We start from the raw sequence: 56,602 nt of genomic DNA, 5'->3' as shown, positions 1-56,602 counted from the left end.
GTGATGTTTTTCCCACCCCGCCCTTTGTGTTAGCAATCAATAAAATCATATTCCTACCTTGTGTGTGTATGTGTTGCCGTGTATGAATTATAACGAACACATGCACATACAGCAATAAATACACCAATACATAAATATATACGCATGTTTATATAGGTGTGTATATGGTCATATATATGTATTATATAATCCAAAGATAATACAGAAATATTATTTATAGATTGCTAAAACCTTGACTTAACTTGGATACTTTTTCTTTTAACACATTAGGGTCAGATGCAAAATACTCTTGTGTTGTAGTTATGCTTGAGTGACCCATGAGTTGCTGAATAGAGTAAATATCAACACCGCCGCGAATAAGTCTGGTCGCAAAGGAACGCCTGCCGCTATGTGAGCTACCGACAATTCCAGCAGATTTATATAGCCTGCCAATCATTCTTTGCATTGAGCCAGCAGTAAAAGCGCATTGCTTTTGTGATAAAAACAGTGGTGCGGTAGGCGTAGCATCTTCGCGTGACATGATGTATTCGAGTAAGACTTTTCGCGTATAACCATCCATTAAAAAGACTTCGCGGTATTTATTGCCTTTGGTATAGGCGGCCAGAAGTCGAATCGTGTCTTTTAAGATGCCATTTCTGAAATCGTAAAGGTCGCCAATTTTGAGCGCGGCCATTTCCTTTGCACGCAAACCCATAAAATGCGACACCAGCAATACAGCTTCATTTCGCAGGGCTGTTTTGCGCTTTAAGTTTGAAATGGTTATTTGAAGGTCGGATTCTGAAACATAGGCGGCTTTACCCGATTTTCTATTTGATTTTTCGGGCTTTGATTGCTTAACAATTTCAGTCACAGCCCTTGATTTTAAAGGCTTACGCATTAAATACCTCAGTCAATTAAGCGCGTGTACGTGAATGGAACAGCAGAACACCCTTCGATTTTTATTTTTATTCACGTAGCGCGGTTTAAATCAGTCATTTTTTAGGCTTAAAGCAATAATGTCCTAAAATATACATTTTAGGACATTATTTAGGTTAAAAAAATTAATAAAAGCGCAACTCCCTTTTTTCCTTACCATGCTTCACCAGTAAATGTGCCATTTCTTGAGCTATATCCGTTCTGATGATTTTTTCCAGTGTTTCTGCAGGTAATTTATCCCATACGGTTTTTGGTAATCCGTATGCGACCTTTCCGCACTGGCTAAAGTAGCGCATGTGAACAAGTTGTCTTAATTTATCAATACTAGCTTCGGCTTGATATGTTTCGAGATAAACTAAAGACTTGTGACAAAACTCAAGATGCCTTGATGTTAAATACCGTTCTGGATGCGCTGGTTTTATTGCGTACTGATAAAGGTTTTGTATTTCCTTAACTCTAAAATTTCGCACTGGTAGGCTAATAAAATGCTCGCCAAGTATTTCTGCTGTTAAGTTTATAGTGCTGTTAGCACAACTTAGGTTTTGGTTAAGTTCTCTAATTTCGCGTTCTTGCTTGGCAAGCAAGCTATTTTGAGATTCTATCTTTAACCGCATTTTTCGCTTTTGATTGCGTCCAAATCTTTTAGCCATAGTTATTCAGCCCCAAGAATCATATTTTCAGTCAAACTGGCCTTTAATTCATTTAGATGGTGTTCATCAAGACTTAAAACTTCACCGCTTTTAAAGGTCAATTCAAAACTGATTTTTGAAAATTCAAAAAACTCTCTTATTTCACTACTCATGCCGCCAATCATTTTTTGTTTCTCGGCTTGAATTTCATCTATCAGGTTTTGAATGGCACGCAGGCTTAATTCTTTATGTGCTTTGCGCTTCTGGTAGGCTTGATCAGGGAGTAGGGCATAGTCATTTGCATCTGCATCCCATACAGCCAGAATATGCCCATTTTGGCAGGTGTAATAGTGTTCGGCTTTTTCCTCAATTTTCCTGCCCGATAAATCCCAACGCTCACAATATACGTTTCTATGCAGCACTGGTTGAATATCACCGCAGCCGCCTTCGCAAGCCCATTCCTGATTGTCTTTAAGTTCTGGCAACTGTTTTATTGGTTTTAAATTTTCCATGATTATTCCTAATTTATTTTTCAATATGTTTAACGCAGTTAAATGGACACATAAAAGGTTCACCAGTATCTAGCCGACCAAAAATATAATAGTCGTCCACCAGATCAATTACGCCTTTGCCTTTAAAGTATGTTCTTGAAAATTCAGTTCCGCTTTCAGATAGAAATTCCACATACACACGGTTGCCAGTTTTAAAATCATTCATTGACAACTCTCCACGTCTGCGATGGCTACACGCAGTCTCTCAGTTTCAGGATTTATCCATCTTAAGATTGATTGGCGTTGCAATTCTTTCTTGGTCGACTCATATCCGCCTTGTGACTCAACCAACTCATGACTTTCAACAAGGCGTTTTAGGTCGTCATGCGTCTCTTTTGTTCTGATATTGTCATTCTCAAGGAATTGCTTTACCGCATTTATTCCCATTGCCTTAAAAAACTCATTCGCTTTCATTGGCTTGCTCCTGTGGTGCATCGGGTAATGGCATCCAGTGGGTTACGTTTTGAGATGTATGCCACCAACCGTGAGTGTCTTCCTGCAACCCATACCCCAACTTAAATTCTTTCCAGTGATTAGCTACCCACTTAAACGGAAAATCGCAAACCACACCATCAACACAAACAAGATAATTTCCGATTTTACTTGGGTGTTTATCTTCAACACTAATCCATTGCGATTGCTTTTCGCATGACTCAAGCTCACGGCAAGCCAAGTCAAAACCGTATTGCCATTGCTGCGGCTTGCCATCGTATCCAGCTTTTACTTTTAAGTTGTCAATTTCTTTCTGCAAATCCATCACGCCACCTCATTCCGTTGAAAACACTTAATTTCAACATCTCTTGGAGCTTCAATTATTAATCTTGGCTGGAATCCATTACGATAATCTTGTGGCTCAATGCGCATCGGCCACTTTGGAAAATCAACATCCTCGCAATCTGGGTCATGGTTGGCGACTCCAATCATCCATGTTCCAGAGTTGTTAGGGCAAAAGTGACCAGTTACTACAATTGCGTATTCACCTGACTTCACTAAATATTCAATAGGCTTCCCAGAAGCACAGTTATCGTAATCATCATTAAAGTGATTGGTTTCACCAAACGTATCATCCGAATAGCCTTCAAAAATTAATGTCACTGTATCCATCACGCCACCTCAATTAAGTTTTTTTCAGTATGACCAGTGGCCGCAAACAGACTAACGTCACTTGAAGATGCCGCACCCATAGACATTGCAGCCTGCACCTTTGAATCCTTGCTGTCATATCGATTTTTGGTTTTAAAAACATCTTCATTAAAACTACTGGCGTTCATTTCCTTGTACGCATTAATTTTTTGTTTGGCTTCTTCGTTTGGATTTAGGTTTTTCACCTTGCTATATACGTTCCATACCCAACCACCACAGAAGGCATCGGCCAGCTTGGTTTTATTTGAGCGTTTGAATCTGGAAAGTTTGGTTTTAATAAAGTTATCGCGCTCAGTTTTTAATTTTCGATACAGTACCTCAAACGCATAGTTCGCAATTTCAGGGGATGCGCCCACACCAAGATAACTTATTTGCATAGGTACGTTTGAGTGTCCCTCTCTCACAAAACACTCACAGTCCATAGCTTGACCAATTACTTGATGTAGAGCTAAAACCCAATTGGCAGGGCGTTTAGTCACGTTCAACTTGCTGGATTTTTTAGAAACCTCAGAAGCTAAAATATGTGACTCACTAATATTGTGCTGCTCCATAAGCCGCTTCATTTGTTTTAAAGCGATAGCTGCTTCGTTTTCATTTGAGCTTTGGGATAATTCAGAACAGCGTTTGATTTTTCTTAAAATTGATTCATGTTCAGTCATGGCTATTTACCTGCAGGTCGCCAGATATAATCGCCTTTGTCTAAGATGACAGCAGGCTCATTTTCAACACAATGGCAGTCAATACCGATTTTATTTTCATCTACTGGTAGCCAAAAACTTCTAATAATGCGGCTCGGTGAATGGTTATCTTCAAGCGCATCACTCATGCCAAATTGCTTCAAAATAAACTTAGCATCTTTGCTTGAACAGCGTATTGCTGGGTGTTTTGAGATAGAAACATGGTATTGCGGGATAGCTTCGTTGCGAACAATCCCATCTGCTACTTCAAGAGCAGAGATAACAACAAAGCCGTTAGGGTGGGTGTAAAAATATTTGTCATAACCGAACTGGTCTTTCGTTTCACCAACCAGTTGCCAACCTGAATTTTTATTAGGTCGCTTAGGTTTTAAAATGTTTTCCATATAATTTCCTTGTGTGAGGTGCAATTGCCGTTGCCAGCCAATCTTATATTAGATTATAAATAAAAGACAAGATCGGAGCTGTCTTTTTAGAATATTTATTGCTGATATGACTCTTTGTTTTGACTTTAAGTTTTGTTCATTTTTTATTATTTTAATATTTTCAACATCATACGTTGATAAACGATAAATCCGTGACCGTTTTTTATATAAATAAATATAAATCAATAAATTAATGCGTATTTCTTTTGTTTATAAATAACTTATGCTTATAGATACCATTGGTTATGTAATAGCCTTAAAAAACAACTTAAAACTCAAAATTTCATCAAAAAATGCTTTCTTCTTTCTTATTTTAATTAATAGTTTCTCCTTTCTTATTTAGGACAGGCTTGTAAGCCTTGCCACGCCTGCATTTCAGCGTTTTATAAAAGACAAATCCGTGACCATAAAAGACAAATCCGTGACCATAAAAGACAAATCCGTGACCGCAAAAAAGACAAATCCGTGACCATAAACGACAAAAACGTGACCATAAAAGACAAATCCGTGACTGAAAACTATAAAAGACAGGATTGATTTTGTCTTTTATGGGTGTAATAATCGCAACAAGGCTATTTTGCGTAAGAGATAGAAAATGGAGTCAAGTTTAGTTGCGAAGCAAGCTAATAAACTAATCGAATCCGTATATAGAATGGAAGTAGAGGAACAAAAATTAATTTTACTTGCTACTCGAAAAATAAATGAATTGGAATTAAAGGGGTTGCCTTTCACGCCAGAAACAGAGGTCGTCATCACGGCTGATGAATTTGCAAAAATATATGGCGTACCAAAGCAAAGGGCATTTGAAGCACTAACAAGCGCAAAAAATACAATTTATGATCGCTCCTTTGAAATGGATTATGTGGGCAATGATGGTGTGATAAAGCCTATCAGTAGTCGCTGGATTCACGCGAAGGGAGAAATGAAAAGCAAAAGTGAAGTTAGTATGTTTTTTACGCCTTCGGTTATTCCTTATCTGTACTTAGTGGTTAAGACAGAATTCACATTATTAGACTTAAAAGAAGTCGGGCGTTTGAAAAACAAGTATGCTGTTCGGCTGTACCAAATTTTAATGAAATGGCGCAATGCAGAATACCAGCCAAGCTTTCCAGTTGAGAGCTTGCGCCGTAAGCTTGGATTAGAACCGCATGAGTACAAGCAAGGTGGGGATTTTAATAAACGTGTGGTGGGTGTTGCAGTAGATCAAATCAACAAAGGTACTGGTTTTGTTGGCTTAAAAGCTGTGCCGCTAAAAAATGGACGCACCATCGTTGCATATCGCTTTGAATTTGACTCATACGACAATAAGACTATAAACATCACACCTTTATCGAAAAATGGCGCAGAACGACAGCCACGCGAAAATAATGGTGAGTTTGTGCTTCACCAGATGACAATTGAGCAGATAAAAACCTTTTCAAACCAAATTGCCAATAAGGTTGTTGAAGGTGAGGCGGGATTTAGCCACCTTAGCACAAAGGTTGCAGCAGGCAGTAGCGGTAAAGAATTAGTGGCTGCAATTGCCAAAGACCTTCAAAACGCCAATTTTGATGAGTATTTAGAGCCTTTAAAGATTCTGGGGTTCAAGCCAACCAAAGTAAATAAAACGCCGTTGGGCGCAAAACAGAGCGAAAATAAAGGGGGTTCTACTAACGATACTCCACCAGATAAGAAATCGCCGTTTAATTTAAACGAAAAGCATTACCAGATGTACTTGAAAAAAGGGGGTAAAAAATCGCGTGATGACATTGTTCGCATTGCGATGGATGAAGATACAACCACGCTTCAAGTTATGAATAGCGATGGTGTCGGTAATATCTTTGCCATGTAGCCACTAGATAGCAAAAAGCCAGCTTAAACGCTGGCTTTTTTGTTTGCGCCGTTTCTTAGTCGCTCAATAGAATCTAGCGTTTGAAAATAAATGTTTTCTGGCACATAGACACGGTGATTAATCGCATCTTCAAGCTCATTTAAAAATTGTGTGGTGTCAATCAAAGGCCCATTAAAGCTGCCTATTCTAATCCAGAGCAATCTACCAGATGAAAAAGGAGTTAAGTTGTCATCATTCAGTAGTTTGTATTGCAGCACAAAATTATCAAGCTTTACGCCATGATAATTGCGGTCAGGTTGGCTATCGTCATTCACCCAGAAGTAACGTGCTTGGTTATCCAAAATATCAAGTAGGTCAAGTACACGATGGATGCCGCCTAATTTGCGGCAGAGTAAGCGGAGTGGGTTAGGTTCAATATTCAGGCTCATGTTTTTCTCAAGACAAAAAACCAGCCTTGCGGCTGGCTATTCATAGCGGTTTAGGTTTATTGGTTTTCGGTTTTATCGCGCATGGCTTTTAATTCAGCCGCACTTTGCATCATGTTGTCTTTAAGGGTTTCCAGTGCGTTTTTCGCAATATCTGAAATGGCACCATCACCAGATAAAACGGCTTTGCTTTGAATTAAAGTAAGCGCAGATGCCACAGCTTCGTTAATTTCTGCAGCTTTGATCTCACGGTTAAGCATGGAGCTTATATATGCTTCATCGGCGTGACCCATTGCATTTTTTTCAGAAACAAACGCAATTGCGGCAAAGTCTTTCATAGATAAGCCGCCATTATCGTTTTTTATGCCTTCAATAATGCCATTTACGCGAGCTGTAAACATTTTAGACAGGTGAGTATAAAATTCAGGACTAATAGCTTCTGCATCCATACCAGGCTTATCAAAGCCGCGTGCTTTTACAAATTTATAGTGGCTTGAGTTTTTTACACAGTTTTCGCATTCACACATTTTCATTTACTCTCTTAGTGGCGAGTATGCCATTTTTGTAAGTTATCCATGCTTGTTCTATCAGTAAGTCATGGTACTGGTATTTTTTGTTTACCCATGAAGCCGAAAAGTCGGCTTCATTGAGTTGGTTAATCAGCAAGTAGATGAATTGAAAATCACTGATTGCCTTTCTGATTGCTGGATTGGTGCTGGTGTCGTCTGGTACTAGCCACACCTTCGATTTTGGCGAAAACATGAGAGGGTAAATACTCCTTTGCTGTTTTATAAAAAACGCGCAAAAAGTTTTGGTCACTTTTATTTACCCTAGACATGATTTTTTTTTCAATCAAATCAATCTCAGCGTTTATAGCTATTTCAAGGCTTGGGTTAGACTCCCGCCGTTTGATTAATGCCTTTTTCTGGTGTACCAGTTCGGACATGGTCAAAACTTTCAAGGCAACACCTCATATTTTTGCTTACGTGCTGCAGCTTGGTTTTTAAGTAGCTTTACTGATACCGAGTCATACAAGCCGTTATTGCGTAAAACACGTTGTTCAGCGTCATAACCATTGGTTGCTTCCACGCGACCCTTAACAATTCCGTTTGGCGACATACGCGCCGTGTATGCAAAGATATATGTATTCATGCTTTCACCTTATTGCCTTTGCGGTTCAGTAGTGCTGTGCGCAGGTTTTGGTCAAGATCGTTTTTAGATAAAAGCCAGTTCACGTAGTCGTCTGGTAGGTTTACCAGAGCGGTTCCCTTATGCTTGCCAAAATGAATGTATTTAGGCGTGCTGGCTTCATTGCTTAATTCATATAGTTGTTCGATAGACTGAATATTTTGCTCAACAATGATTTTTTGCAGCAGTAGTGCAGTTAAATGAATATCTACCGCCGCATCATGGGCATTTTTCAGCATTTCACGCGCCTTGCTTTTGTCTTTGGCAAAGCGATAAGTCAAAGCACCTAGCTTGTGTGAGCTTTCGTTTGGGTAGAAATGACGCGCCAGCTTGAGCGTGCAAATTGGCTTGATGTGGTTGCAGTTCACGCCAGCTTTTAAGAGTGCGGTTAAGTCATAATCAATATTGTGGCCGATAACGTAAATCACGCTGGCAGGCAGGCGAAAGGTTGTGTAATTCGGCTTACCCACCAAGTCATCTTCAATAATGTGGTGAACAGCCATAGCTCCAAAGTCTATAGGCTGGCCGCCAGTATTAAACAATTCATCAAACATGCTACTTAAATCAAAAGTGAATCGTTTAGATGGTTGTTCGCCTTCAATTCCTGCAGGTTCGTCTACAAAGCCACAAGGGATATAGGAAATTTGAATAGGCACGCCATTCATATCGTGCGTTTCGGTATCAAGGATTATTGCGTTCATTATTGTGCTTCCGTTTCAAACCAGCGTTTTCTTTGTTGGTCATAGACCATGTTTAAATCTTTGGCCGCTTTCTGGATTGCGTACCACATATTTTTATTTAGGTATTGCGGATGTTCCACGTTCTCAGCCATTAGCTCCATGAGATTATTAATATCACTGGCATATTGAGCTTCGTTGCATAACTGCATGAAATGAATCCATGTTTGTTCGCGCTCAACAGATTCACGTTGTTCTGGTGTGAGTGTGTTTAAGTGGGTTTTAATGGATTCAATCAAATCGCCCAAAAAAGTCGGGTTATCAGCCAAGTCTGGTACGTTTACATTGCCAAGATTGGCGCAGTCTTTTGAGTGGTAGTTAGCACCCCAACCAAACTTAAGCACACGGTTAGAGCCGCCTTTCTGGTTCGCTTCGTATGTGAAATACGCCATGCAGTCAGACAAGCGATAAATCTCTTGTCGGTTTTTACCGCCTAAGTCTGGTCGGCGTATAACTAGATCATCGTCTTTATCTTCGGTAGCGTGAGCCAAAAACACCACGTTTTTACCGTAGCCAATCATGCGATTAACAAACGTCTGAAAAATGTTGTTCGCCGTACCTTGTACGTTTAGTTTTAGGGAGCCATCACCCTTTGTGTTTCTTGAGTCATTGGCAAGGTGTGAGCGTACCATTTCAAGCAGTCGGCCAATTGTATCTATAACAATCGTGTCAAACGGTTCTAAGTCTTGTTCTGTAAGGTTAGCAACTTGAATCCAGTTTTCAGCAATTTGCACAGGTGCGCGGCGTAGTGCGCCAGTACGATATGCACCCTTATCTGCATCAATAATGAGTGCTTTGCGCGCGGTCATGCCGAGTGATGATTTACCCATTGAAGGGTCGCCGTATATATAAACCTTGATTGCATTGACTGGCATTGGTTCATTCGGTGAGATAATTTCTAAAGCCATGATGATTCCCCTTACTTGCCAGACTTAACAGATTCAAGATGCTGGTTTACACGCTCAATGCGCTGCTGTTCTTCGTAGTCGTAAATATCCAAGACCTTTTGAACAACAAGAAGGGAAACGATGGCTGAAAGAAGGAACGCAATAATATTGCGAAAGAGTATGGTAAGATTCATTTGTGAAATCCTATTGTGTGTGGATAGAACGCCAGAGCATATAAATTGCCGTTTATTGCTCAATAAGCCGAAGTCTTAACCGACTTCGGTTTTTTTATTTCCACACCCACTATACATAAATACATTTATATCTTTCAAGCTTTTATTTATATTTATTTATAATTAATTCCAATAAGCACCAATACGTTTATATAGAAAATTGAAAATTAAAGAATTTTTATTAAAAATATTTTCAAATAGTGAATATTTATTTATTTCAGATAATAAAAAACCCTATTTTGATAAATAGGGTTTATAAAATGAGGTGAATGGTACAAATCTCTAAATAAGCATATCTACCACAGCAACAGCAACAGCTAACACCTCGTAGTTATCACGCAAGGTCGGAAACGCCGTATTTAATGGCTTTAACTCGTAAACATCTTGCCCATCTTCCAGAACATCATTCACGCAATATTCTCTTATGATGTATTCACCTGTTCTGCTTTTGTGTGCAGCAATTACTATATTGGTTGGTAATGGCTTAATCATTGGGTCAAACACAAAGCTTGTACCAGCTTGATACTTTGGTGACATGGAGTTATCACTTAGATCAAATGAAAACGCATTGTTTGATAATGGTTTATTGATTGGGGTTGTTGCTTCCGATATTGGCATGATCAGGCTCGTATCTTTAAGTTTATCTCTAACAGCATCCAGAGTGGCAGCGTTGAGCTTTGGTACAAGAGTAACTTTAGCCTTAATCGTAGCAGGATTCTTAGCTATTAACTCACGCTGTAACATTCTATTTGCTATACGTGGGCTGAAGGCAGAAATAGGTACTTCAAGACATTTCGCAAAAACTAGGGCGGCTTCTTCTTTAATCTCAACAACACCCCGCAGATACGCTGATACATTCGGTTGTGTCCAGCCACCTTCGGTAGCAATTGTTTGTTGATTAAAGCTATTTCCCTCTAATTCTTCTTGGCTTTTTTTAGCTTCGTATAGTTCTTTAAGCTTTCGTGCTTCAGCATCTCTAACAGTTCTATCAACCATTTTTATGGACTCCCATTTTCGCCCTTTAATCTTATAGTTGTTGGTTATGTATTAACAAATATAAATATATCTATTGAAAAAATATAAATGCAGTTATATTCTAAACTAACGGCGTAACTTTACGCCTTTATTTTTGTGTGAAAAGTGAAACAAATGATTTACGCAGCAAGACCACCTAAAGACCGAACCCAGCTTGAGAAGGATATGCAGGAATATCTGGAAAACGGCGGGGAAATAACACAAATCCCATCAATTGATGAGCGGGTAAAAGCGGAAAGACTAATTAAAAGGTCACTATTTTATTCAGCACATCATAAATTCCACTCAGAGCGCACAGGTATATCACTAGCACGCCTTAAAGTGCTGCAAAGAACTCCATCAAGAGCCACAGACAAGGAAATAGAAAAGCTATGGACGCATTTTAAAAGCAGGGAATGGGCTTTATATGATTACAACTAAGCATATCGCTATGTACGTTGCAGAGCAGATCGCACGAAAAAGCAATTGCCAAAAAAGAAAAGTGGCTTTTGTTGTGTTTAATCAGCACCGCATTTTAGCTGCTGGTGTGAATCAGCATAGTGAGGATATGCCGTGTAAGTGTGTAACGGGTATTCATGATCAACATGTAAAACATGCTGAAATCGCCGTATTAGAGCGCAATACGTTTAGACCAGAAGATGAAGCGCAGGCCGTTGTGACCTATGCGCCGTGTCTAAATTGCGCAGATCGCATAAGCCAATCAAATATTCACGCCGTATATATCAAGCACACCAAACATGTTTTGGGTATCAATCATTTAACCCAGCAATCAATAGACACACATCAAGAGTGGCTGACACCTATGCAGCGCGTACAAGCCGCATGGTTAGCCAAAAACATGAAATTAGCAGACTGTGAGAGGTTTTTACTGTGAGTAAAGCTAACAAGATCAAGCCAAAAAACCGCAAGAAGCCATATAAGCCAAAGAAAGACCAGTTAAATCTAAACAGCATTAAGCAAATCGTTTCAAGCAAAGGTGTCGATGGTTTATATGACCATTTCAAAGAGTACAAGCGGCTCGATAAGCACTATCTGGAAATGAAGTGGGATATTTTCGATGTAAATACAACAATAGACCTTTATTGCTTAATGAACAATATATCGCTATCTGGCGATGACCCTTTGCCGCTTGAACTCTTAGACATGATTTATAAGGGCGATTTAATTTACGCATTGCGTAAGCAGCTAATTGACCCAACGCAAGAATTTAGAATTGAGATACATAGCCGCGCTAGGCACATTGATAATCCAGACGACATTGTGACACTTGAACCATATATTAAAGACTTTGCTGGCGACCCAATTAATTATGAAGTCTTTATGCAGGGGAAAGACAAGGGGAAGCATTATTTCAAGCGTGATGGTGTGTTCAAAACTTTATGGGAAGGTGTCACAAAAGAATGGAACATTAATCTGGATGGTCAGTATTCAGATGATTATGAAGTGTTTGAAGCCAAAGCAAAGCTAAGTTGCACAACGCCGTTTTATTCATGGCTGCAGGAAAAAGAATTTAAGCAGTACAAGCTACTTGGCCAGATGCGGAGATTCTAAACATGGTTATTCCATACCACCGTTTTAAAGAATTGGCAGCTTTGTACCGTGACAAGCACAAAGAGGAAATTACGCTATACGCGCTAAAGTTTACCTATCTCAATTTGCTGCAGGGCGTTAAGACAGCACTAGCACAAAAAATAGAGGAAAACTTTAATTGTGATTTTTTGAATCATGGCACTGGCATTGTAGGCAATTATGAAATTGTGGAACCAGAGCCAGAACCGCCAAAAATTGAGCGTATTCGCGGAATAGATTATTCAGACTATGCACTGTTTGATTTAATCCTGCATCCCGATGAAAACAAGCACAGTAAGCGTGACACGTACAAGTATGCAATCAGTCAAGGTAAGAAATACGCCATTTTATTTTGTCAAAGGCATGGTGACATGGTGCATCAAGGCTATATGCACAGGCGAAATGGCGTAACAACGCGCTATCAAGGTTGTTGTCTTGTATGTGAAGTAGATTTAAGGGCAAGAGCCAAAGACACAGAAGGCGGCTCAAAAGAGGAACGTAAGAAGCAGATAACACAATTCAGTAATGCGTACCTAGCGAGTATTGGTAGAAAAGCAAGGGGCGGCAACCCCTCTCTAAAGTTACGCAGCAATCCACCACACACAAAAGAGGAACAGAATTAATATGGCACGTATGACACCAGCACAAGCAAAGAAGCTTGTTCAAAAATCAAATCAAAAAACAAAAGCAGTTTTATCGCAAATGGGCAGCATTGGTGAGGAAACACTGGCGCGGCACCTGCAGGCGCATAAGATCAAATACCAGCGTGAATTTAAGTTTAATCCAGACAGCCAGCACAGAGCAGATTTTTTCTTGCCTGAATACAATTTACTGGTAGAAGTAGAAGGCGGCACACGCGCAAAGAGCCGACACACCACACACGATGGTTACTCGAAAGATTTAATGAAATACAACACAGCGCAAATTTTGGGTTATTTCAGACTTGCATTTACAACGGAACAAGTCAGCAATGGCGCAGCAATACAGAATATTAAGCGTTTTATCACGGCCCACCAGATCAAGCGTAACGCCGTTAAAAAAGCATTAGCGGGTACAGCAACAAATGACTCAATCAAAAGCATGATTGATAACGCTGTAAGTGTGGCAATGAATAACCTTGTATCAATGGACATGAGTAGCGACTTTGGCGAAACGCCAGACGTTATCGTAAAAGCAGAAAGGAAGGCGTAATGCTTGAACAATTTGCGCGTTTAAATGCAAAAACGGCATCACTCAAGATTAGCGGGAATCTCCCGCTACTTGATGTGACAGACCTATGTGGCGTGTTGGCTTTATTAGATGAGCATCATAGCTGGTACATATACGCCATGATTGAGCAGCGCAGAGCATACAACATGGAGTTGCTACACAAATATATACAGCAGCTTGTCATGCAGGAAATGCGTAAAAGAGGGTTTAAATCGCGCAAAGTTAAATTGATGGATTTTGCCTATGGTGTGACTAAGGCCGCTCTATTTGCTCATTTTAACCCGCGCGGAAAGTGCAAGGTGTGCAATGGCTTAGGATTTAAAGCAGCTAAGAAGTGTGAGCATTGTAACGGCAAGGGTACGCGAGAATACAACTGGTCGGAGAAGGTGCAATACGGCTTTCCCAATCGCCGTGATTTAACACGCGACTGGTACAGAAAATCATGCGGTTACTATGATCAATTTATAGAATCCATATTGCATGAAATCGCAGCAGAGCTATCGGAAAAGCTAAACAAAGTCAGAAAGCAGGCAATAGCGTACAAAAGGCTAGAATCGGCGGTATTGTTTGATGACGACCTATGATTTAGACAAGGTTTTGAAGTATGGCCAGAAGATAGGTGCAGACGTTGCAATCATCCAAAATGGCAAGCTTAGAAACTATTACAAGAAGGGCGATAAGGCGAGTAAGCATTGCGTTTACACATACACAAATCACGAAAACGGCAGGCCTTTACGCTGGGAAAGCGCGAATGAGTTTTGTATAGAGCGAATTTTGAATTTTTATAGAAATTTAGGCCACACGATGGAAGTTATACAAATTGCAGGAGTAGATATAAGTGAGTGAACAAATCAAAGTTGCGTATAGCAATGCACAGTACATGAATGACTTAGCAGAATCGTTAGCGGATATATGCGACAACTACACAATGATGACTGATAACCCGATACCTGCAGATGTTTTAGAGCGCATACATGCAATTAGAGAAACCAGTAAACGTAACATAGCAATATTGCAACGCGCTCAAATAACGCCGTAATGCTATAGTGTGCTTTTCGGGTACAGGTATATAAAAATGGATAAAAGTTTAGCGTGGTCAATTTTTGCAGGCTTGTTTTTTGGTGCAGCCTTAGCACTTCTAGCAAACACACTCAATATAAGCCTATTCTGATTAGATCAGCACACCAAAGCCAGCATTATGCTGGCTTTTTGTTGGCTAAAATATAAAAATAATGCTTGATCAAGTATCGTAAAAAAAGCACAGGCTGTAAGAGAGTAATAAAGTTTCATCCTAAGTAATAAAGTATCATCTCATTTAAATACAGGGCTTAAATAAAAATAATTACCTTATTGCAATGCACCGTTTAAGGGTGCATAATAAATTATAAATTAACTTATTGAGGTTACACAATGACAATGATAGCACTAAGAAATTCGGATGGTTCAAGCTCATGCCACACTCTTGCATTAGAGCTAAACAGTGAGAATCATCCAGTTATGGATTATTCAGACTATTTTGAAGCTCAAGAAATAGCAGATAGAATTAATGATAGTGGTTTTGTTGTTCTTATTTCTGAATACAATCCAACACTCTATACTGTCGGCAATATTGCCAATGGAAAATTTGATCCTACTGCTGATTTTTCCACATTTGATGAAGTTTTGAATTATATCCAATGATCTTAAAAGATTTTGAGTTCGGTTATACGCCTGAAAATTTGAGAAGATTACTTGGTCAAAGTAATCTCTCTCAAAAAGAAGCGAGAGAAATTATTGGAAAAGGTAGAAATACATTTAGCAGATATTTATATGATGTGAGTAATCATAATCATGTAACTATGTCACATGTGGATTGGCTAACTTTGCTTGAGTATGTGAAAGGACTTCAAAATAGCAATTTAGGATGAAACTTTATTACTCTCCTACACAGGCCAAATACGAAAACAAACGAGTATTAAAGCCAATTTCTTTTAACGCTGAAACTGAAAAGAAGCAATCGCCGTACCAGAGGTAAAATAAAATGACTGATAAAGAGAACCTAAACTATGTGGCAACAAAGATTATTGAAATACTTGAAGCCAAGATGCCTAACAACACATATTACATAAATGAAAAAATTGAAAGATTGCGGGATTATGGAAACAACAACGCATTAACTTTGGTGTGGGCATCTAATCAGTTAGATGACGATAACTTTAGAGAGCTACTAAAGTCAATTGATGTGTCATTTTATGATGTTGAGAGCTTTCTTAAAGTGATGAGCAAGCTATAACGATTGGCAAAATGTACCAAAATAAAGGCGCGAAATGCGCCTTTTTTATGCCAAAACATAACGCCGTAAATTATCATTTAAAATCATGCGTTTATTGAATTTTCACAAAAAATCAGGGTTGTTTTTAGCGTTTTTTGAAACAACCCCATGAAGCAAAATGTCAAGCAAGATTTTTTGTGCAGGTCTAACATGCAAAAAGTATTAGGAATGGGCATAAGAATGATTGAAAAACTAATTAGTGAGATTAGAGCGAGTCGCTTTGATGTGTCGGCTATTGAAATGTCACCGCAATATCACTTGAAGATCGTGCAGGAAATGGTGAGCTACGGCGCACAGGAACAAGACAGCCGCATATTCATGGGCATACCGATTCTATTTGTGATGGGGGATGATAGTTACTGCAGATTGCTTAACGCAGAACAGCACAAGCTAAGAGATAAGTACATTGACTTACTCAAGTTATATAAACAGAAATATAAACAGTTCAAGCTTTTTATAAATAACACACATAAATTTGAATCTGGTGCAGAGGTGCAGTTCACAGATACCAGTGAGCTTGAGTCTATTGTGCAAAGGCTAAACAAAATTGAGAATCAGATTAAGCTTTTTTCAAATAATTAGATAAATACAACAATGGCCAAAGAAAAACCCCATAAGCAAATAAATGAATATGGGGTTTTTGTGCGAAAATGGTTAGCCTTTGCTGCAAGACTGTTACAGGAACATAGATGGTATTCTTATTTGATCGAATATTCAAATAAAAAAATAGCAACACTTTATAAATGAATAATGATAAATATAAGTGAAATGTATTGATATATAAACCGCGTTTATGTATATTTTTGCCTAAGTTGGACATTTTGAACCCTAATTGAAGTGAACAGCGACCTTGTTGGATTTTCTCAGCGCAAAAAAGACATTCAACAAAATAAAGCCCGACTCAGCAGATCGGGCTTTTTTTATTGGAAATCAAAATGATTGAACAATTTATTATTGACCGAGTTAAGCCTTTCATTAAAGAAATTAAGAGCGAATATTGCGATGAATCACAATGCTATATTGCTCATTGTGTTCTTAATGACAACGCAGTAGCGACTGGAACAGATGCAAACCCGCATATTGCTGTTAAACGCGCCGTAGACGTTGTTTTTGATTATGCGGCTCGAAAGGGCTGGATTAAGCCGTTGGAGCAGTTACTCACGTTCAGCACAGCACTAACATTGTTGAAAACTGGTGCGCGTATTACTCGTAAAGGCTGGAACGGAGCAGACCAATGGCTTTCTATTTCATGCCCAGAATCAAAAGAAGTGGCCGCAGACAACTTTTGGTCGCCACATAACGCAGGTTTTGCACGTAAAAACGGCGGTACAGCCATAGTTGCGCCGTGTATCACGCTTAAAAATGCACAAAACCAAATCATCATGGGCTGGATACCCAGCGCAGGGGATTTATTTGCAGAAGATTGGTTGGTATTGCCGAATGACTAAGCGAACACAGCAAGCCTTAATCATTTCGGGCGTGATCACCTTTTTATTTTTGTTGCTTTGGATAGTGATTATTCAAGGCTTAATCGTATTAGCCACATATCACGGCGCATATCAGGCAATTGAGTACATACAGCAGGCTAAAGCTTATTTGTTTGTAGCAATCACTATTTTCTATATGACCGTGTTTTATTTCTTTTTTAATAACGTATTGAGAAAAATCAAATGAACAAGTATTTAGGCAAAAAATTAGTGACTGCAATTGCTATGACCCGCGCTATGTATAACGACTATCGCGGCTGGCAATTACCAGAAGATGAGCAGCATTTAAAGGATGAAATGGGTTATCTGGTTGAGTATGCCGATGGTGGCAGAGCAAATGACCCAAGACATGAGGGTTATATCTCATGGTCGCCAGAAGATGTATTTAACAAGTCTTATACGCCGTACAACACTTGGTTAGAGCGTTTAGAGCATGAACAGGCAGAACTGCAGGAAAAGCTAAATGCTTTAGATACGGCGTTAAACGTACAGAAAAAACCTGAAATGATCAGCGAAACGCAATGGGCATTAATGAGCCGCCAGCAATTCCACATGCGCATGTATAACCAGATTCTTTTAGATCGTATTGCAGAAGCAAAGGGTGAAGTTGGCTTACTTGAAATTGTAGGCAAAGAACAAGTCACTGGCTCAGAAGATACGCAATAACACAACCTTAGCCGAATACAACAGTTTTTTATTAATCGGGGACGATAATGTTCGGCTTTATCACACGGCTGGCGGTTATTGTGAGTATTCCAGTTGTTTCGCTCACGCGAAAAGCAAATGCTGGAGTAGTGCAAACGGCGGTCAGCCAATATCCACATGAGCTAATTTTGGCACTTTGCGGCGTAATGATGTTTGCAGGTGCTTTAGCTTCAATCGTAACACCCGACCCAGAGGGCGTTAAACCGACCAAGCCAATGCCAAAGTTGATTTATTCATTCTTTGGTAGCGTGTCAGCACTTACCTATCTTGTTTTTTACGAGAAAGATTTAAGTCTTGTTCATGCGTTATGGGTTGGTGGTGTGTCTTTTGTGTCACCAGTAGCGATACCGAGTCTAAAAGCTTTGGTATTTGAGTTAATGCCTATCGCGATGCAAACCCTTAAAAGCTTCATTGGCAAGTGGATAGGTCAAAGCAAGGGGAATGGCAATGGATAAACTTCAATTAAGTTGGATATTTATTGGCTTGATCTTCGGTCTTATAACCATCTTGCCAATTAAGCGGTGCCTTGCAACGCAGAACGGTTTTATTTCCATGCTCACAGCTTCGCTGATGGGCATTTTTCACATCTGGTTTTCATGGGTCGCCGTAGTAATTGCGCTGTTTTGCTTTACATACGGACTCTACCAGAACCGATACAAATATTTAGGGGCGACTAATGACTACACAAACCGAACTTGAGTGGGTTGCCAATGGCCGCGCAAAGATCGGCACGTATGAAATTAAAGGCTCAAAGCACAATCCATTGATTCTGGCGATGTGGCAGCTTGGTTTTCAGGCCACAAAGCAAAAACAGTGGATTAATGACGATGAAACAGCATGGTGCGGCGCGTTTACGGCGTATTGCATGGCGAGAGCAGGCTTAGACAAGCACATTCCAAAGGCGTTTTATCGCGCTAAAGAGTGGGCGAGTATGGGTACATCACTCAACAGGCCAGCATACGGCGCAATTGTTGTATTCAGCCGTAATGGTGGCGGCCATGTTGGTTTAGTCGTTGGTAAAGATAGTCGCGGAAATATCATGGTTTTGGGCGGTAATCAGTCCAACGCCGTAAATATTATGCCGTTTGCCACAAGTCGCGTACTGGCCTATCGCTGGTGCGGGACGCAAAAGCTTCCAAATGCTTCGCGCTATAACCTTCCGTTGCTGAATAGCAATGGCAAGGTTAGTACGAATGAAGCATAACCAGTTTGACCGTGAGCGTTTGCTCTCTAACTGTCCGTTGCGGTCTTTTTTATTTTGTGAGTAGCACAGCAGATGAAAAAATGTGGTGCGAAAACAAGAGCGGGGGGTAAATGTCAGCTACAGGCGGGGCATGGTACTGATCATATTGGTACAGGCCGTTGTAGATTGCATGGCGGCGCATCAAAGGGTGCGCCAAAAGGCAATAAGAATGCACTGAAGCATGGCATTTACTCCAAGCTATTTACAGATAGTGAGATAGACGAAGCAAAGCAAATGCAAGGCTCAATTGAAAATGAGCTTGCAATAGCGAGGTTACAACTACTTAACCTGCTAAAGATTATGCGGAAATACGGCGACAACCCAATTTTGGACAAGGTAGAGGAAAAAACCATTGTTCAAGATGAGGGAGATCATAAAAAAAATAAGGAAAAGAGGGATTTTCTTAAAGCACTGGTAAAAAGTGCGAAACAGGCTGGCGAAGAATACGACCCAGATGGGGATGAAGATTATATTTTTATGGATGACCCAGATCAAAGTGGGGAATCTGAAGTATTTGAGCGTAAAAGGACGTTCCAACGCCGTGACCTAACAGGCGAATTTATACGGCTAACAACACTTATAGCCAATTTAGAACGTCAATTACTGCAATCCAGCAAGATAAAGGTTGAGATTGAGATGATACGCAAAGGAGAGAAGCAAGTTGATGATGTTGAACAGCTCACAGACATTGAGCTGGATGCAGAACTTCAGAAGCTTATCGGCGGACTCTCAGTTTAAAGTCTTATCCAAACTGGATAAAAAAGCCAAAACACGGCTTTTAAAATTGATTAAAGAGTACGAGTTAAGGCTCACATACAAGCTATACAAGCTATTCCCAGAAGAAGGCGAGCTATCACGGCATGAATACGAGAAGCACATGCAATTCTTTCAGGGTGGTACGGCGTATAGAGCGCGTTTGTTCATGGCGGGGAACCGTGTAGGTAAAACCGTTACAGGCGCGTATGAAGGCAGCTTGCACGCAACAGGCTTATATCCAGATTGGTGGACAGAAGAAAACGGATGTAAGCGATTTAATACTAAAACGGATGGTTGGGTAGCTGGTAAAACCAACGAAACCACACGCGACATTATCCAGAAGGAGCTTTTCGGTAATGTGGTGTATATCAACGGAAAAAAAACCGTAGATTGCACAGGCGTTATCCCAAAGCATTTAGTAGATCGAAAGTCGATACGCTGGAAACAAGGCGTAGCAGATTTAATTGACTTTGTACGTGTCAAACACGTATCTGGGGAATGGTCGAGTATCGGCTTAAAGTCATATCAACAAGGGCGTGGCGCGTTTGAAGGAACGGAACGACACTGGATATGGCTAGATGAAGAACCAGAACAGTGGATTTATACCGAGTGTGTAACGCGAACAGCGACCACACAAGGCATTGTCATGGTGACGTTCACGCCGTTGGAAGGTACAACGGAAATGGTGGACGACTTCATCAAGAAGTCTGATGAAGGAATCAATCTGTTAATTCAAGCGGGGTGGGATGATGCACCGCACTTAACAGAGAAAGACAAAGCCGATTTATTGGCAATTTTCCCTGAACATGAGCATGAAGCACGTTCAAAAGGTATTCCGTATGCAGGTTCAGGCTTAATTTTCCCAATTAAAGAGTCTGATATTGTCATTGAGCCGTTTGCTATTCCTAAGCATTGGGCAAGACTCACAGGCATGGACTTTGGCTGGGATCACCCGACAGCAGCAATCAACCTTGCTTGGGATAGGGATAACGATATTGTTTATCTGGTGGATGAATACGGCGCATCTAAGAAAACGCCAATTGAACATGCACCACACATCAAAGCATTGTGTCATTTCGCGCCAGTAGCCTTCCCGCATGATGGATTGCAGCACGATAAGGGTGGCGGCGAGCAAATGCGCGAACAGTACGTGAAGCAAGGCGTAAATATGACTGCAGAACGAGCCACGTTTGAAGATGGTTCAAACAGTGTAGAAGCGGGCTTGATGATGATGCTTACACGTATGCAGCAAGGAAAACTCAAAGTATTTAAGCATTGTGTCAAATGGATTGAAGAACGGCGCATGTACCACCGCGAGAACGGCAAGATCGTTAAGCGCAAGGATGACTATATGGATGCATCACGCTATGCGCTAATGATGTTGCGTTACGCCGTTACAGAGCCAATTTTAAAAACCAGACAAGAGCGTAGGAGAAGCAAACTGTGATTCATGTGCAGTACGGCGTTTTAAAAGAATTACACGTAAGAGATAAGTTTGGTGTACGCGCCATGATTGCTAATGTGACTATCCGCGAAAATGGCCAAGAGCCAGTTGATGATGCAGCTTTGATTTTGGCGCGTAGATCGTTTGGTGTTGGCCGTAGTCATTTAATTCTCAGACAAAACATGCACGCCGTATTAGACACACAAGAGCTATTACAAATGGCGTTTGATGCAGTACAGCGATTGTTCGGCTCAGTTGATAAAGACAATTTGCATAAAATGGCTGATTTATTGCTGGATTATACAGACGAGCTAGTGATGCACCCACCAGAAGATCAAATGAAGCTATGGAAACAGCAGCAAAAATTGATTGAGCAATCACAGGCTTTGATCACTGTAAACGATGAAGTTATTTTGGATGCTCGGTAATGGCAGTAAATGAAACAGGCTTAAAGGCCAATTTAGATCAAGACTTTTTAAAGAGTGATGATGGTCAATTTTTGGCATGGGCGCATGGTCTATATCAGCGTGAGTTAGACTTACAGGCAGAATCACGTACAGAACGCGCTATTGATGCAGCATTTTATGATGGTGATCAATTTAGTGATGAAGAACTACAGGAATATGAAGCGCGTAACCAAAAAGCGCGAGTGTTCAATGAAATCAAGCCTACCGTAGATTGGTTGCTTGGCGGTGAACGGCGCGTTAGAACGGATTGGGCCATTTTGCCGCGTACAGAAGATGACTCAGAGCCTAGTATTAGAAAATCAAAACTGGCCAAGTACATTGATGATATTAACAATGCAAATTGGCACAGGTCAGAAGCATTTAGCGATATGACCAAATGCGGCGAAGGCTGGACAGCGATTGAATACCTACCTAATCAGGATGGTGATTTTCAAATTATGTTCCAACATGAGCATTGGCGTTATATGTTGGCCGACTCTAAGAGCCGCCGCCGTGATATGACTGATATGCAGTATATCTGGCGTGTGAAAATCCTAGACTTACAAACGCTGATTAGTTATTTCCCTGAAAAAGAAGCGGAATTAATTAATATCAGTGATGATATGGACGTTTTAGAGCAAGACTTACTGGATGAATCGCTAACCAGCCTTGACCCTTCTAGCAATGAACGACACCTTCGCACTGGCTCATTAAGCTTTGACATGAACGGCTCAGGCGACAGGGATGGGGTTAAGGTTTATGAAATGTGGTACAAGCAAAGTGAGCGCGTACAATTGTTACGTGGTGAAGGCTCATATAACAACGAAGTGTACGACCCAAAGAACCCAGATCATCAAGTTTTAATTCAGCATTACGGCTTTAGAACTGCAGAAGTTACTCGCCAGCAAATGTACTGCGCTATGTACACGGATGACACGGTACTTTACCGACAAAAATCCCCATATAAGCACAACCGTTTTCCGTTTGTGCGCCGTTATGCGTACTTAAAAGACCGTGAAGGCACACCATACGGCGTTATCCGTTCTGTACGTGACCCACAGAGCGATTTAAACATACGCCGTAACAAAGCATTGCACATGCTTTCATCGGTGCGCGTAGTTATGGAAAAGGGCGCGGTAGATGATAAAGAGGAATTAGCAAACGAAGTTGCACGCTGGGATGCCATTGTTGAAATCAATCAAAATAAAAAGTTTGAGATTCAAGAAGGGCAGGACAGAGCCAATACGCAACTAAACGTAGGTGAGCAGAATAGCGCGTACATACGCCAAATTTCAGGCGTAACTGGTGAAAACAGGGGCATGGATACCAACGCCACTTCTGGCATTGCGATTCAAGCAAGGCAGGAACAAGGCACAATTATATCTACCGTGTTATCCGATATGCACAGCTTGGCGCGAAAATTAGAAGGTGAGCTTATTCTTAGCTTGATGGAACAGTTTTATGACAAGCCATTTCAATTCAGGATTACTGCAGACAACCTAAAAGACAAAATCGAGTTTGCCAAAATCAATGATGAAGCCGAACCTGAAACAGATATTACAAAAACACAATCAGATTTTGTGGTATCAGAGCGCGACTACAGAACAACCATGCGACAAGCCTTGTCAGAGCAGCTATTAGCATCGGCAGCAACGATAGCACAGCACACAGGCAATCCGACTTTAGCCGTTGCCATGATGACCAGCGCAATTGAACTGCAGGATTTACCAGATAAAGACCGTTTAATTGATGGTTTACGCAAGGCATCTGGTATGCCGCCGTTAAATGAAACGGAAGAAGAACGGATGCAGCGTGAAAAACAGGAACAAGAGCAGCAGGCACAGCAAGCGCAGCAACAACAGCAGGCCATTGAGCTTGAAATGAAAGAGCGTGCGGCGAAGATTGCAGAAACAGAAGCTAAAGCGGCTAAGGCTGTGATGGATGCTGAATTACTGAAAGTCAGACACGTATTTGAGAAATTGAACACGCTCAAGTCTGGCATGGAAGCAGGCAACATTGCGGTACAAAGTCACGGCGCGTTACCAGTGGTCGATCAATTAATTGAGAACCTAGACTCATTGCTTAACTTGGCAGAGCCAGAGCCAACGGCGCAACCAGACCAGCAGCAGCTTGAGCAGCAAGCCATGATGCAGCAACAGCAGCAAATGGAGCAGCAACAAGCACAAGAACAAGCCGCAATGATGCAGCAGCAAGAACAGGCGGTCATGCCTGATATGCAGCAAGCACAAGAGCAGCAACCCTTTTAAATAAGAAATGTAGCCAGCCTTCTTACGAAGGCTTTTTTTATGCCTATACCGAAGCGGAGTTACCCAAATGTCAGAAATCAATGACGAAAATACTTTAAATGAGTTTGAATACACGGACGAAGAAAAAGCCGAGTTAGCCAAGCTTGATGCACTCAATGAAAATTCAGACGAGTTAAAAACCGAAGCAGACGAAGAACAGGTATCACTTGAAGATATTAAAAAAGAGCAAGAACAAGGCAATCAGGATTTAGAAGTAGGCGATGAATTTCTGGATGAATTATTAAATCCAGAAGATACGGCGAAACAAGAAGCAGGTGAAGAAGGCGGGCCAGCCAAGCATGATGAATATAAGCCAGAGCCAGAGCCAGAGCCTTTACCAGACTTTCAAGCGCAATTAGATGAAGCCGAGCAGCGACTACAAGAAGCGCAGGGCAATGTTGATGATACGCTGAATAAATTACGCGAACTTGCCGATCAATACGATGAAGGCGAAATATCACAGGGTAAATATGACGTACAAAAGCTTGAACTTGAGCGTGAATTACGCCGTAACGAAAGACTGTACGAAAAAGCAGAAGGCGAGCTAGAGCAAGTCAGTAGCGAAGCCAATAACAAAATATCTGAATATCAAGATGCACGCCGTAATGCGTGGCGCAATGAACTAATTGAGTTTTTAGACGACCCAGCAAATGAAGTTATCGGCTCAAATCCGCATGTTGCTGAACAGTTTGACAAGTTGCTAGCTTCAATGGGCAAGTCTGGTGTATTTGAAGGCTTAGACAATAAGCAGATCTTGCAGTCTGTACGCAACCAGTTGTCTTTCTTTGTTCCAGAATTGCGCGATAAGCCTTACACGCCTAAAGCATCAAAACAGAATAAGCCAGCAAAACCACGACATGAAAACAGCAATGTGCCTGCATCTTTATCACAAATGAACGTCAAAGAAGTACCAGCAGACGACCCTTTCGCGTATATCCGCAAATTGTCTGGTGTTGAGTACGAGCAAGCAATTTCAAAGCTAAGTGAAGAACAGCAAGATGCTTTTTTCTTTGGCTAAATAGTTTTTTAATCTTTAAATCATCTAGGAGTAGCTATTATGGCTTCAACTAATATCCCTTTCGGCTCACCATTGGCTAAAAAGCATTTTGGCGGGGCGATGTTTAACTCTACGATTGCAAAATCGTGGGTAGCTAAAAACCTTATCGAAAATGCACACCGCACTGATAAGGGTGCAGAAATGGCAAACGCGCCTATTGTGGTGATGAATGACTTAACCAAGTCAGAAGGCGATACGGTATCGTTTGACATTTACATGCAGCTTACAGGTCGCGGAACCTTTGGTGATGACAACCTAGAAGGCAACTTAGAATCACTTGATTCTTATACCGATGAAATCAGTATCAATCAGGTGCGTAAAGGTGTAGACGTTGGTGGCCGCATGACCAATAAGCGTACTGTAAACGATCAACGTGCAGTAGCGCGTTTAAAGCTTACAGAATGGTTTTCGCAATTCTTAGACCAAACTTGCTTCACCAACTTGGCAGGTAAACGCGGTATTAACCCTTTCGTATTGGCGAAAAACGTAAACTATGCGGTGAAAGATACGCATGAGTTTGAAGATTATGACGCAGATCATATCGTATATGGTGGTGCAGCAACCTCTAAACAGTCTTTAACCGATCAGGACACCATGACTTTAAGTTTGATTGACAAACTTATCGTTAAGGCGACCACAGAGGGCGGTGACGCAGATAAAAAGGTACGCTTAACGCCACTGGATAAAAACGGCGAAGATGCCTATATCATGCTATTGCACCCTTACCAAGAGCATGACCTTCGCACAAACACTGGTACATCTGAATGGTTAGACATTCAAAAAGCGGCTGCAGGTGCGGAAGGTATGAAATCGCCTATCTTTAAGCAGAATTTAGGTAATTATCGCGGCGTACACTTCAAAAAGCACAAGCACGTTGTATTGGATGATACATACGGCGTATCAGGTAACGTGCAATCAGCGCGTGCGTCATTCATGGGCCGCCAAGCACTTGTATTGGCCTTCGGTAATGCTTCATCTGCTAACCTTCGTGCAGACTGGACAGAGAAAAAAACCGATGTGGACGACAACAAGCAAGCTATTTCTGGCCGCATGATGTTCAACGCAAAACGTCCACGCTTCAATGGTCAGGATGTGAACTCATACGCCGTAGATACTGCAGCGAAAAAACCAGCATAACGAACACAACCCGCCGTAAATGGCGGGTTTTTCTTATTCATTTTTTGGAGTAGTCAAACATGGCTCAATATTTTTCAGAATCGCACGAAGGCATGAGCAGCCTACCGACAAACTCACACGGCGGTATGTTAATGCGTCATCGTTGCGCTATCGTTTTTGCGGTCGGTGCAACCTTAGCGGCTAAAGACCAGCTTGTATTAGGCGTATTACCTGCAGGTTATACGATTGATGAAATCACAGCAGACAGTGATGGTATTGCAGGTTTGAGTGTGAATGTGGTGCAAGCGGAAGGTTTAGCTGAATCCGATGCAAAAACAACACTGGCATCTGCAATTAGCCTTGCTGCTGCAGGCGGTGTAGCTGGTACTGTGACGAAAGATGCAATCAGATTCAAAGGCACAGACAAGGGCTTATATCTGGTGGCAGAAGTTGCTGCAGGTGGTGACGTTACGGCGGGGCAAGAAGTAGGCGTGACGTTTACTTATCGTTATCGCCAAGTCACGTACTAATCGGACAAAAGAAAAGAGGGGATAACTCCCCTCTTTTTTATTTATCTATCACAACTAGGAAAGCACGCCATGACAATGAAAAATGCAGCACCACAGAACACAGATATTGATTTAAAAGCCGATGATATTATCGAGTGTATCCTTCACCGCAAAGATGGCACAGTGGTTGATTTTGGTTTTCACAATAAACGAAAAGTAAAATATCACTTTAAGCCGATTGACCCGACAGACCCAGACTCACCACACGTTTGTAATGTTCCTAACGATGAACACTATGACCGTTTCTTAGAAATCCCAGAAGCATATCGCGCATATTTCCACGATCAAGAATATGAGCCAGCTTACGCCGTACCGACACCAAAACCAGAGCGTGACGAATACGACCCGCGCAATGACTTTGCCGACTTGTTATCGGTCAATGCTGATGATGTGAGCAATGATTGGTTGGGTCGCTTCACTAAAGAAATCTTAGGCATCAAGCTTACTCAAAAGCAGGACTTAGCCGACTATGCTCAGACTCATTACGAGCTTGATTTTGACTATGGCACGACAACGGCGGCTGAAATTGCACGCTTGATCTTAAAAGAGCGTATCGAAGAAGAACGCAACGCTAGTGATGCAGCAAATTAAGGAATAATTCATGAGCCAAATTACTTGTCAGACCCTTATTGATGGGGTACAGGCAACACAGTTAAACGACTCAGAAAAAATTGCATGGTCAGAAACATTGCTTATGTCAGCATTGAATCAAGCCTTAGCAATTTTAACTTTGGTGCGGCCAGATGCTACAGCCAAAGTGCATGAGTTTACTTGTGTCGCAGGTACACGCCAAAACTTACCCGCCGATGGTTTACGTTTGTTGAAGGTGGTGCGTAACTTAACTGCAGAGGGCGCAATTGGCCGCGCAGTACGCCTAGTAAATATCAGCGACCTAGACTCTATTGCTCCAAATTGGCACGCAGAAGCACCAAAGGATACGGTCAAAGAATATATGTTTGATGAACGTAGTCCTAAATGGTTTTATGTGTACCCGCCAGCGCAGGCCAACATAAAACTAGAGATTGAATATTCAGCGCAGCCAACAGAAATCACAGACCTATCTCAGCCCTTGCCAGTGGATATGGTATATATGCAGCCATTACAAGAATTTATTTTGTATAAGTTGCTATCTGGCGAAGGTGGTCAAGGTCAAGGTATGCAGCATTACAACACAGGCATGTCGTTACTTGGTGCAAAGCCTGCAGTAGACCGTTTTTCAGCACCTATCACAGAAACCAATAGAGCCACAGGGGTTTAATTATCATGGCGAGATATGATGATTTAGTGGCGTTGGTAGCAATTCATGTTTCGCCATGCCCTGAACCCGCAATTATTAGCGCGTTACAACAAACAACGCGAGATTTTTGCAAAGAAACCCGCGTGTGGGTGCATGACGTACCAGAAACCGCCGTTATCCCAGAACAATTGAGCTATGCGCTGGATGTACCAGAACAAACAACCGTTGTGCATGTTTGGGGTATTGATGGGCGTACAGGTAGATACGAGCTTAAACCAGAGCATTACATAACTTTCCCAAACACCTTGAATTTTAACAAGCTACCAGCGCGTGACACTTTTAAACCAGTTGTATCGCTTATGCCAAGCGCAGGAAGTGAGGAAATACCAGATTTATTAGTTGAGTATTTCCAGGACTATATCGTTTCTGGTGCGGTCGCTCACTTGCAAATGCAACCATTTAGAGATTGGTCACAACCAAACGCTGCAGAAGCGCATTTATTCAAGTATCAGCAAGGCTTACAAGAAGCCATTTCAATGCGCGATAACGGCTTGAATATGTCAAAAATCAAAGGTCGCGTTAGACCACAGTATATTTAAAGGAAATCAATATGATTCTTTACTTGATTGCTCAAAATGGGCGTTTTGTTGGTGAGTTGCGCGGAACGGCGCAAGAGATTTTGGCTCAAGTTCCAGAAGGTCACGACACCACACACTTAATTCCACCACGCAATACAGATTATTGGAATGGTACAAGTTGGGTGGATATTGGTGCAGCACCAGCATGGTTTTTCAAGTTCAACTATGACAATAAAACTTGGGAAGATACCCGCGATTTAGAAGAAACTAAACGCCAAAAATGGGAAAGCATTAAGTTACAGCGCAATTCTGCAGAACAATCGGGGTTTGAATATAACGGCAACCGTTACGACAGCGATTTAACCTCACAAATGCGTATCATGGGGGCTGTTTTACTTAATCAGCCAGTACGATGGACACTTCAAAACAATGAAGTTATTGAATTAACGCCAGAAGAATTGCGCGAAATGGGAACAGCCCTATCAGTTCATATCAATGCTTTACATGAGCGTGCTAGAGCAGCACGACAATTGATCATGTCTTGTGTCAATGTTGATCAAGTGGACGCAGTAAACTTCTAAAATTGAATAAAAACCCGCCTAGATTGGCGGGTTTTTTTATGGCTTTGAATGGTATTCACTCATGCGAATTAAGATTAGTAATTTTCTCAATATGTTTCCACGTATTGATGAGCGCAAGTTGAAAGATACGGCGGCTGCAGTTGCGAAAGATGCCGATGTGACAAGCGGTGTGATACGGCCATTCTATAGCCTTGATTTTAAGCAGCAGCTTAATGATATGGGTTCGGAAACAAAAACAATTCACTATTTTGACTATCCGAACATATCAGGTTTTTTTCAGTTTAAAGACTATGTTGATATTGCCTACTCACCAATCGCAGATGACCAATACCGCCGTGTGTATTGGTCGGGTGATAGCCGTGACAATGGGCATTTACTTTATTCTTATACGCCAAAGCTAACCAATGGTGCGGTTTTCAATCCTGCAACATGGTATCGAGTAGGTGTACCCGCGCCGACAGTTGCACCAATCATTAATAGCTCAAGTAGCACTTTTACAGAAGATGAATTAGCAGATTTAAGTGACGAAGCGCGTATATATGTTTATACATACGTGACAGAAACAGGCGAGGAATCAGCACCAAGTCCAGCAAGCGGCATGGTTTACACGCCACATGACAATAGTACGGTTGAGATTGGCTTACTCATTACCGATGCTAACGCCAGTTCTGGCCGTGTGATCACGAAAAAGCGGATATATAGATCACTTACGGATTCATCGGGTAATGCTGATTTATATTTCGTAGGTGAAATATTGGCGGCTGCAGATACCTTCACAGACACATTGGATAGCAACGAGATCAATACGCAAGACCCATTGCCTACTATTGCATGGGATATACCAAGACAAGGTATGTCAGGGTTAGGGGTAACGCCAAAGGGCGTTAATTATGCCTTTATCGGAAAAATAGCGTGCTTTACCGTTCCATATCATCCTTATGCTTGGTCGCGTGATTATGAAGTGACATTGCAGTATGACATTGTGGCAATGGGGCATTATGAAAACTATATCTTATGCGCGACCACAGGCACGCCGTATATCATTTCTGGGATTGACCCTTCATCGACCAGTGTAGATGAATTGCCGCTAAATGAGCCGTGTATCTCTAAGCGATCACTGGTGAGCATGGCCAAGTGTGTATGCTATGCCAGTCCTAACGGTATTGTTATGGCTTACGGCTCAACAGCAAAGCTAGTCAGTGATTCATTCTTTGATAAAGATACTTGGGCCGCATTAAAGCCAGAGAGTATCCACGCAGTAGAACACAGGGGGAAATACCTATTTTTCTATGACAATGGCACAGAGAAAGGCGCATTTCTATTTGACCCGCTACAAGTAGACTTCGGTATTGTTCGGCTTGATATGTGGTACAAGGCCGCAACACGACACCACCAGACAGAGCAGTTGTTTTTCTTGGGTGATGCAAACAAAGTCTATTACTTCAATGATATTTCACCAGAAAAACGCTCTTTCACATGGCGCAGTAAATTATTTGATGTTGGCGGCAGAGGTGCGCGTATGCTGTGCGCTCAAGTCATTGCCAATACCTATGAAAATATAACAATTCGTATATATGCCGATGGAAAACTAATAAGAGAACACAAAGTATTAGACCGCAGGCCATTTAGGTTGCCTAACCATTCCCCACGTTTTGACTGGCAAATCGAAGTCACTGGAACCTCAGAAGTGAGTGATATTTATTTAGCAGAATCTATGTTGGAGTTGGCGAAAAATGGCTAGAAACATATTAAATAAATTGCTCGACAAGCGTATTACTCAGTTAAAGGCAAAAGCCAAAACCAAAACACTTACAGCAGCAACGCCAACAGTAGACGATCCAACACTTCAAACATGGATTAAGGAAGTATCCAGCACAGTTAAAGATATTGCATCTTCTGGCGTGCGCCGTTCCGACCTTGTACGCGCAGGTATCGCCACGATTACAAACGGCGAGCTACAAAATGCACTATCGCCACCAGAAGAAGTTAATTTGACTGTACCTGCAGCCGTTTTAAACCTAACGGCCAATGGTGCGTATAGCTCAAATACGCTCACTTGGGAAACACGGCCAAGCAAGTTTTTTGGTCAAAATAATATTTATCGTTCCGATGTGGACGACTTCGGCACAGCAACGCATATTGGTTCAACTCTTGGTGATGTTTATACAGATTATGTCGGCAATAATATTAAGGCTTACTATTGGGTAAGGACGATTAGTAAGTTTGGGGTGGAAGGGGAGTTATCGCCTTCTGTTTACGCTGAAACAGCTATAGACGTTGCCTATGTGATGGAGCAAATCGAAGGGCAGATTAATGAATCACACCTAAATCAAATTTTACGTGGTGAGATTAATTCTATTAGCCAGATTCAACAGGATTTACTTGCAGAAGCGCAGGCGCGTGCAGATGCGATTTTAGCGGAAGCACAAGCCAGAGTTACTGCATTAAATAACCTTGCAGCCACACTAGACAATAAAGTTGGTGCAGTCACAGCAGACCTAAATTTAAAGGCCGCAGACCTAAATAATAGAATTACTGCGCTAGATGGTGAAATTTCTCAAGAAGTTGCCACGCTAGACAGCCGTGTGACGCAGGTTAAAGCGGGTATAGATCAAGATATAAGTGGGTTGAATAATGGACTCACTCAAGAAATACAAAATCGTATTGATGGTGATGCCACAGTTACCACAGCCTTAAATGCCTATAAGCTTTCCAATGATACCGCCGTTGCCACCGTTTTAAATAAGGCTGAAACAGCCATATCTGGCAATTCAGCTACAGCAAGCGAAGTCACAGCATTAAAAACGCGCATGACGACCACAGAGGATACACTCACAAAGAAAGTGGACTCGACAGCGTTTAATACCTTAAACAGCAAAGTAACCACAATTGATAACAAGGTAAACGTACATACCAGTGAAATTAGCTCATTAAGCGCAGAAATTGACACGATAGATGCCAAAGCAGGTACAGCACTCACTAGCGCGGCCAATGCTCAAACGACAGCAGATGCCGCCGTATCTGAAAACACAGCACTATCGCAAAGAGTAGATAATCTGGTTGCATCCTTATCTGGTGATGGTACAGAAACAACAGTAGACGCAGCAGCTTTTAACGTACTCAAGTCAGAGGTGCAGTCTTTAGATGGAGAGGTTACAACCAATACGTCCAATATTTCCTCATTATCTGGACGTATGACCAATGCCGAAAGTGGAATTTCGGGAAATACCAGTGCAATTAATAGCATTAAAACGACACAAACAGCGCAAGGCGGCAAGATTAATCAAGCCGTTGAGGATATTAGCTCACTACAAAACTCATTAAGTTTAGTTCAGAATGACTTAACAACCAAAGCAAATGCCAATACCGTTAGCCAGATTAGAACGGACTTAACGGCTACAGATCAAAGAGTCACAGCCAATACAGACGCGATAAATCAACATACATCACGCCTTAATACGGTTGAGGGTGCTGTATCAACAAAGCTTGAAGCCAGTGCAATCAACAATTACTACACTAAGACTGAAACAGATATTAAAGCTACAACCATCGCTGCAGGTGAGGTAAGTAAGTTTAAGGCAACCTTAGACATAGTTAATGATAGCTTGCGCATAACAGGTACAAAAGACTTCATTGATAATATAAAAACCACAGCTAACACATCTCAGCTCTCTTTAGTGGCGGAATCTTCTTCTCTAACAGGGCAAGTGCTACGCATAGGTAATAACTCAGGAAATAACCAAGTATCTGCTGCACTTAGTTCCTTTATCTTAATCGACCCTTTAAAGATGTACAGACTTAAGTGGCGATATAGACGTATATCTGGTGATGGTGGTGTTTATATCGGTATGCACTGTGTCAATGCAGACAAAACAAAACAGGTAGCTGTGTCCAACCTAGAACAGGGTATTAATGTTATTGGTTCTAATGATCACTACTCACATAATAATGGCAAGCCTGCTTTTGGGGAGTGGGTAGAGGGCGAGTACTATTTCAAAGGGAAAGGGGCGACTATCTCGACAGGCTCAGGAACTTTGGCTAGTCCCCGTACTGTTGCACAGAAGGCTATGTACTTTAGCCCTATGTTCATTGCTAACTATTTGGGCCAGACAGGTATTGTTGAGATTGACTACATTGTTGTTGAAGACGCAGAAGCGATCTCCGAAACTATAAGTAATGCATCTGCAATCCAAGCAACCAATAGCGAAGTAACTCGTATCAATGGCGTAGTCACTTCTCAGGCAAGCTCTATTTCTAAGTTACAGAGTGACTTAAGCACTACTGATACCAAAGCAGGCACAGCTTTAAACAATGCTGCTACAGCGCAGCAGACAGCAAATACGGCTGTTACTGCAGGGGATGTTAATGCTAGTAATCTTGTAAAACTAGGCTCTACTCTTTCACAGCTAAAATCTGCAGGCAATAACTTACTCAAAAATAGTAACGTAGAAATACACAAACCAGTAGGTGCGCGAGCCTACTTAGTGGGTAGATATGAGTCTTGGACTAGATTACGAGGTAAAAAGGTTACGCTTACTGCTTGCGTGTCTGTGTCGGGTGGTACAAGCTCGGTACGCTTAATTGCATATCAAGGTTCAGGTGTTCCTATTAACTTTGCTGAGGCTGATTCAGGTGAGCCTCACTATACTTCAGTACGAAACTCATCAAAGGCTATTGTCCGTGCAGTAGTTAATGAATGGCATACCCCTGTTAATGAATATAATGATTACGGTGTGAATTTCTACATTTACCCTGAATCAAGTGTAAGCACCAACATGGAAGTAACAATTCATTGGGCCACGTTGGTTGAGGGGGATGTGCTTCCTTCAGGTGCTTGGTTCGATTCTGCTTATGCTCTTGATGTAGCTATTGAAGCAAACGCAACAGCCTTGCAAGGATTAGACACCAAAGTAACTAATGTGGATGGTAAGGTAACTGCCAACTCAAATAGTATCCTTAACCTGAACTCACGTATGAGTACAGCAGAGGGTAATATCAACAAGAAAGCTGATGCCACAGTGTTAAATGACTATTACACCAAAACTCAGACAGATGCTAAAGCTACGACCATTGCTGCAGGGGAAGTTAGTAAATATGACGCTAGTTTAGTTATTGGTGGTACAAACTTAGTCGAAAAAAGTGATACTGCTCAAGGATGGATTGGTTGGTCTGGTAGTAGTTTAACTGCTACCGCAGGTATCACTAATAGCAACTTAAAGACAGCAAAAGGTATTCGTTTTATAAGTACAGGCGGAACCTCATTACTTAAAATTGTAAAACAAATAGACGGCTTGTTATTAAATAATATTGTAGTGATGAGTGCGAGGATTCAAAACACAGGAACTTTGCCGATTTTTGTACGAGAAAACGGTGTTGTGAGTAAAACCATAGACTCCAACAGAACTCTTGCTGCAGGGGAGTTTTATGACTTCGTTTGGGCAGGTAAAACACGCAGTAATTATGACTTTATTCAAATTCTTGTTGAAGCTAATTCTGTGAATAACGCGGTATCTATTGAGGTGGCGGATTTAAAGGTGGAGTATGGTACAAAGCCTACAGCTTGGACACCATCCCTTAATGATACACAGGAACAGCTTAACGCCAATGCTTCAGCAATCCAAAACACCAACACAGAAGTTACTCGCGTGGATGGCCGTGTGACAGCAACCAGTAATGCGTTAAATCAGCTTTCGTCAAAGGTGGATAACAAGGCAGATGCGAGTGTATTAAACAATTACTACACCAAAACTGATGCGAATAGTGCAATTGCAGGGCAAATCAGTACCTTTGAGAGCACTAAAATGACCCCTGCAATTAAAGGCTTAGATTCATTGAGTATTCCAGATACTCGCTCAGCAAACCAACCCCCTTCATGGTATTGGACTAACTACCCAAAAAGGGTGGTTAATGAATTTAAGAGTGGTAGTGCTATTGGCAGCCCTGGAGGAATTACAGGATATGGCTCTCTACAGACAGTCGTTCCGTGGAATGATGCTTCAGGAGGGGCAATTCGCCAAACATTTGAATCAGGAGATGGGTTAAATATAGCTACTAGATACTCCACATCTACTACTGCGTGGAGTGCATGGTCTACTCACCTTAAAAATGTAAATACTAAGATAACAGAACAGACAACTACTATTGATGGAATCAAAGGCATCAAGACAGTAACTATCGACAACAATGGCGTTATGTCTGGTTATGGTTTGGTTTCTCAATTGGTAAATGGTCAGGTAACTTCTTCTTTTGGTGTTAATGCGGATACATTCTTTATCGGCGCACCAAGCAACAATAAAAAGCCGTTTGCTGTACTTGGTACAAGCGGCGTGATTAATGGGGTAAGTGTACCTGCAGGAACATATATTGATACGGCATATATCCCTAACGGTACGATAACCAATGCAAAAATTGGGAATTTATCTGCAGATAAAATCACTGCAGGAAATATTGCAGCAGACCGCATGAAAGCCAACATTGTTGCGGCGGCATCAGGTCAATTTACTAGCCTTAGTGCAATTACTGCAAAGATTGGTGTTCTGCGTACCGCGACCAGTGGAGCAAGGACTGAGATCAAGGATAATTTGATTGAGGTTTACGATGCTAACAATAGACTTCGGGTGAGAATGGGAGTTTGGTGATGCCACAAGGTTTACAATGTTATGATGATCAAGGTCGGCTTACCTTATCTGTTACAGATAGGCTTACTAGGGTTTTAGAAGTTGTCACCCTGCCGTTTAATCAAAGTAATTCATTTATATGCACCAGTGATGAATTTATTAACCATGAGCCTTTTGTGCATTTTCCTGTTTTTAATGAGCTAATTGATGTTCCAAACTGGAAGCCACCTGTTTACCATTCTTTTACTGGCACAGGTGATATTCTGGCATGGAATCCAGTATTAAACGCAACATATTTTCAATTAACTTACTCTAGGATAGCTAATAACGCTATTAAGATAGAAAATAAGTTTTTTTATGGCCCAACAAGTAATGCAACAAATAGTAGGTGGTTTAGCACAACACCAGATATTATGAGGAATGTTCCACTTAAAGTTATTATAGGTGTTTATTAATGGGTGCTGGGATTACTATTTACAATGAAAACAACAATATTCAAATTGATGGTAACTATAAAAATATGTGCTATGAGTATAGTGTTTCTGGCACAGGCACATGGGAGTTGGCTGTAAACCAAGACCTAGTTTATGTTATGTCGCCACCGCAGGGTGTGCTTGTTGGTGTTGCCCCTTTTGCTAAAAGCAATAATGAACCGTATTACAGATTTTATGGCTCTTGCACTGTTCATGTTTACTCAATGAATCAAAGCGGTGGTAGTAATGGTTCTGGTTTGCAGATTTACAATCAGTCAGGCGAAATAGTTTTTAATTCAAACAAGATACAGCTAAAAATTTTGGATTATGTTTATGGGCATCTTCATCCTATTTCATTAGATATACGAGATAATGCTAATGTTCTACTTAATCGAAAGTCTTACAATTCATCGTCATTGGGTATATTAATTGGGCAAGCACCAGTTGGATTAAATTGGTATAAGCAAACACAAAAGTTTTCAGGCATGTTTTTTATGGTTCAAGGGGGTATTGTGGAGTCAAGATTTATGCAAATGTATATAAGAAGTGGATACCCGATATATTTAAATTCTTTTGACTCTTACGGCAATGTTGATGTGTATAGTTACATTGTCGTAGATACGACCGGAATTGATTGAAATACATAATATAAAAAATAAAATATTTTTTGCTTTTTTTGGCAGCCGCAACGGACACCTAATTTAAAGGTGTACCTATGAATGAATTACAGCAAGTCAATGAGTTTTTAAGCGTAACAGGCGCGGACTTTATTCGCCGTGTGCATGAGCTTCAAGACTTTCTAATCAACCAGATGCCAGCCGAGCATCACACAGAAATGCCAGTGAAACACCATTTCGCGCATAAAACCTATGTGCGAGAAATGTTTTCGCCTGCAGGTAGCATCGTTATCGGAAAGACGCACCGTTACGACCACACTTGTATTGTACTTACAGGCAGAGCAATCGTTTATTCAGAGCATGGCGTTAAAGAAATATCCGCACCATTCACATTTCATTCAGAACGTGGCGCAAAACGCCTATTTGTAGTCCTTGAGGACTTAACCTTTCAAACTGTTCATTATGCAGAAACAGACGATTTAGCGACTATCGAACAAGACTTAATTGTTCCAGATAGTGAAGTAGAGCAATTTCGCAAAGATCAAAACATGGAGATTTAATTATGTCTTGGGTAGCCGTAGGTGTAGGGGTTGCTAGTGCTGTAAGCGGTATTTTTGGCAGCAGATCAGCAAAAAAAGTACAGAAAGAAGCTAACGCCATTGCGCGTGATACGCTTGCTTTCCAAAAGAAGCGTTACAACGATTATCAAGATCAATACGGTGGATTGATTGATCTAGTTGTGTCGGATGCTGAAAAAGGTGTGACAGCAGATTTAGGGCGTGTGACCAGTGAAGCAAATGCAGACGTAGCAACTCACTTTGAGAACGCGCAAGAAGCCTTAAACAACCAACAGCAGCGCATGGGTATTAATCCAAATTCAGGGCGTGCAGAGTCAGCTAATCGCCAGCTTGCATTAAATCAGGCCGTAGCAACAGCAGGTAATGTAACCAATGCACGAAACAAAGAACGTCAGTTTGCAGATCAACAAACATGGGATAGACGTTATGGCGTATATCAACAGGGTAATAACTTACTTGTTGGTGCTGCAAATGGCGTAACCAACAGCATGAATAATCTATCTACACAATTAAGCAATCAGGCGGCTAATCAGTCTGCAGCAGCCAGCCAAGCTATTTCTGGTGGTATTTCTACCATGACGCAAGGCTTATTAGGTAATCAGCAGGCTATGGATGGGATTAAGAGCCTATTTAGCAAAACACAAACCACGCCAGTATCAGGCATTGAAAGCGCGACCAAAGGCATGAAGTTGAACGGCACACAGGTTGGTAGTGGTGTGATTTATGACAACATTTCAAGTGTTCGTCCACCAAATCAAGTACAAACTTCATTCTTAGGTTAAGGGGGTATCAAGATGGATTGGGGTAGTATCGCGGCGGCGGCTGGCGTAGGAGCTGTGCATGGCTTTCAAACGCACAAGCAGGAAATGAAAGAAAAAGAGCAGCTTGACTATGATCGTGGGCGGCAAGCCGTACAAGATCAGCAGCAGGCTAAATTGCATGAGCAAACTGTTAAACAGAATGATTACACGCTTGAAAACAATGCACGCGCACAAGCCGAAGCCAAGCGCAAAGAGCTATTGTCACAGCGTTTAGGGCAATACCAGAACTTTAAAACGATGGGCGATATTAATAATGCTGCAAAGTATTATGTGGATTTTGCAAATCAGGATAACTTAGGTAATCCAAATTTTGATCAAAACCAAGCTTTAGCTTATACGCTGAATGATGATGGTACGGCCAACATTAACATTGTAGATAAAAATACTGGTGCTTTGGTTCGTACAGCGCGTGAAAAGGTCGGATATGACGACTTTATTGCAGCAACTTACCAGCAGCTTGACCCGACCAAGAGTTATGAAACACAAGTCGATAACCAAGCAAAATCAGCTTTGGAAACACAAAAACAATTATGGGAAGAACGTAAGCTAGGCTTGCAATATGGTTATGATGTTAATAAGGAAAATAACAAACACCACAACACCATTGAGCTAGAAGGAATTAGGCAGGGTGGAGCTAACTATCGCGCAGAACTTGGGCAAGATGGGGCTAACTATCGTTCTGAATTGTCGTTTTATAGCAAAAATGGCGGTGCTGGTGGAACAGGTGGTGCTGGTAACGGAAAAGCATCAAAAGCCGTTGCGTCTGGTGTGCAGGGGGCGATTGCCTTTGCACAACAAAACGCGCCAATGTTGAGCTTTTTAAGTAACGACCCAGACTTATACACAAAAACCATTGCCATGATGGGGATTGAATCTGGCGGTGCGGCTGTACCAAGCTATGACAATTCTAGTTATGGCCACATGCAGCTTAATAGAAAATATGCTCATGGCTTTGCTAGACAGTTTGGGATTCAGGGCGACCCTATTAACGATGTGCAAACCAATATTAGAACTGGTGCAGCTTTAATCAATCACTTAAATGGAAAATATGGTGGCGATACAGCACTTATTGCAGCAGCTTATAACGCAGGTGAGCCAGCCGTAGATGCCGCAGTTAAACGATGGAGAGATGCAGGGAGTCAAGGCCACTGGTTCGACCATCTAAATCTAAATGCAGACGCTAAACAGCAGGTATATGGCCATATCGTTAAATACAACCAAGCATTAGGCTTGTTAGGTGGCAACACTTCTTACTTGCCACCAGAACAACGAGAGCAAGCGCAAGCAGACCAGAAGGCGCAAGCAACAGCCAATTACAGCAAAGGCATGGGTAAACAAGTTACTGCGACTGTAAACAATGTTGCCAGCAGCATGACGACAGAGCTTGATTTAGGCAACAAAACGTCAGCCATTGTGATTGGTGGTTTGTCTGGTGTGCAAACCCATGTTGCCAAGTTTGCAAGTTCGCAAGACCGCCAAGAGCGTTTAATCGCGTATGACAATATTCTTAAAACGGTTCAGCAGGTTGTAGATGGTACAGAAGTTGGTATGACCATGACACCTGCAGCCAAAAAAGAATATGTGCATCAAAAGGCGGCTGAATTGGTCGGTGCGGCTAACAAGGTTGAAGCAGGTGCGTGGATTAATCGCGGCATGAATCCAGCAAAGGGCAAGGTTGAACAAAAATCAAACCTAAGCGGGAATGAAATTAATAACGTATTTGATGAGGTTAATGTTAGCTCATTGACCAATCAAAACAGCAATGCTACAGATAAAAAATCAAGCGGGCAGGCATTTATTCCTATGCGTAATCCTATGGGTTCACAGGGCCTAAACAATGCGGCTTCAAGCTTTAAGCCGCCTGCAAGAAGCAACAAACCAGCACCAACAAAAAAAAATGAAGCACCAAAGCCTAAGTATGTTGCAGACCGCGAAAAGCGAAAGGCAGAACAGATCAAAGCAATGGAACAGCGCATGGAGAAAGAGAAATCGGAAAAGGAGAAAGGAAAAAGTAAGCCAGCACCAAAACCAGCACCCAAAATGTTACCGCAGCCTAATATGATGGGTGGTTCATATTTGAGTGCGTCAGAAGCACTAAAAAAGAAATTATTGCAGCAGCAAAAGTAAAGCTAGGGTATAGCTTTTAAAATATACTCAAACCATAACGATATATTTTTTTATTTTTGCCGATTATTGGCAACCGCAACAGACAGTAAACCCTATTAACTACGAGGTTTTACTGTGAATATTAAGCAGCACTTTTCAACATTAGTAGCGCAAGCAGCAGAGCAGGGCAAAGATGCAAGCGAAATAATTAGTCAGCGTGACCGTTTGTTTAATGAAACAATTGTACCAGCACTGGCAAAAAAACAAGCCAATGACGTTGCAATTAAACAAGCACGTACTGCATGGGAAAAACAAACCGATCAGGTAATGCAATCTGCAGGTTTAATCCCGAAAGCAGGCCAGAGTAGCGCGAGTTTTGCGAAGGACAAACGTGCAGAACGCGCTATTAAGAAATCTGCAGAAACAGGCAGTAAATTACCGATTATTGGTGAAACCATTTTATCTACTGCGGAAAATATCGGTAACACATTTGGTCAGGGCGTTGGCTCAATGATCGAAGGAGCAGCAGGGTTCATTCGTGATATTGGCGAAAATGAAACGGATTCAATCGCAGCCAGAACAGCCGAATACGGTAAAAATCTAAAAAAAGGCTATGAAGAATCAGCTTCAACCATGCAAAAAGAAATGCAGGCTGGTAAGCATGGCAAGATTCCACAATTGGCATCTGGTGCAGTGCAATCTGTTCCAGCTATGGCTTTACCTATGGGTGCGGCGCGTGGGGCGGCAGTTGGCGTAGCTAAACTAGGTGCGACTGCAGCAGCACCATATATCGGCTTGGGTGTGGGTGCGGTTGCAGGTCATACGCAAAACTATGGCGAAGTGCGCCGTAACGCAACAACAAACCTTGAGCGTGACTTTCCAACTTGGCAGCACCTACAAGGTAATCCAGTGTATGAAGCAGAATTTAATAAATATCTGCAGTCTGGCATGGATATTAACCAAGCGAAGGTACAAGCACATAAAACCGCACTTGATTTAATTTCTGAAAACGCCGCAGATAAATACGGTGCAATGATGACGGGCTTAGACTTTATTGCGCCTTCTGGTGCGGTTCTGGGTTCTGGCATCCTGAAAAAAGCACCGACCAGCAAGGTAGGTAAAATCTTAGCTGGTGGAGAAGTTAGTTCAGAGTTGGTTAAGCGACAAATGGCGCAAGCCCCGCGTGTCGGCATGGCAAAACTAGCACCAGATTTAAGCCTAGCAGCCAACAAAGCGGCTTTAGGCATGGTGGGCAAACAAGCGTTAGAAGAAGGCTTACAGGGCGCAATTGGTGAATATGGCGGGCAGGCTGCATCGGCTAACATTGGCGGCCAGTCCGTACAATGGGGTGATGTAGGCAAAGCATTTTTAGAAGAAGCCGCAATAGGCGGGATTATGGGCGGCGGTATGCAGTCTGCATCAAGAGCCACGCCTAATGATCAAGCTAAAACCATTGCGACTGATTTACGCAACCAGACTAACCGTTTACGCCAAGAAGAAGCCGCAGCACGTAAAGAGCTATCAGAAGCAATCCAGTTGGGCGACCAAAACGCAATTAATAGCGCAACAGCCAATCTAGGCAACATTGCTACAGAAGCGGCAAAAGTTAAAAGCGCATACGAACAATACGGTGTAGATGTTCCTTATTTTGTGAATCGTTTTGCAGAGCAAGCAGCAATTCAACCAACACAGCGAGATCAGCAAGAACAAGTAGAGCAGCCAACACCAGAACAACAGGTTCAGCCAGCACAGCCACAACAGCAACAACCAACACCACAGGCACAACCTAAGTCAGTAAACATGGGTATGGCCGACACAACCAATCTGGTGATGGATAGTGTGAGCAAAGGAAAAATCACACCAGACGAAGCAAGCGAGATTCAAAGCAATCCGATTTTGGCAGACGTATTTAGATTGTCTGTTACTGGTGATGAAGTTGCAGCGCATAACGTGGTGATGAACGCCGTATCGCTTGGCAATATCACGCCAGATCAAGCACAAAGTATGATTCAGGCTATCCCGCGCTATAAGCAGCTAGAAAAGCCGAGCTTATCAAGCATCGTAAATAATCACGTACAACAACAGGTACAGCAATCATTACAGCCGCAGGATGATTTATTCAGTGGCGCGACAGAGCTTGACCCTGAAACCTTTGAGCCTATTCAGCAAGAGCAATCAGGCGTTATTCCAGATGACCCGAACTTAACAGATTTTGGTTATCAGCCTAAACAGAATGACAAGCCAGCACCAAATGACCCTAATTTAAGGGATTTTGGCATTGATGTACCAGAAGCTATTGAACCAGTTGCGCCAGTACCAAATCAGGCGCAACCAGAAGAACAGGCCGCAGATTTTAGCCAACCTAAAACCTTCTCAAATTACATTCGAGCAAATGACTTTCTAAAATCAAATAACCTGCAGGATAGCCACGAAATTATTAAGCGGGGTGAAGGGCTTATTACGGTTCAGCCTAAGTCTATCCAGTCAGCAGCACCACAAACACCAGTAGCACAACAGGCAGAGCAAAACCAAGCACAGATTGAGCCAATCCAGCCAACTACACCAGATGAACAAGCATCTGTTAATGATTTTGAAAGTGATGAAGCGTTTGATAGCCTTTTAAATGCCGTACCGCCAATCAACACACCAAAAACCACACCTGAAGCATCACAAGCGAAATTGGTTGAGCCAATTACGCCAGAACCTAGCAAAGAATTTACTTTTGCTGAAAAAATCAAAGATGCACACATCAACAATCCAAAAATCAAACCACAATTGATTAATGAGGAAGTGGCAAAAGGCAGACCACGCTCAGAAGTCTTAAAGGAAGTTGCAGACATTGTGAAGGCGGCCAATGCTGGCACACCTTCATCACAACCAACAATTACGCCAGTTGAGCAGCAACCATTACAACCTAAGAGTGAGCAAGCTTTTCAGCAAACACAGCAACAGGCTGAACAAGGCATAGAAGCATGGAAAACAGCCACAGCTTCAAGTTTGCCAAATCCATATAGCGAAAATGAATTGAGGGTGCGTGCGCGTGCGTTAAACAGCGTACACAAAACACCAGAAACATTTAATGACGTTGTAAAACGTGATTTTCCTAATCTCTATGCGCGTGGCGTAGAGCTTGCTAAGACAGCAACAACAACACCTACGGGGCGTAGAGGTAATACAAGACTCACAGAGTTAAGTTTTAAGGGTGATGACAGCTATGTTTCTGGCGACTCTTGGAGTAAAAAACCAACACCGAGCGAAGTATTGCAGCAAGCTATCTGGCATTTAAGCCAACAAGACCAAAACAACGCGCCGTTAGCAGCAAACCAAAACCAAGATCAAGAGCCAGAGCAGGATATTGGTAGGGCTTCGGATAACGCGCCGTTTGCCAATGAAAGTGCGGCAAATATGGCATTGAAGAAAAAAGGCCTAGAGTCATCACACGAAGTTATAAAACTCCAACCTTCACAATTTATTTTGCGTAAAAAGTCAGCAGAAGGTGACAGTATTAAGGTTGAGCAGCCTAAACAGGAAGCACCAAAGCAAACTAAAGACCCAGCACAGCAAGCCTTAGATGAATTAAGAGCTATTAAGGCTGAGGATGTTGATTATAGCGATATTCCAAAGGCTATTGAACATTATAGAAAAGAGCGTGATGCCAACCTAAAAGTGGCAGACGCTATCAATGACCCGCCTTCTGTTAAATACTATAAAGAAAATGCAGAGCAAGCGGAAAAATTAGCCGTTGAGCTTGAAAAAACACTCAAGAATAAAACGGAAAGTAAACCGAAGGGCAGAACATTGCTAGGCAAAAACAAGTATGGCCATGAAGTTTATGAGGATGAAAGAGGGGTTAGATCATACCTAGACCCTTTGGGTGCATTTGTTTCTGAGAGCGTAACCATAACGCCGAATGGTTTTGAATATGGTTCTAGTCGCGGAATTGAATATGAAGTTTTTGACAAAAACGAAGCGATTAAATCTGCTTTAAAAGACTATCATGCAGCAAAGGACGCTAGTCTGGTTGATACCAAAGACGTAGAAGGACGTAAAAATCATTACGAGCGTATTGTACGCGCTATTGATAAACTGATTGATATTGATTCATCAAATGCGAGTCAATGGAATGATGAAAAACAGAAGTATGTAAACAGCGCACAACGCTATGCCGATATTTTGGCGAAAAAGACTGAAACACAGGAGCAAGACAATGGCAGCACTAAGCAACTGGACGAGAGAAGCGAAGGCACACTGGAAGGAACACCTACCGAAGATGTACCGCGAGTACGTGAACAAGGGGATTCTGCAGCAGAAGCTACAGGAAGCAGCAGAGATGACATTCGAGGAAGTGTACCAACTGGAACGAGAGGGGCTGACTCCACACGAAGCATGGGAGATGATTCGGGAGAAGTATCTATTTCTACCAGAGGAAACGACAGCAACAGAGGATTAAACCCTAAACAAGCCGTTGTCGCTGATAACGCACCAGTAGATGCTTTTGTTATTGATGAAAACGAAATTGCAAAAGGTGGCAAAAAGACTAAATTTAAAGCCAATATCGAAGCAGTCAAAGTAATTAAGACACTTGAAGCTGAGAATCGGCCAGCGACCAAAGCAGAGCAAAAAACCCTATCTAAATTTGTTGGGTGGGGTGGATTGCCAGAAGCATTTAGGCGTGCAGATGGTTCTGTTTCAACAGGCTGGGCAAAGGAAGTTGCAGAGCTTGAGTCGCTTTTAACCGAAGATGAATATGATGCGGCGGTAGATTCCAGTATTGCGGCACACTACACCAGTCCAGAGATTGTTCATTCTATGTGGAAAGCCTTAGAGCATTTTGGTTTTTCACAAGGTCGGGTTTTAGAGCCAGCCGTAGGCGTGGGTAACTTCTTTGGACTTATGCCTAAAAATATGCGTAAGGCCAGCAGATTGTACGCCGTAGAATTAGACAATATCACAGGTGCAATTGCTAAAAACCTATACCCAGAAGCCAGTATTAAAGCACCTATGGGATTCCAAGATTACCAAACCATTGATAATTACTTTGATGTGGCAATAGGAAACCCGCCATTTTCATCTAATAAAATCACTGATCTTGTAAGACCTGCAATTAATGGCTTCAACCTACACAATTATTTCTTTGCCAAATCTATTGATAGCGTTAAGCCAAATGGCGTATTGGCTATGGTGGTGACAAATAGATTCTTAGACAAGATTGGTGATAAGGAGCGTGCCTATATTTCAGATCGTGCTGAATTGGTGGGAGCTATCCGTTTGCCAAATGATGCATTTTTATCTAATGCAGGCACACAGGTTACAACAGATATTATTTTCCTTCGCAAAAGGGCAGAAGGTGAAGCCATAACTGGTGAATCTTGGCTTGATGTTAAAAACTACAAAGACAAAGATGGCAATACCGTACCGTTAAACGAGTATTTTGTACGTCACCCTGAAAATATGCTTGGGGATTTTGGTGCATACGGCAGCATGTACCAAGATGGTGAGCCAGCACTAATTAAGCGTGATGGACAGGATACGCAAGCACTATTAAATGAAGCGATTGAGCGTTTACCAAAGGATGTTTTTAAGGCAGAACAGAGCCAAGACTTTGACGAAGTAAGACAAACTGTTGTTCGTGATATTTCAGCCGTAAAAGTTGGCTCAAGATTCATTGATGCTGATGGTGAAGTTTATGAGCGTTTACCTGATGTGATGGGTGAACAGCAGTCTAATAAGGTTGAATTTGCCAACGAAAAGGCAAGAAGTAGAACTATCGGCATGATTCAAGCTGCAGAGAAACTATCTGAGTTGAGAACTCTACAGCTTGATAAAAATGCAACCAATAGACAGATCGAAGCTTCGCGCAAGGAATTAAACCAAATTTATGATGCTTTTGTGAAAGAGCATGGTTTTATTAATAATCGCACCAATGCACTTTTAATGCGTGATGACCCAAATTGGGCGCAACTATCAGCACTTGAAGATAAATATGATCAAGGTGTATCGGCTGCAGTAGCCAAATCAACAGGGCAGAAATTTAGAAAGCCTAGCGCAGAAAAGGCAGCTATTTTCACCAAGCGAACACAAGTACCAGTATCACTGGTTGAAAGTGTAAGTAATGCTCAAGATGCCCTAACAGAGTCATTAAACAGACATGGTTATGTGAACACCAAAACCATGCAGCAGCTATATGGAAAGACCGAAGATGAAATTATTGCAGAGCTTGGGGAGTTAATCTTTAATGACCCTATTAACGGCTATGTGGTACGTGATGAATACCTATCTGGAAACGTGAAACAAAAACTTGCGATTGCTAAAGAGAGCGCACAAAAAGACCCGCAATACCAGAGAAACGTGCAGGCTTTGGAAAAGGTAATCCCAGAAGATATTGAAGCCTTAGACATTGATGTGAAAATAGGCTCACACTGGATTCCTGAAAAGTATATTGCTGATTTTGTGAGCCATATTACTGAGTCGCCAAACGCGCAGGCTGAATATGGCAAATATTCAAATAAATGGGAGATCAACCCGACTGGCGTATCTGTTTTGGCACAGTCAAACTTCTCAACCAGTAGAGCCGACACAAAAACGATTCTTACACACGCATTAAATGGAACAAAGCCGACCATTTATGACCGTTTTAGTGATGGTACAAGTCAAATCAACCAAGATGCCACACTTGAAGCGGGTGAGCGTGTGGAGCGTGTCAAAAACGAGTGGAAAGAATGGTTGTGGCAGGATGACACAAGGAGAGAAACCTTAGAACGTATTTATAACGATACGTTTAATACAACAGTCAATCGTGACTTTGATGGTTCTCACTTGGTTTTTTATGGCATGAATAGTGCTATTGAGCTAAGACCACACCAGAAAAACGCTGTTTGGAGATCAGTGCAGTCTAAAGCCACACTCTATGACCACACTGTAGGCGCAGGTAAAACATTTACCGTTGTTGCTGCAGCAATGGAAATGCGAAGAATGGGCATCGTGAATAAGCCTTTAATCGTTGTTCCTAACCACTTGGTAGGACAATGGGCTAAGGACTTTGTTCTACTCTATCCAAATGCAAATATTTTGGCAGCAACGAAGCGAGATTTTGAGAAGGCAAACCGTAAAAAGTTCATTGCGAAAATCGCAAACGGTGATTATGACGCAATTATTATTGCTCACTCATCTTTTGGAAAAATCTCAATTTCACCAGAACAAGAGCAAGCCTTTATTGATAACGAAATTGCCGAGCTTATGGCTTTTGAAGCAGAGTTAAAGGCACAGAAGGGCGGCAGGTCGCGCAACGCTAAAGATATTGGTAAGCGCAGACTGGCACTTGAGGAGAAAAAGAAAAACCTTCTTAATCGTGAAAATAAGGATACCGATAATATTTATTGGCATGAGCTTGGTATTGATTCAATCATGCTAGACGAAGCGCACGAGTTTAAAAATCTTGAGTTCACAACGGCTATGCAGAACGTGGCTGGACTTGGAACAGGTAAAGGCTCACAAAAAGCGAAGGATTTATTTGCAAAAATCCAAATCATGCAGCAGAACAACCCAAAATCTAAGATTATTTTTGCTACTGGTACGCCAATCTCTAACACTATGGCAGAAATGTTTACTATGCAGCGTTATTTAGATTGGGATGGTTTAAAACGGCAAGGTATCAACCACTTTGACGCATGGGCTAAGGTTTTTGGCGAAGTTGTTAGTGATTGGGAGTTATCCCCTTCTGGCAAATACAAACTAACTAATCGTTTTGCAAAATTTGTGAACATGCCTGAATTGATGCAGGGTTATTTAGGTTTTTCCGATGTAATGAATCGTGACGACATTAACGCCCAATTAGCCAAAGAAGGTAAAACACTAGGAACACCAAAAATTAAAGGCGATAAGCCGCAAAATATTGTTGTAGAGCGTAGTGATGCACAGGCTGATTATATTGGTGTGGCAACGATTGACGAAAACGGCAATGAGGTGTACCCAGAAGGCTCTTTGGTGTGGAGAACTGAAAACCTACCTAGAAAGCCTGAAAAGGGTGCAGACAACATGCTTAAAATCATGGGTGATGCACGTAAGGCGGCCTTAGATATGCGCCTAATTGACCCAACAGCAGAGGATTACGAAGGCTCAAAGGTTAATGTGGCCGCAAATAATATCTTTGAAACCTATAAGAAGTGGAACGCTAAAAAAGGCACACAGTTAGTTTTCTGTGACTTATCCACTCCAAAGGGTGCGGTAGCAAAAGAAAAGGCCAGAATTGAAAACCTAATCAAACTGGCAGATCAGGGGGATGAAGTGGCTCAAGCAGAGTTAGACAAACTCTCACCAGATGAGCTATCGGCCTTAGATTCTGATTTTAGTGTGTACGATGACCTGAAAGCCAAGCTAATTGCAAAAGGCATTAAGGAAAGTGAAATTGCATTTATTCACGATGCCAACACGGAAGAACAGAAGCAAAAACTATTTGAAGCTGTTAAACGTGGTGATATTCGCGTCCTAATGGGTTCTACTGCCAAAATGGGCGCAGGGATGAACGTGCAAAATAAACTTGTTGCACTTCACCATTTAGATGCGCCGTGGCGACCTTCGGACTTGGAGCAGCGTGAGGGGCGTATTATTCGACAGGGTAATGAGTTCTATAAGGCAGACCCTAACGGCTTTGAGATCGAAATTAATCGTTATGCAACCAAGCAAACCCTTGATAGCTGTATGTGGCAGACCATTGAGTCTAAGGCTAAATTTATTGAGCAGGTACGCAAGGGTACAAATGTTCGCGCCGTTGAAGATATTGCTGGCGAAGCGGCAAATGCGGCAGAAATGAAAGCGGCATCTAGTGGCGACCCTAGAATTTTGGAAGAAATGGAGCTTAGAAAACAGGTCAAAGACTTAGAGGAATCTAAGAAAAACTTTGATCGTGATATTCACCGCACCAAAAACCTAATTCGGACGACTGAGCTTGATATTGAGCGAAACCAGAGAGCTATTGATAGATTGTTGCCAGACCTTGAGATTAAGCAGCCTGAGAAATTTGTTTATTCAAATGATGGTAAGAAAATCAATCAAGAGGATAAGGGTGCAAGAGAGGAAATATCTAAAGTATTTAAGACAGGCATTGATAGTGCTTTAGCAAAAGGAAAAGAGCAAAGCTTAGGTAATATTAATAGTTTTGAAATTATCGCTAAACCTTCGTCTTTTGCTGGCATAGCTTTGATTCAATTAAAAGGCAATGCAGAAGCTTTTAATGTTGATTCATTCAATATTCAAGATAGCTCACCAGTAGGCTTGGTTCAGAAGATTCTAAACCACCTAAAAAGCTTACCTTTGTCGCTTGAAGCCTATAAACGCTCAATTGATGAAGCGCAAAAGCAGCTACCTAATTTGCGTAAAAAAATTGAAAACCAAAAGTGGGAACGCACAGATGAATTAAACGATTTAAAGCAGCGACACAGCGACCTTCTGGATGAGCTGAAACCTAAGAAAAAGGAAACCGAAGCACAGCAAGATGAAGCACCTAAAATGAGCCGCAGGGCTTCTACAGGGCAAGGCTCAACACCAGAGCAAGTAAGGTCAGAGCTTGTAAATCGCTTTGGTGATGACGTTATTTCTCAATTAGAGCAAAACGGAACGCTGAATATTATCCCTAGCTATGCTGAAAAAGGCATTGAAGGTTTTGCAGAAAATGGGAAAGTAACACTTGTTGCAGATGCCATTACAGCAGATAACATTGTTCCAGTATTCCTACATGAATTAGGCGGCCACATCGGTATGCAAGGCGTAATGAAGCCGCAGGCATACAATAACCTTATGGCAGAGTTCAATCGCTTAGTGAAAACTGGAAACCCAGAAGCATTGCAAGCTAAGAAGTTGGCAGAGCGTGAATCTGGTGCAGAAGTGCAGGCAGATGAATACCTACCATATTTAATTACAGTTGCGGCGCAAGCACAGCAAAATGCAAATCCAGCAGTAAGGCTTGTAAATCGCATTTTGAGCGCGGTTAAGGCGTGGGCAGTAGATAAGCTAGGGCTAAACCTTAAATTAAACCCTAGCGACCTTGTGGCGTTAGCAGAACGCATGGTTAAGACCGTTGCGAAAAACCCACCACCAACACCGCCAAAAGGACGCAATAAATCGCTGTCAAGCATTAATACGGTGGATAGACCTAACCAGACTGAAACCGCAGCATTTAAAAAGTGGTTCGGTAGCAGCAAGGTCGCTGATGCAAATGGTAAGCCTATCATCATGTATCACGGCACACCAAAATCATTCAATCAATTTAATACGAATGAATCTGGTGCATTACTTGGTAGGGGAAGCTACTTCACAGCACAGGTATCGGATGCGACAGCTTATGCTGGCGGTAATAAACCTATGCAGACATATCTATCAATTCAAAATCCATACTATGTTAATTCTGTTATGGAACAGATACCAAGTCGCCAGAAGTTGAAAGAATTAGGCCATGATGGTGTGATTCTTTTAAATGAAGATAAGAGTATTAAGTGGGCAGTAGCTCACAATCCAAGTCAGATTAAATCTGCAACAGCAAATAACGGTACTTTTGATTCTAATAACCCTGATATTCGTTACAGCCGCAGCAGTACAGCTAATCCACAAAATATGAGCCGCAGTAAGCAGCGTGAATTTTTGGATACGGCAGCAAAAACGGCCTTTGGTGGGATGGCGTTGCGTAGAGCAGAGGGCGCAAAAACATTAAGTAAACGCACACTAAACCTATTTCAGACTATGTTGCACAAGTCTTTGGCCGATGAAACAGGGGAATTTAAGAAAACCTTTGATTTAGTACAGGACAAAATCAACCATGTAACCTTTACGTCAGCAAAGTCTATGGACGTTGCGCCTTCGGTATTAACCCAGCTAGAAACTGGCGCGGATTATGTGAAGGAAGTTAAGCGAGTCGGGCGTGCTTTAGGCAATACGTTTACTGGTGGCACGCTAGGCAAGGCAAAGATTGACCTAGATATTGAGAAGGTCGGCAATTTGATGTTTGAAAACACGTTGCAAGACCAATCAAAACGCCATTCAGAAGCAGAGTTGAAGAAACTAGGCTTTGATGACGACCAGATCGGGATTTATAACGAGATCAGAAGCGCGGTTGATAGCTCACTAGATACGTTTGCTAATACAACCTTCTCAAATATCTATAAGCATTTAGGCGGTACGACAGAGGAAGTATTAGAGCTTGCGGCGAGAGATTTGGATATTCACGAACACTACAAGGAGATAATGAGCCGTGTCATAGATATGGTGAAGAATGACCCGAAAAAAGCAGAAGCAGGAAAGGCGGCTGCAGAGGGCATTAATCGCGTTTATAACAAGGCCAACGACCTGAAAGCAGAAGGTTATGTTCCGTTAATGCGCTTTGGTAAATATTTTATTCGCGTATTCAACCCGACCACTGGTGAAGTGGCATATAGACAACACTATGAGAGCGAGTCGGAGCGCAATATTGAATTTGATAAGCAAAAACTTGATGAAGCTAATTTACCTGCAGGTTATGTGCTGGAAAAGAGCCAGTTAAATGAACTTGAGTACAAGCTATTTCAAGGGGTAAGTCCTGAAACAGTGGCGTTATTTGCGAAAGAGTCTGGCTTGCCAATTGGTGACGCAGAAGCCGCATATATCAAGCACTCACTAAAAAATAACCATGCTTTAAAGCGTTTGCTGAAAAGACAAGGTATCAAAGGTTTTGACACGGATATTAAGCGAGTCTTAGCTTCGTTTGTACTGTCAAACTCCCGATATTCAGCTAACCAGACTTACAATCCAGCAATTGATGAATCAATTACAAATATCAGCAATCCAGCATACCAGGAGGATGCAGTACGCCTAAGAGATTATTCACTGGATACACAAGAGGAATTAGCAGGCGTTAAAAACTTTGCTTTCGTGTATTACATGGGCTTTTCTGCAATGTTTGGCTTGGTGAACTTAACACAGCCGTTTCTACAAACATTGCCGTACCTTATGCAGTACAGTAAGGATTATGGCATCACGGCCAAATCGCTTATGAAAGCAATCCAGACTTGGCGTAAAGGTACAAATCATATTGAGCCGAAATACAAGGCTTATTATGAGCGTGCTAGGAGAGAAGGCCACTTAGACCCACAAAACACTTGGATGCTACAAGGTTTAGAGCGCGGTAAGTCTGGCTTAGGTGCAAGTACGTGGCAGCTTATCAGTCATTCATCTGGTTTATTTGCTCAGGCATCGGAAACGATAAACCGCCGTACAAGTCTATTTGCAGCCTTAGATGTTGCAGAGAGTTTAGGGCAGGCGAAGCTTGAGAAATTAGGCTTTAAAGATGCGTATGATTTTGCGGTTCGCACCATTCAAGAAACACAGGGTATCTACAACAAAGGCAACCGACCAAGAGTAGCAAGGGGTAATGTTGGTTCTATTTTGATGATGTATAAGCAATTTATGATTGCCTATATTGAACAAATGGTTCGTATGCAAAAATCTGGCTTGTTTGGCGGTGAAGATGATGAATTTAAGAAAAAAATGGCGGGATTAGTTGGTTTTGGTATCTCAAGATCAGTCCTAGTGGCTTTAGGTATTTTATTCTCATTATCTGGTACAACAGGCTTGCCGTTTGTACGCGATATTTTGGATGGTATAGAAACAGCAGGCGGCTTAATGGGTAAACCAGTGAATACCGAGCGCGAAATACAAATTGCGCTACAGGATGCACTAGGTCAAACACTTGGCAGCACCGTGAACAAGGCTTTAATGGATGGTTTTGTGAATCTACAACCAGTTGTGGATGTTAAGGGGCGTATGGGAATGGGTGATTTAATCCCAGCAACAGCATATTTCAGCCCAACAACAAGCCAGTACCAAAAGAGTTCAGAGGTCGCGCAGATCGGCGGTGCAATCGGCGGGTTAATTGAGAAGGTCAGAGAATCGGTTGAACTTGCTCAAGTTGGCTCTTATGGCATGGCTGGCGTGCAGCTACTACCAAAAGCGGCAACAAGTTTTGGTCAAGGTTTAGTTGCGGCCACAACAGGCGATTATCGCAACATGAAAACAGGCGTTAAAACTAACGATGCAACCGTTTTGGATGGTGTGATTAAGATGCTAGACGCACAACCTGCAGGAATCGCAGAGCAAGGCCGTATTCGCGGCTTAGAAATGCGAGATCGGGCGGTTCAACAGTCTATTAATTCACGTTGGAAAGAGCGATATGTGCAGGCTTTGGAAAGTGGCGACAGAAAGCAAGTGATGGAAGTTAAGCAAGAGATTAGGGACTACAACCGAGATAACCCGCGTTACCCAATCACGTTTAACCAAAAAACAGCAGAAACGAACTTCAACAAGTCTAATCAGTCTTGGCAGGAAAAACGCAAGAATACGAAAGGGCTTGAATGGATGGATGATTACAACCCACACATTTAAACATAAAAATGCCGCCCCGAAGGGCGGCATTTTTAAGACTACAACACAACATTCTTTGTAAGGTAACTAACTAAATCTCTATAGTCGGAAGCCAAATTGACTTTAGAGTTAATCAAGCCAAGTTAAATATACATAAAAATAAACAACATTAAAAATATTTTTTATCTATTCCGCGATATTGTGTATATATTAAACAAGTATATATACATTTATTTATATTTGATTATATAATCCTCAAACCCTCTGAACTGGATACGTCCAGTTTTGTTTTACATGGCTTATGTGTTCAGTCAAGCATAAGTCATTTTTTTGCGCCACTAGCTCAGTTGGATAGAGCATCTGCCTTCTAAGCAGATGGTCACTGGTTCAAGTCCAGTGTGGCGCGCCATTCATTCAATAAGTAAATACAAGGGTACACTCAAACTTAATTATTGCGGCTTTTGCGCCCTTCAATTTTGCTTGTATTGCTACTTGTGGGTGTACCACTTGTATTTATTTAGAGTCACACTACATGCTTCGGTTTTTGATGTGTTTATTCGGTTTTCATGGTGCAACAGAGATTGAATACACACCAGATGAGCTTCATGTTTGTAGAGATTGCCATAAAGAAATAAGGAAAAGTAATGAGCGAACAACAAATTGAAAAAGAGATTCAGGATAAGGGTTTAAATGCACCGCGATTAACGCCAAATCATATTGATTCAAAGATCAAAGCAGTTGATTACATCCTGCCGCGTGATGTGTGTAAGCGTGACAATGGTGTTGAAATTTTCGATGCACCGCTATCACTTCAAACACTCACATTCTGTATTCTTACACTGGAAAACGGTTTTACTGTTACGGGTGAGTCAGCGTGCGCAAGTCCTGAAAATTTCAATGAAGAAATTGGTAAAAAAATTGCGTACGAAAATGCCCGCAACAAAATCTGGATGCTTGAAGGCTACTTGTTGAAAGAAAAGTTGTATCAAGCAGAATTGGACAGTAAATTCTAGCCTACTCAGCTTAGGCAAAAATTATTTATATTTCTTGCATAACTGCATTTATATTAAAAGCCAGCAAATAGCTGGCTTTTTAATTAATCGCTTTAAGGGAATGGATTTATTTAATATTTTTTCATAATATTAAGCATAATTCATCATAAAAACAGGGGTTAATATGGGTTTTATTCTTTTAATTATATTTTTGGCCGTATCGTTTTTTATTGGAAAAATGATTATTTCATCAAAACCTGAAATATTGGATTGGTCGGTAAATAAGAAGCAATCTATTGTTATTGCTTGGTTTTTCTTTAGCTTGCTTGTTTTAATTGGAATCCAAGCCACACAACCAGACTTTGCTATAGAGAATCATTTAATTAGTAGCATTGTTACTGCAATATTAATGGGTACAGCTTTTTATATGCCATTAAAGAAAAAGAATACCGCATAAAAAAAGCCAGCTTAAACGCTGGCTTTTTTGTGGCCTAATTAAACAGAGTGACCAGCCTTTTTTAATTCCTTTTTTGTGTATTCATCCAGAGCTTCAATAACCAACGCCGTTTTATTGGTTTTACGCCCTAAGCCACGCGCCTTGCTATGGTTTACAAGAAAATCCAAGCGAAGAATTAACTCCATAGGAATGTTAAATGATGATTTTTCGGTTAAAACCATTAATTCATCTTCGGACATAGTTGTATTAATACGCCATGCTTTACGCTCAACAGTCGCTACAGTTGTTTCTGGCTTGCCAGCAGCACTAGCCAGTGGTGCTTCATTAATGACTTGTTCTGGCGTTTTGTTGGTATCAACACCAGATTGGCGCGGGGAAACACTAGCGGCGCGGCGTGCTGTGTTTGCTGGTGGTATTACGTCAGACATTGTTTTCACCATAAATAAAGTTGAACAGTGTTAAAAATTCATCTTGTGCAGATTTAATATATTTCGCTTCACTTCTTTTAAGTGGCTGCAGATCAAGTATGCCTATACCTTCATCAAAGGCGCGCGTGTACCAGACTCTATCGCCTATTGTTGTTGGGCATGGTTCTGTTAATGGGTCACTTATAATTTCATTAATTGCACGTTCTAGCTCTGGTGATGTTCCAAAGTGCGGGGCTTTGGTCACAACGCCGTAAACTTTTGGCAGATTATCAGCGCGGATTTTCTCAATTGTTTCTGCTACCTTCTGCAATCCTTCAATATTTGCACTTGAGCCGACCAATAAAGGGATAAGTATAACGTCAGCAACGCTGATAGCTTGGCGGTATTCAGTGTTATCAAATCCACCAGCATCTATAACAACTTCGTCATAGTCTGCGCCAATCTTCTTAATTTGTTCGCTTACATCACCAGCCAGAAAGTAAAATTTACCATCAACTTCTGAGCGGTTTTTACTCCAAGATCGTGAAGCGGCCATATTTACAGAGTCTAAATCGACACCCACAACAGCCTTATCGCGTTTCGATAAAGCCGCAACAATGGAAGTTGCCAGTGATGTTTTTCCCACCCCGCCCTTTGTGTTAGCAATCAATAAAATCATATTCCTACCTTGTGTGTGTATGTGTTGCCGTGTATGAATTATAACGAACACATGCACATACAGCAATAAATACACCAATACATAAATATATACGCATGTTTATATAGGTGTGTATATGGTCATATATATGTATTATATAATCCAAAGATAATACAGAAATATTA

58 protein-coding genes and 1 tRNA gene are annotated in these 56,602 nt (G+C 41.6%); 40 read left to right on the top strand and 19 right to left on the bottom strand.

The features are described 5' to 3' along the window. Positions 1-214: 214 nt before the first annotated feature. From E0H79_RS13110 to E0H79_RS13070, 9 genes are all read right to left on the bottom strand, one after another. On the bottom strand, positions 215-877 hold the full coding sequence (locus tag E0H79_RS13110; protein WP_131261889.1) for a tyrosine-type recombinase/integrase: 663 nt from the start codon (positions 875-877) through the stop codon (positions 215-217). Between the two features lie 163 nt (positions 878-1,040). Then, positions 1,041-1,565 carry a hypothetical protein gene (locus E0H79_RS13105; RefSeq protein ID WP_131261888.1) on the bottom strand — a complete coding sequence of 175 codons (525 nt, stop codon included), beginning with the start codon at positions 1,563-1,565 and terminating at the stop codon, positions 1,041-1,043. A 2-nt stretch (positions 1,566-1,567) separates the two neighbouring features. Further along, positions 1,568-2,056, bottom strand: a complete 489-nt coding sequence (locus E0H79_RS13100; RefSeq protein WP_131261887.1) for a hypothetical protein — start codon at positions 2,054-2,056, stop codon at positions 1,568-1,570. Positions 2,057-2,069: 13 nt separating this feature from the next. Further along, positions 2,070-2,261, bottom strand: a complete 192-nt coding sequence (locus tag E0H79_RS13095) for a hypothetical protein (RefSeq protein WP_131261886.1) — start codon at positions 2,259-2,261, stop codon at positions 2,070-2,072. Further along, entirely contained in the window at positions 2,258-2,509 is a 252-nt protein-coding gene (locus E0H79_RS13090; RefSeq protein ID WP_131261885.1) for a hypothetical protein, read from the bottom strand. The genes E0H79_RS13095 and E0H79_RS13090 overlap by 4 nt, the downstream gene beginning before the upstream one ends. Further along, positions 2,496-2,852, bottom strand: a complete 357-nt coding sequence (locus E0H79_RS13085) for a DUF551 domain-containing protein (RefSeq protein ID WP_131261884.1) — start codon at positions 2,850-2,852, stop codon at positions 2,496-2,498. The genes E0H79_RS13090 and E0H79_RS13085 overlap by 14 nt, the downstream gene beginning before the upstream one ends. Then, positions 2,852-3,199, bottom strand: coding sequence for a hypothetical protein (locus E0H79_RS13080; RefSeq protein WP_131261883.1), 348 nt, complete (start codon positions 3,197-3,199; stop codon positions 2,852-2,854). Before E0H79_RS13080 ends, E0H79_RS13085 begins: the two co-directional genes overlap by 1 nt. Continuing rightward, on the bottom strand, positions 3,199-3,897 hold the full coding sequence (locus tag E0H79_RS13075; RefSeq protein ID WP_131261882.1) for a DUF2786 domain-containing protein: 699 nt from the start codon (positions 3,895-3,897) through the stop codon (positions 3,199-3,201). The genes E0H79_RS13080 and E0H79_RS13075 overlap by 1 nt, the downstream gene beginning before the upstream one ends. Before the next feature lie 2 nt (positions 3,898-3,899). Continuing rightward, a complete protein-coding gene (locus tag E0H79_RS13070; protein WP_131261881.1) occupies positions 3,900-4,319 on the bottom strand; it encodes a hypothetical protein in 420 nt (139 codons plus the stop codon). Between the two features lie 634 nt (positions 4,320-4,953). Here E0H79_RS13070 and E0H79_RS13065 point away from each other — a divergent pair. Continuing rightward, positions 4,954-6,189, top strand: coding sequence for a RepB family plasmid replication initiator protein (locus tag E0H79_RS13065; protein WP_131261880.1), 1,236 nt, complete (start codon positions 4,954-4,956; stop codon positions 6,187-6,189). A 23-nt stretch (positions 6,190-6,212) separates the two neighbouring features. On the opposite strand, the gene E0H79_RS13060 is transcribed toward E0H79_RS13065, so the two are convergent. From E0H79_RS13060 to E0H79_RS13030, 8 genes are all read right to left on the bottom strand, one after another. Continuing rightward, a complete protein-coding gene (locus E0H79_RS13060) occupies positions 6,213-6,617 on the bottom strand; it encodes a hypothetical protein (protein WP_131261879.1) in 405 nt (134 codons plus the stop codon). A gap of 56 nt (positions 6,618-6,673) precedes the next feature. After that, positions 6,674-7,147, bottom strand: a complete 474-nt coding sequence (locus E0H79_RS13055) for a hypothetical protein (RefSeq protein WP_131261878.1) — start codon at positions 7,145-7,147, stop codon at positions 6,674-6,676. A gap of 149 nt (positions 7,148-7,296) precedes the next feature. Beyond that, positions 7,297-7,575: a hypothetical protein gene (locus tag E0H79_RS13050; RefSeq protein WP_131261877.1), complete on the bottom strand. Its 279-nt coding sequence runs from the start codon at positions 7,573-7,575 to the stop codon at positions 7,297-7,299. Then, positions 7,572-7,766 (bottom strand): hypothetical protein, encoded by a 195-nt coding sequence (locus E0H79_RS13045; RefSeq protein ID WP_131261876.1) that lies wholly within the window; start codon positions 7,764-7,766, stop codon positions 7,572-7,574. The genes E0H79_RS13050 and E0H79_RS13045 overlap by 4 nt, the downstream gene beginning before the upstream one ends. Continuing rightward, entirely contained in the window at positions 7,763-8,503 is a 741-nt protein-coding gene (locus tag E0H79_RS13040; RefSeq protein ID WP_131261875.1) for a putative quorum-sensing-regulated virulence factor, read from the bottom strand. Before E0H79_RS13040 ends, E0H79_RS13045 begins: the two co-directional genes overlap by 4 nt. Then, positions 8,503-9,447: an ATP-binding protein gene (locus E0H79_RS13035; protein ID WP_131261874.1), complete on the bottom strand. Its 945-nt coding sequence runs from the start codon at positions 9,445-9,447 to the stop codon at positions 8,503-8,505. The genes E0H79_RS13040 and E0H79_RS13035 overlap by 1 nt, the downstream gene beginning before the upstream one ends. 11 nt (positions 9,448-9,458) lie before the next feature. Then, the gene (locus E0H79_RS15330; protein WP_165492543.1) at positions 9,459-9,620 is read right to left on the bottom strand and encodes a hypothetical protein; all 162 of its coding nucleotides are present in this window, start codon (positions 9,618-9,620) and stop codon (positions 9,459-9,461) included. Positions 9,621-9,941: 321 nt separating this feature from the next. Beyond that, complete coding sequence (locus E0H79_RS13030; protein ID WP_131261873.1) at positions 9,942-10,655, bottom strand: S24 family peptidase; 714 nt, start codon at positions 10,653-10,655, stop codon at positions 9,942-9,944. 153 nt (positions 10,656-10,808) lie between these two features. Between E0H79_RS13030 and E0H79_RS13025 the strand changes: the two genes are divergently transcribed. The 39 genes from E0H79_RS13025 to E0H79_RS12830 all read left to right on the top strand — a co-directional run bounded on the left by E0H79_RS13025 (position 10,809) and on the right by E0H79_RS12830 (position 55,352). Next, positions 10,809-11,114 (top strand): hypothetical protein, encoded by a 306-nt coding sequence (locus E0H79_RS13025; protein ID WP_180051186.1) that lies wholly within the window; start codon positions 10,809-10,811, stop codon positions 11,112-11,114. Beyond that, positions 11,101-11,568, top strand: a complete 468-nt coding sequence (locus E0H79_RS13020) for a deaminase (protein WP_131261871.1) — start codon at positions 11,101-11,103, stop codon at positions 11,566-11,568. The genes E0H79_RS13025 and E0H79_RS13020 overlap by 14 nt, the downstream gene beginning before the upstream one ends. Then, complete coding sequence (locus E0H79_RS13015; RefSeq protein WP_131261870.1) at positions 11,565-12,245, top strand: hypothetical protein; 681 nt, start codon at positions 11,565-11,567, stop codon at positions 12,243-12,245. Before E0H79_RS13020 ends, E0H79_RS13015 begins: the two co-directional genes overlap by 4 nt. Before the next feature lie 2 nt (positions 12,246-12,247). After that, positions 12,248-12,886, top strand: coding sequence for a hypothetical protein (locus tag E0H79_RS13010; RefSeq protein ID WP_131261869.1), 639 nt, complete (start codon positions 12,248-12,250; stop codon positions 12,884-12,886). 1 nt (position 12,887) lies between these two features. Continuing rightward, positions 12,888-13,454, top strand: coding sequence for an endonuclease domain-containing protein (locus E0H79_RS13005; RefSeq protein WP_228258796.1), 567 nt, complete (start codon positions 12,888-12,890; stop codon positions 13,452-13,454). Next, positions 13,454-14,056 (top strand): hypothetical protein, encoded by a 603-nt coding sequence (locus E0H79_RS13000; RefSeq protein WP_131261868.1) that lies wholly within the window; start codon positions 13,454-13,456, stop codon positions 14,054-14,056. The genes E0H79_RS13005 and E0H79_RS13000 overlap by 1 nt, the downstream gene beginning before the upstream one ends. After that, positions 14,043-14,318, top strand: coding sequence for a hypothetical protein (locus E0H79_RS12995; RefSeq protein ID WP_131261867.1), 276 nt, complete (start codon positions 14,043-14,045; stop codon positions 14,316-14,318). The genes E0H79_RS13000 and E0H79_RS12995 overlap by 14 nt, the downstream gene beginning before the upstream one ends. Then, positions 14,311-14,511 carry a hypothetical protein gene (locus tag E0H79_RS12990; RefSeq protein ID WP_131261866.1) on the top strand — a complete coding sequence of 67 codons (201 nt, stop codon included), beginning with the start codon at positions 14,311-14,313 and terminating at the stop codon, positions 14,509-14,511. The genes E0H79_RS12995 and E0H79_RS12990 overlap by 8 nt, the downstream gene beginning before the upstream one ends. Before the next feature lie 371 nt (positions 14,512-14,882). After that, positions 14,883-15,152 (top strand): hypothetical protein, encoded by a 270-nt coding sequence (locus E0H79_RS12985; RefSeq protein WP_131261865.1) that lies wholly within the window; start codon positions 14,883-14,885, stop codon positions 15,150-15,152. Beyond that, on the top strand, positions 15,149-15,379 hold the full coding sequence (locus E0H79_RS12980; RefSeq protein WP_131261864.1) for an XRE family transcriptional regulator: 231 nt from the start codon (positions 15,149-15,151) through the stop codon (positions 15,377-15,379). The genes E0H79_RS12985 and E0H79_RS12980 overlap by 4 nt, the downstream gene beginning before the upstream one ends. A 113-nt stretch (positions 15,380-15,492) precedes the next feature. Next, on the top strand, positions 15,493-15,744 hold the full coding sequence (locus tag E0H79_RS12975) for a hypothetical protein (RefSeq protein WP_131261863.1): 252 nt from the start codon (positions 15,493-15,495) through the stop codon (positions 15,742-15,744). A gap of 189 nt (positions 15,745-15,933) precedes the next feature. Next, positions 15,934-16,365 (top strand): hypothetical protein, encoded by a 432-nt coding sequence (locus E0H79_RS12970; protein WP_131261862.1) that lies wholly within the window; start codon positions 15,934-15,936, stop codon positions 16,363-16,365. A gap of 353 nt (positions 16,366-16,718) precedes the next feature. Then, the gene (locus E0H79_RS12965; protein ID WP_131261861.1) at positions 16,719-17,231 is read left to right on the top strand and encodes a Thoeris anti-defense Tad2 family protein; all 513 of its coding nucleotides are present in this window, start codon (positions 16,719-16,721) and stop codon (positions 17,229-17,231) included. Further along, complete coding sequence (locus E0H79_RS12960; RefSeq protein ID WP_131261860.1) at positions 17,224-17,457, top strand: hypothetical protein; 234 nt, start codon at positions 17,224-17,226, stop codon at positions 17,455-17,457. The genes E0H79_RS12965 and E0H79_RS12960 overlap by 8 nt, the downstream gene beginning before the upstream one ends. Next, complete coding sequence (locus E0H79_RS12955; protein ID WP_131261859.1) at positions 17,454-17,936, top strand: crAss001_48 related protein; 483 nt, start codon at positions 17,454-17,456, stop codon at positions 17,934-17,936. The genes E0H79_RS12960 and E0H79_RS12955 overlap by 4 nt, the downstream gene beginning before the upstream one ends. Positions 17,937-18,016: 80 nt before the next feature. Continuing rightward, on the top strand, positions 18,017-18,430 hold the full coding sequence (locus E0H79_RS12950; RefSeq protein WP_228258795.1) for a hypothetical protein: 414 nt from the start codon (positions 18,017-18,019) through the stop codon (positions 18,428-18,430). 221 nt (positions 18,431-18,651) lie between these two features. Continuing rightward, complete coding sequence (locus tag E0H79_RS12940; protein ID WP_131261856.1) at positions 18,652-19,179, top strand: TIGR02594 family protein; 528 nt, start codon at positions 18,652-18,654, stop codon at positions 19,177-19,179. Between the two features lie 72 nt (positions 19,180-19,251). Further along, positions 19,252-19,956, top strand: a complete 705-nt coding sequence (locus E0H79_RS12935; RefSeq protein ID WP_131261855.1) for a hypothetical protein — start codon at positions 19,252-19,254, stop codon at positions 19,954-19,956. Then, entirely contained in the window at positions 19,916-21,421 is a 1,506-nt protein-coding gene (locus tag E0H79_RS12930; protein ID WP_228258794.1) for a terminase large subunit domain-containing protein, read from the top strand. Before E0H79_RS12935 ends, E0H79_RS12930 begins: the two co-directional genes overlap by 41 nt. After that, complete coding sequence (locus E0H79_RS12925; RefSeq protein ID WP_131261854.1) at positions 21,418-21,846, top strand: hypothetical protein; 429 nt, start codon at positions 21,418-21,420, stop codon at positions 21,844-21,846. The genes E0H79_RS12930 and E0H79_RS12925 overlap by 4 nt, the downstream gene beginning before the upstream one ends. Then, positions 21,846-24,131 carry a hypothetical protein gene (locus tag E0H79_RS12920; RefSeq protein ID WP_131261853.1) on the top strand — a complete coding sequence of 762 codons (2,286 nt, stop codon included), beginning with the start codon at positions 21,846-21,848 and terminating at the stop codon, positions 24,129-24,131. The genes E0H79_RS12925 and E0H79_RS12920 overlap by 1 nt, the downstream gene beginning before the upstream one ends. Before the next feature lie 67 nt (positions 24,132-24,198). Beyond that, positions 24,199-25,188 carry a hypothetical protein gene (locus tag E0H79_RS12915; protein ID WP_131261852.1) on the top strand — a complete coding sequence of 330 codons (990 nt, stop codon included), beginning with the start codon at positions 24,199-24,201 and terminating at the stop codon, positions 25,186-25,188. A 39-nt stretch (positions 25,189-25,227) separates the two neighbouring features. Further along, a complete protein-coding gene (locus E0H79_RS12910) occupies positions 25,228-26,364 on the top strand; it encodes a N4-gp56 family major capsid protein (RefSeq protein WP_131261851.1) in 1,137 nt (378 codons plus the stop codon). Between the two features lie 59 nt (positions 26,365-26,423). After that, a complete protein-coding gene (locus E0H79_RS12905; protein ID WP_131261850.1) occupies positions 26,424-26,873 on the top strand; it encodes a hypothetical protein in 450 nt (149 codons plus the stop codon). 69 nt (positions 26,874-26,942) lie between these two features. After that, positions 26,943-27,503 carry a hypothetical protein gene (locus E0H79_RS12900; RefSeq protein WP_131261849.1) on the top strand — a complete coding sequence of 187 codons (561 nt, stop codon included), beginning with the start codon at positions 26,943-26,945 and terminating at the stop codon, positions 27,501-27,503. A gap of 10 nt (positions 27,504-27,513) precedes the next feature. Further along, the gene (locus tag E0H79_RS12895; RefSeq protein ID WP_131261848.1) at positions 27,514-28,170 is read left to right on the top strand and encodes a DUF6682 family protein; all 657 of its coding nucleotides are present in this window, start codon (positions 27,514-27,516) and stop codon (positions 28,168-28,170) included. Positions 28,171-28,175: 5 nt separating this feature from the next. Next, on the top strand, positions 28,176-28,748 hold the full coding sequence (locus tag E0H79_RS12890; RefSeq protein WP_131261847.1) for a hypothetical protein: 573 nt from the start codon (positions 28,176-28,178) through the stop codon (positions 28,746-28,748). Positions 28,749-28,759: 11 nt separating this feature from the next. Then, on the top strand, positions 28,760-29,308 hold the full coding sequence (locus E0H79_RS12885; protein WP_131261846.1) for a DUF4376 domain-containing protein: 549 nt from the start codon (positions 28,760-28,762) through the stop codon (positions 29,306-29,308). Between the two features lie 61 nt (positions 29,309-29,369). Continuing rightward, positions 29,370-31,049: a hypothetical protein gene (locus E0H79_RS12880; RefSeq protein WP_131261845.1), complete on the top strand. Its 1,680-nt coding sequence runs from the start codon at positions 29,370-29,372 to the stop codon at positions 31,047-31,049. Further along, entirely contained in the window at positions 31,042-35,946 is a 4,905-nt protein-coding gene (locus E0H79_RS12875; RefSeq protein ID WP_131261844.1) for a DUF1983 domain-containing protein, read from the top strand. Before E0H79_RS12880 ends, E0H79_RS12875 begins: the two co-directional genes overlap by 8 nt. Further along, positions 35,946-36,380, top strand: coding sequence for a hypothetical protein (locus E0H79_RS12870; RefSeq protein ID WP_131261843.1), 435 nt, complete (start codon positions 35,946-35,948; stop codon positions 36,378-36,380). Before E0H79_RS12875 ends, E0H79_RS12870 begins: the two co-directional genes overlap by 1 nt. Next, the gene (locus tag E0H79_RS12865) at positions 36,380-37,036 is read left to right on the top strand and encodes a hypothetical protein (RefSeq protein WP_131261842.1); all 657 of its coding nucleotides are present in this window, start codon (positions 36,380-36,382) and stop codon (positions 37,034-37,036) included. The genes E0H79_RS12870 and E0H79_RS12865 overlap by 1 nt, the downstream gene beginning before the upstream one ends. Before the next feature lie 77 nt (positions 37,037-37,113). Next, positions 37,114-37,575 carry a hypothetical protein gene (locus E0H79_RS12860; protein WP_131261841.1) on the top strand — a complete coding sequence of 154 codons (462 nt, stop codon included), beginning with the start codon at positions 37,114-37,116 and terminating at the stop codon, positions 37,573-37,575. A gap of 2 nt (positions 37,576-37,577) precedes the next feature. Further along, complete coding sequence (locus E0H79_RS12855) at positions 37,578-38,375, top strand: hypothetical protein (protein ID WP_131261840.1); 798 nt, start codon at positions 37,578-37,580, stop codon at positions 38,373-38,375. A 12-nt stretch (positions 38,376-38,387) separates the two neighbouring features. Then, complete coding sequence (locus E0H79_RS12850) at positions 38,388-40,541, top strand: transglycosylase SLT domain-containing protein (RefSeq protein ID WP_131261839.1); 2,154 nt, start codon at positions 38,388-38,390, stop codon at positions 40,539-40,541. Positions 40,542-40,655: 114 nt separating this feature from the next. After that, positions 40,656-53,924, top strand: a complete 13,269-nt coding sequence (locus tag E0H79_RS12845; RefSeq protein ID WP_131261838.1) for a PLxRFG domain-containing protein — start codon at positions 40,656-40,658, stop codon at positions 53,922-53,924. Between the two features lie 311 nt (positions 53,925-54,235). After that, positions 54,236-54,312, top strand: a tRNA-Arg gene (locus E0H79_RS12840). Between the two features lie 235 nt (positions 54,313-54,547). Further along, a complete protein-coding gene (locus tag E0H79_RS12835; protein WP_131261837.1) occupies positions 54,548-54,916 on the top strand; it encodes a Gp49 family protein in 369 nt (122 codons plus the stop codon). Positions 54,917-55,079: 163 nt separating this feature from the next. Next, complete coding sequence (locus E0H79_RS12830) at positions 55,080-55,352, top strand: hypothetical protein (protein WP_131261836.1); 273 nt, start codon at positions 55,080-55,082, stop codon at positions 55,350-55,352. Between the two features lie 38 nt (positions 55,353-55,390). Here the strand turns inward: E0H79_RS12830 and E0H79_RS12825 are convergent, their stop codons facing one another. Both E0H79_RS12825 and E0H79_RS12820 read right to left on the bottom strand, forming a co-directional pair. Continuing rightward, positions 55,391-55,780 (bottom strand): hypothetical protein, encoded by a 390-nt coding sequence (locus E0H79_RS12825; protein ID WP_131261835.1) that lies wholly within the window; start codon positions 55,778-55,780, stop codon positions 55,391-55,393. Beyond that, a complete protein-coding gene (locus tag E0H79_RS12820) occupies positions 55,773-56,438 on the bottom strand; it encodes an AAA family ATPase (RefSeq protein WP_131261834.1) in 666 nt (221 codons plus the stop codon). Before E0H79_RS12820 ends, E0H79_RS12825 begins: the two co-directional genes overlap by 8 nt. Positions 56,439-56,602 lie beyond the last annotated feature (164 nt).

The organism is Acinetobacter sp. ANC 5045 (assembly GCF_004331005.1).
Classification (GTDB): domain Bacteria; phylum Pseudomonadota; class Gammaproteobacteria; order Pseudomonadales; family Moraxellaceae; genus Acinetobacter; species Acinetobacter towneri.
Note: the sequence above shows the minus strand (reverse complement) of the source record. Positions and strands in the feature narration are given on the sequence as shown.

What these genes read in the sequence shown, in the direction of transcription:
- E0H79_RS13095 (WP_131261886.1), bottom strand. Translation starts at nt 2,261, where the DNA reads ATGAATGATTTTAAAACTGGCAACCGTGTGTATGTGGAATTTCTATCT.
- E0H79_RS12820 (WP_131261834.1), bottom strand. Translation starts at nt 56,438, where the DNA reads ATGATTTTATTGATTGCTAACACAAAGGGCGGGGTGGGAAAAACATCA.
- E0H79_RS12885 (WP_131261846.1), top strand. Translation starts at nt 28,760, where the DNA reads ATGATTCTTTACTTGATTGCTCAAAATGGGCGTTTTGTTGGTGAGTTG.
- E0H79_RS12940 (WP_131261856.1), top strand. Translation starts at nt 18,652, where the DNA reads ATGACTACACAAACCGAACTTGAGTGGGTTGCCAATGGCCGCGCAAAG.
- E0H79_RS12965 (WP_131261861.1), top strand. Translation starts at nt 16,719, where the DNA reads ATGATTGAACAATTTATTATTGACCGAGTTAAGCCTTTCATTAAAGAA.
- E0H79_RS13075 (WP_131261882.1), bottom strand. Translation starts at nt 3,897, where the DNA reads ATGACTGAACATGAATCAATTTTAAGAAAAATCAAACGCTGTTCTGAA.
- E0H79_RS12960 (WP_131261860.1), top strand. Translation starts at nt 17,224, where the DNA reads ATGACTAAGCGAACACAGCAAGCCTTAATCATTTCGGGCGTGATCACC.
- E0H79_RS12970 (WP_131261862.1), top strand. Translation starts at nt 15,934, where the DNA reads ATGCAAAAAGTATTAGGAATGGGCATAAGAATGATTGAAAAACTAATT.
- E0H79_RS13065 (WP_131261880.1), top strand. Translation starts at nt 4,954, where the DNA reads ATGGAGTCAAGTTTAGTTGCGAAGCAAGCTAATAAACTAATCGAATCC.
- E0H79_RS13080 (WP_131261883.1), bottom strand. Translation starts at nt 3,199, where the DNA reads ATGGATACAGTGACATTAATTTTTGAAGGCTATTCGGATGATACGTTT.
- E0H79_RS12830 (WP_131261836.1), top strand. Translation starts at nt 55,080, where the DNA reads ATGGGTTTTATTCTTTTAATTATATTTTTGGCCGTATCGTTTTTTATT.
- E0H79_RS13070 (WP_131261881.1), bottom strand. Translation starts at nt 4,319, where the DNA reads ATGGAAAACATTTTAAAACCTAAGCGACCTAATAAAAATTCAGGTTGG.
- E0H79_RS12905 (WP_131261850.1), top strand. Translation starts at nt 26,424, where the DNA reads ATGGCTCAATATTTTTCAGAATCGCACGAAGGCATGAGCAGCCTACCG.
- E0H79_RS12980 (WP_131261864.1), top strand. Translation starts at nt 15,149, where the DNA reads ATGATCTTAAAAGATTTTGAGTTCGGTTATACGCCTGAAAATTTGAGA.
- E0H79_RS12955 (WP_131261859.1), top strand. Translation starts at nt 17,454, where the DNA reads ATGAACAAGTATTTAGGCAAAAAATTAGTGACTGCAATTGCTATGACC.
- E0H79_RS12995 (WP_131261867.1), top strand. Translation starts at nt 14,043, where the DNA reads ATGACGACCTATGATTTAGACAAGGTTTTGAAGTATGGCCAGAAGATA.
- E0H79_RS13030 (WP_131261873.1), bottom strand. Translation starts at nt 10,655, where the DNA reads ATGGTTGATAGAACTGTTAGAGATGCTGAAGCACGAAAGCTTAAAGAA.
- E0H79_RS13000 (WP_131261868.1), top strand. Translation starts at nt 13,454, where the DNA reads ATGCTTGAACAATTTGCGCGTTTAAATGCAAAAACGGCATCACTCAAG.
- E0H79_RS13025 (WP_180051186.1), top strand. Translation starts at nt 10,809, where the DNA reads ATGATTTACGCAGCAAGACCACCTAAAGACCGAACCCAGCTTGAGAAG.
- E0H79_RS13105 (WP_131261888.1), bottom strand. Translation starts at nt 1,565, where the DNA reads ATGGCTAAAAGATTTGGACGCAATCAAAAGCGAAAAATGCGGTTAAAG.
- E0H79_RS12985 (WP_131261865.1), top strand. Translation starts at nt 14,883, where the DNA reads ATGACAATGATAGCACTAAGAAATTCGGATGGTTCAAGCTCATGCCAC.
- E0H79_RS12975 (WP_131261863.1), top strand. Translation starts at nt 15,493, where the DNA reads ATGACTGATAAAGAGAACCTAAACTATGTGGCAACAAAGATTATTGAA.
- E0H79_RS13060 (WP_131261879.1), bottom strand. Translation starts at nt 6,617, where the DNA reads ATGAGCCTGAATATTGAACCTAACCCACTCCGCTTACTCTGCCGCAAA.
- E0H79_RS12900 (WP_131261849.1), top strand. Translation starts at nt 26,943, where the DNA reads ATGACAATGAAAAATGCAGCACCACAGAACACAGATATTGATTTAAAA.
- E0H79_RS12895 (WP_131261848.1), top strand. Translation starts at nt 27,514, where the DNA reads ATGAGCCAAATTACTTGTCAGACCCTTATTGATGGGGTACAGGCAACA.
- E0H79_RS12850 (WP_131261839.1), top strand. Translation starts at nt 38,388, where the DNA reads ATGGATTGGGGTAGTATCGCGGCGGCGGCTGGCGTAGGAGCTGTGCAT.
- E0H79_RS13110 (WP_131261889.1), bottom strand. Translation starts at nt 877, where the DNA reads ATGCGTAAGCCTTTAAAATCAAGGGCTGTGACTGAAATTGTTAAGCAA.
- E0H79_RS12860 (WP_131261841.1), top strand. Translation starts at nt 37,114, where the DNA reads ATGAATGAATTACAGCAAGTCAATGAGTTTTTAAGCGTAACAGGCGCG.
- E0H79_RS12865 (WP_131261842.1), top strand. Translation starts at nt 36,380, where the DNA reads ATGGGTGCTGGGATTACTATTTACAATGAAAACAACAATATTCAAATT.
- E0H79_RS13035 (WP_131261874.1), bottom strand. Translation starts at nt 9,447, where the DNA reads ATGGCTTTAGAAATTATCTCACCGAATGAACCAATGCCAGTCAATGCA.
- E0H79_RS12870 (WP_131261843.1), top strand. Translation starts at nt 35,946, where the DNA reads ATGCCACAAGGTTTACAATGTTATGATGATCAAGGTCGGCTTACCTTA.
- E0H79_RS12915 (WP_131261852.1), top strand. Translation starts at nt 24,199, where the DNA reads ATGTCAGAAATCAATGACGAAAATACTTTAAATGAGTTTGAATACACG.
- E0H79_RS12880 (WP_131261845.1), top strand. Translation starts at nt 29,370, where the DNA reads ATGCGAATTAAGATTAGTAATTTTCTCAATATGTTTCCACGTATTGAT.
- E0H79_RS13040 (WP_131261875.1), bottom strand. Translation starts at nt 8,503, where the DNA reads ATGAACGCAATAATCCTTGATACCGAAACGCACGATATGAATGGCGTG.
- E0H79_RS12890 (WP_131261847.1), top strand. Translation starts at nt 28,176, where the DNA reads ATGGCGAGATATGATGATTTAGTGGCGTTGGTAGCAATTCATGTTTCG.
- E0H79_RS12825 (WP_131261835.1), bottom strand. Translation starts at nt 55,780, where the DNA reads ATGTCTGACGTAATACCACCAGCAAACACAGCACGCCGCGCCGCTAGT.
- E0H79_RS13100 (WP_131261887.1), bottom strand. Translation starts at nt 2,056, where the DNA reads ATGGAAAATTTAAAACCAATAAAACAGTTGCCAGAACTTAAAGACAAT.
- E0H79_RS12875 (WP_131261844.1), top strand. Translation starts at nt 31,042, where the DNA reads ATGGCTAGAAACATATTAAATAAATTGCTCGACAAGCGTATTACTCAG.
- E0H79_RS12855 (WP_131261840.1), top strand. Translation starts at nt 37,578, where the DNA reads ATGTCTTGGGTAGCCGTAGGTGTAGGGGTTGCTAGTGCTGTAAGCGGT.
- E0H79_RS13045 (WP_131261876.1), bottom strand. Translation starts at nt 7,766, where the DNA reads ATGAATACATATATCTTTGCATACACGGCGCGTATGTCGCCAAACGGA.
- E0H79_RS13020 (WP_131261871.1), top strand. Translation starts at nt 11,101, where the DNA reads ATGATTACAACTAAGCATATCGCTATGTACGTTGCAGAGCAGATCGCA.
- E0H79_RS13085 (WP_131261884.1), bottom strand. Translation starts at nt 2,852, where the DNA reads ATGGATTTGCAGAAAGAAATTGACAACTTAAAAGTAAAAGCTGGATAC.
- E0H79_RS12910 (WP_131261851.1), top strand. Translation starts at nt 25,228, where the DNA reads ATGGCTTCAACTAATATCCCTTTCGGCTCACCATTGGCTAAAAAGCAT.
- E0H79_RS13090 (WP_131261885.1), bottom strand. Translation starts at nt 2,509, where the DNA reads ATGAAAGCGAATGAGTTTTTTAAGGCAATGGGAATAAATGCGGTAAAG.
- E0H79_RS15330 (WP_165492543.1), bottom strand. Translation starts at nt 9,620, where the DNA reads ATGAATCTTACCATACTCTTTCGCAATATTATTGCGTTCCTTCTTTCA.
- E0H79_RS12835 (WP_131261837.1), top strand. Translation starts at nt 54,548, where the DNA reads ATGAGCGAACAACAAATTGAAAAAGAGATTCAGGATAAGGGTTTAAAT.
- E0H79_RS13005 (WP_228258796.1), top strand. Translation starts at nt 12,888, where the DNA reads ATGGCACGTATGACACCAGCACAAGCAAAGAAGCTTGTTCAAAAATCA.
- E0H79_RS12935 (WP_131261855.1), top strand. Translation starts at nt 19,252, where the DNA reads ATGAAAAAATGTGGTGCGAAAACAAGAGCGGGGGGTAAATGTCAGCTA.
- E0H79_RS12930 (WP_228258794.1), top strand. Translation starts at nt 19,916, where the DNA reads ATGCAGAACTTCAGAAGCTTATCGGCGGACTCTCAGTTTAAAGTCTTA.
- E0H79_RS13055 (WP_131261878.1), bottom strand. Translation starts at nt 7,147, where the DNA reads ATGAAAATGTGTGAATGCGAAAACTGTGTAAAAAACTCAAGCCACTAT.
- E0H79_RS12920 (WP_131261853.1), top strand. Translation starts at nt 21,846, where the DNA reads ATGGCAGTAAATGAAACAGGCTTAAAGGCCAATTTAGATCAAGACTTT.
- E0H79_RS13010 (WP_131261869.1), top strand. Translation starts at nt 12,248, where the DNA reads ATGGTTATTCCATACCACCGTTTTAAAGAATTGGCAGCTTTGTACCGT.